Origin of the sequence: Iodobacter sp., from assembly GCF_025352645.1 — a bacterium.
In the GTDB taxonomy this organism is placed as follows: Bacteria; Pseudomonadota; Gammaproteobacteria; order Burkholderiales; family Chitinibacteraceae; genus Iodobacter.
Map to the genome: position 1 here is coordinate 1 of NZ_JANXSO010000030.1, position 41027 is coordinate 41027.

Below are 41027 nucleotides of genomic sequence, written 5' to 3' on the forward strand. Positions count from 1 at the left end.
AGTCCACACTGGCGCAAGAGATTCAGCACCTTTATCCAGAGCAAAGCATTGTGGTGCCAATGGATGGCTATCATCTAGCCAATAGCGAGCTGGCCCGCCTTGGCAAAGCAGCAAGAAAAGGCGCAGAAGATACCTTTGATAGCGCAGGCTTTGCCTCGCTGATTCAGCGCTTAAAAACCCAGCCTAGCGATGAAACCATCTATGCCCCCGAGTTTCGCCGCGAAATTGAAGAGCCCATCGCCAACGCCATTCCTATCCAGCCCAAAAACCAGCTCATCATCGTCGAAGGCAATTACCTACTACTCAACACAGGCCACTGGGCCAAATTACACAGCCTGCTCGATGAAGCTTGGTATGTAGACGTAAACCACGCCCTCAGAGAATCCCGCCTTATCCACCGCCATATGCAATTTGGCCGCAGCGAAGCCGCCGCTACCGACTGGGCTCACAACACCGACGGCCCCAATGCAAGGCTGATTGAGGCCAGTAAAGAGCGGGCAGATTTAATATTTAGCTGGGATTAATCTGCAGAAACAAGATTGCCCTGCGCAATAAATTATTCATTTATCATTAACTGCAAGTTTAAGGTAAGCTAACATCATTCCTTAATTTAAAGTTCCTTGCTATGCACCGCATTCTTACTTTAATAGCTTTAATATTATTTGCCTCGCTCACAAGCTCAGTTTTTGCTGGTACAAATCTGCACGATAATGAAATCAGCAAAGACAATTCTACTGGCTCAAATATCAAAAAAACTAGGCTTTGGAATGGGCTGCCATTAAATAAACGCTATCACGAGCTGAGTGATGATGAGAAAGCCAGCCTTAACCGCGCCTATGAAAAAATCAATCTAGGTGATGAGCCCCCCTACCCTCAAGATGGATTACGGCAAATTGTAGAGGCTGTGGATCAAATTGCGAAAAAGCTACACCCCACGGGCAAGCTGCAATTGTTAGTTGATATCGATGAGCAGGGCAAAGCCAACAATGTTAGCGTACTCACCTCACCCAACCCACAATTAGCCGAGCTAGTTGCCTCCGTTTTATTACTTAGCCCATTTAAACCGGCAATCTGCAGCGGCCAGCCCTGCAAGATGCAATACCCGTTTAATTTGGTTTTTGAAAAGAAATTAAGGTAATACAGTGATTAAATAGTTTGCAAAATCAGATTAATAAGCGCAGCAGATGATTTTCAGATCATGGCAAAGCTTTGGGTATAATCGAAGCACGAAAATATTTCTGGACTAAGCTATGTTGCGTCGCCTTGATTCTCGTTCTGCTGATTTCCAATCTCAACTCTCCCAGCTACTGGCCTTTGAAACCTCGCAAGATCCTGAGGTAGATACCCGTGTAGCTGCGATTCTGAGCGATGTAAAAACGCGTGGCGACGCTGCCGTATTGGAATATACCCAACGCTTTGATGCCGTACCCGCACAAAGCATGGAAGAGTTAGAACTCACGCAGGCCGAGCTACAAGCCGCTTTCGAGCGCCTACCCGATGTGCAAAGAGATGCGCTAGTAGCCGCAGCAGAGCGAGTACGCAAATATCACGAGCACCAAAAAATGGCGTCTTGGCAATACACCGAGGCCGATGGCACGGTGTTAGGGCAGCAGGTGACCGCCTTAGATAGAGTGGGGATTTACGTACCGGGCGGCAAGGCATGCTATCCATCGTCGGTGCTGATGAATGCCATTCCCGCCCATGTGGCCGGCGTGGCCGAAATTATCATGGTGGTACCCACCCCGCGCGGTGAAAAAAATGATCTAGTGCTGGCCGCCGCCTTTGTCGCCGGTGTTAGCCGCGCCTTCTGTATTGGCGGTGCGCAAGCCGTGGGCGCACTAGCGTTTGGTACCGAAACCGTGCCTGCTGTGGATAAAATCACCGGCCCTGGTAACGCCTATGTGGCCGCCGCCAAACGCCGTGTATTTGGCGTGGTTGGCATCGATATGGTGGCTGGCCCTTCAGAGATTTTAGTGATCTGCGATGGCACAACCGACCCAGATTGGATTGCGATGGATTTATTCAGCCAAGCCGAGCACGATGAAATCGCCCAAGCGATTCTGCTTTGCCCTGATGAAGATTTCATCCAACAAGTCGCCGCCAGCATTGAAAAGCTACTCCCCAGCATGCCACGCCAAGACATTATTCGCGCCTCGCTCACTGGCCGTGGTGCGCTTATCTTAGTTAAAGATTTACATGAAGCTTGCGAAATTGCCAACTATATCGCCCCAGAACACCTAGAATTGTCTATAGCTACCCCAAAAGTCTACCTACCTGAGCTGCGCCACGCGGGTGCAATCTTTATGGGGCGATTTACCAGCGAGTCTTTAGGCGATTATTGTGCCGGGCCGAATCATGTATTACCCACCGCCCGCACCGCCCGTTTTGCCAGCCCGCTGGGGGTATATGACTTCCAAAAACGCACGAGTTTGATTGAGGTTTCCGAGGCCGGCAGCCAAACCTTGGGCCGCATCGCCAGCACTCTTGCTCATGGCGAAGGCCTAACAGCCCATGCACGATCTGCGGAATATCGTTTAAAAGATTGATATGTAAGAAACGTGTGGCGGGTTAGGCAAGCTATTTTGGTTTACCATCACCCGCCCAGACCCAACCTTAGGGGGCCTCGAAAGACCTATATTTCTAAATAAGACAAGGCGCATTTTAAAAAAACCGACGCTGCATATGTTTTATATGTAAGGAGATTTTTTTAAAACGCAACGCAGTATTATGACGAAAGATGGGTTTTTCGAGGTTCCCCTTAATAAAACAGCGGAATAAAACCGCCCATAAGCAGATTAATGAGCACCGAACAAACCCAGCAACTAATCGAACAACTTGAAATGAAGATTAGCTCATTTCAATACGTGCTCGCCTATCGCAATATTTTTGTGATTAGCTTTTTTAGCTCGGGCGAAATCTTAGATCACAATTATCCTTCGCACGAAACCGCCACCCAACTCGATCATTTCAGCTTTTTAATTGGCACCGATAATCTGGCGGCCATTAAAGCGCTGATTAAAACCTCCGTCAGTGGCTCGGATGGTTGGAAATTTTTTAATCGTGATTTAAAACTGCATTTATTTAGGGTGCAGCAAAATCTGTGGCAGATCGAAGTAGGATCAATCGAAGAAGAAAACGATAGCCATTATCCAAACCCAGATTTTGCTAAATTCTATAGCCTGACCGAAACGCTAACCGAATTCAGAGAATGGCAAGATAGTGGCGAAATTGATGAGGTATTAGAGCGCATCCGCAGCCAACACTTGCCGCAAATCCGCCAAGTGAAAGCCACTATTTCTGATCCTATTTTAATTATGTGCCTCGATTTAATCGAAGGGATTGTGGCATCGGCAATCAATGACAATGGCGAGATTGATAGCAGCCTATATGCCCTACTCACGCCTTCTGAAGTGCAAGTAGCTAAGTTTATTAAGGTTGGCATGTCTACCAAAGAAATCGCCCAAAGCTTAAGCGTGGCATCCAAAACGGTTGAAAACCACCGCAATAGCCTAAGAAGCAAACTAGGAATTACCAATAAAGGTATTAATCTGCGTAATTACCTAATCAGCTTATCCAGTTAAGCATAAACGCAAAAAAGCCCTGCTAAAAGCAGGGCTTTCTCATGCCACTACAAAATTACTGGCAAGCCGCACCCTTAGTCCAAACATCGCTCACATCAGGCTGATTACCTTGAGTCCACCATTTATTGGTGTATTCAAAGCCCTTGTATGAAACCTTAGTGGTGGATGCATACACCTGAGTGGCAGACCATGCAGCAGCAGCGCAAGTGTTTGAGCTACCCGCCTCAAAACTTACTGCAACGGATTGAGCCTTAGTCACATTGCTCAGGGTAAAACTGCTGCTGATCGCTTGTGCCACGCCATCTACCGTAATGCTCTTGATTTTAAAGTTAGCATTGGGTGTGATAGTGAAAACTTGATTGGTTTTTTCACGCACTTGCACCACACCAGATGGAGCAATCGTGCCGCCTGTACCTGCAGATGCAGTAACAGGGAAATAAACCGCAGTCGATGGATCATCAATCTTTATATCGCTGTAATTGCCGGTTACACCGTAGAAGTTCTTGGCGGACAAATCAGAGATTTTAGTATTGAGTAAACGCAACGCCTTAGTGTCACCACCATTGGAAGCTGGATTTAAGGTTAGTACCACATCAGCGCCATCTTGCTTCAAGGCTAAGGCGCTAAAATTGTAAGCAAATGCAGCTAAATTAACCGTGGTATTGGCAGCCTTAAAGTAATCAACGCTCTTGGCCTTACCCCAGCCCCAAGTGGTTGGATTAAGCAGCACTGTGTATTCCAACCCAGCGTAACTACCCGCCATATTAGTAAACATATCTGCACTAACTTGAGCACGCGTTACACCTGGCAACTCAATCCAAGAATAAATCCCACCGTCAGCAGCTTGTGTACCCACAAACAGGCTGCCATTGTCTTGGAATATTTTTAGGTGCTTAAAGCCCAAACCTGCCGTGCCTTGGATTTGATCTAGAGCAGGGTTAAAGCCCGTTGCAGTTTGCTTGCCCGACCATGCTAATTTATACACGGTAGATACAGCAATCACCGCAGCAGGATTTGCTTTTACAGCTGCAGCACTTACTTTTTCAAGCAATACAGACTGACCAGCAAATTGCAATAATGCGCCGCCTGCGCTATCTGTAACGGCTAGATTTGCCAGCGGATTAGAGCCTGTCCAGTTACGCAGCACAATCTTATCGTTGCCAACCACAAAGTCTTTCACTGTGGTGGTGCCATTAGGGTACTGGCTCAGATAAATTGTATTTTTGCCGCCACCGGTATAAACAGTGTCATTTCCCAAGCCTGCAGACAACACTTCATCTAGCGGGCCGCCGCTGATGATGTCATCACTTGGGGTATCAATCAGCGTATCGTAATTACCAAATTTATCGATATACGTGGTCACGCAGGTGCCCTGCTCATCGCAAGCCACTTTATTGGTGATCAATAAATCAGCGGCACCCCAAGCACCGCCCAAATGAGCCGCGGCCAATAAGCCAGACATGGTGGCTTTAATAGTGATCGGATTACCCTGCTCGTCTTTACCCGGCCAAGTTTTAGCTAAAGCCTGTGCCCAAGTCATATTGGCAGCCGCCAGTTTTTCTGACATCACGCCATAGTTAAAGCGCATGGCATCACGAATAACGTATTCTTGTTTTGCTGGGATTTTTAAATCAGCAAAGCTATTCACGCCATTTCTGCCAGAGAAAGTACCATCCCAGCGATTATTATGCGTACCGCGAACTTTATTGCCGCCCGAGCCAGGGATTTCAATCGTTGCTTCAGTAACGCCATTTGCCCATGTTGAATCAGGAGCAAAGATATAAAATTTATCTAGGGTTTCTGTTGCAGAAACATATTTCACCGGGGTGTAATAACCGGTATCAATCATTAATGCTTCACCAAGCTGATAACCAATAAAACCCCATGCATTTAACGAGCTATATTGCATGGTTTTAAACATGGCAGCTTGATCAGTGGCATTTTGATTGTAAATAGTATTTAAACCAAGCTTGGTGAAATACTGATTTACCGTTGTTGCTTCAATAATCAAACTACCCGTTGCTGGATCACGGACTGGCACGCCAGGTGTAACCACTTTGGCGTAACGTAAAATAGGTGAGTTAAAGTTTTGCTTATAAAAATCAGCTTTAGCCGGATCAATACCCGATTCAAAAGCGCGCATATTATCAAGGAAATTTTGAAAAGACCCTTTAGTGGTTGCAGGCGCGGCAGCCGCAATCATTGGTACAGAAACTAATAAAGAAGCTAATATGGTTAAGCGGCATTTCATTTTCATTTGTCTCTCAGGTTGTTTAAGGTAAATGCTATAAAAAGCACAAACTTTTATTTATATGAAAAATTCAATTTGCTCTAATACTTAGCCTATTTCACTGCTACACCTCCCGATAAGAATGACCTAAAAAATTCTACAATCAACAACACCCCCAGCAGATGAATATGACCAAATCACGCTATATTCATCTGCTAAGTTAGCTCTTAAAAGCAAAGCTGAGCCGCGGCCCTAGCGCTGCATTCACGGCTACCGTAGCTGCACAAATGGCTGGCTAATTCTGGCACGGCGTCATAGGCGTTTCTTAAACCAATCACCACCAATTGCGCGCCAAATTTCTCTGCCAATTGGGCCAGTAGCGCTTTGGAGGCCGCTTGTTTAAAGTCTTCGCCGGGTAATGGATAATTTTCGATTACAGCCAGCACCACTTGCTGTGGCTGAACGTCTACACTGGCCAGCCAAGCTTGTGCTTCTTGGTGATTCAAAATATTGAGTTGCTCACTGGCCACGCCTTGGCTTAGTTCGGCAGCAAAATAATCAAAGGCAGGCACTGCTTGATTGGGGCCAATGCCGCGTGGGTTCACCAAATTGGCGTAATCAGCCAGCGGCGTGGTTTGCACCACAAACACCTCTTTGCCCGCTTGAATCGGTAGATTGTGGGCGCTATCGCTAAGGATTTTGACGGCGGCCACGGCCGCGGCTTGCTCTACTTTACGATTGGCGACGATATTGATTTCTTGATACATCGGCATCGTTGTAAGCCTTGCCAGCTTAAAGGCCACAACTCGCTCAACGATTTTATTTAGATCCGCCTCGGGCATGCGGCCATCTTCCACTGCGCTTACAATTGCACCGATCATGGCCAACTGGTTTTCAAGGTAATTATCGTTGTGATCGTAATGCTCTTCAGAGAGCATCATCATGTCGATACCTGCTTTAAACGCAATAATCGCCGCTTCTACTGGCGGGAAATTCCGGCGAATCGCGCCCATATTCATGCTGTCGGAAATCACAATGCCTTTAAAGCCCAGCGTATCGCGCAATACGCCCTGCAAGATAGCTCGGGATAATGTGGCCGGATATTCAGGATCAATTTGTGGATAGCAGATATGTGAGGTCATCATCAGCTCTACACGCGCATCAATCGCAGCCTTAAAGGGCGCCAAATCTTCGATCAGCAAAGTGGCCAGCGATTTATCCACCACGGGAATTTCGCGGTGCGTATCGCCCGTGGTATCGCCGTGCCCTGGAAAATGCTTGGCACACACCACAATGCCACCATCGTGCGCACCGTGTACGGCAGCGCCAACTTGGATCGCCACCTCGGCAGGTATTTCACCAAAGGCACGGGTATCAATAATGGGGGAATTAGGTTGCAAATTGACGTCAGCGCAAGGGCCAAGCACACAATTAAAACCTGCCGAACGCATTTCTAGCCCAAACACGCTATACATCTGCGCCGTTAGCGCAGGATTATCTGCCGAGCCAAGTGCCAAATTACCTGGCCCAGTGGAAGACTCAGGGGTCAGTACGCTCCAAGCGCCTTCCTGATCCACGCCCAGCAGCATTGGCACAGAATCTACTCGCTGGTTGACAATCGCCGTCATAGCACGGGTTAGTTGCTGCGCTTCTGCAAAGGTACTGGCATTATCTTGGCTAAGATAACAGCCACCCAAGTTATAACGCTCGATCAAAGAACGAGCCGCTTCTGCGTCTTTGCCTGGAAAAGCCAAAATAAATAATTGACCGACTTTTTCTTCTAAAGACCAGTTACTGATCTTCTCAGCAGCTTGGCTTTGATACGATTCAAACATACAAAACTCCAAATTTAGGCAATAAGGGGCCAGAGGCCGTGCAAAACACGGTCTGAGCTCAATAAGAAATAGGTAATTCAGGAAAAAAGATCTGTAGACACAAAGAATAGGTAGAGCCAAAAGCGCACTGAATAAGAGAAAACTGTAGTGCTCACAAAAAGTCAGAATTAAATACGCTCTTTTGGTTTTCTCCGTGTCACTCTGGGGCCGAAGTATTCTCTGTGGTTCAAGATTTGGGTTTTATGGCGTCACACGTGGGCACGAGTGCACCCTATACGTTTAACGCTTTTTCTTGCGCAAATTGCCCATCGTCAATGTCACGGCAAAGATGATAATTAAGCCACGGAAGATCAGCTGTTGATCCACGTTCAAGCCCATCAAGACCAGCCCGTTATTCACCATGCCCATAATCAGCGCGCCAATAATTGAGCCCATCACCGTACCCTTGCCGCCAAATAAGCTGGTTCCACCGATAATGACGGCCGCAATAACCATCATTAAATCGTTTTCGCCCAAGGTGTAACGCGCACTTTGCAGCCGGCCCGCATACAAAATCCCCGCTAGGGCAGCAAGCGATGCATTCAGCACCAGCACATATAGCTTGATGCGATTCACATTAATGCCTGAATACATGGCCGCTATTTTATTGCCGCCGCTGGCTAACACCTCTTTACCAAAGGCGGTGCGGCGTAATAACACATGACCTAGCACGGCAATAGCGATCATCCATAAAAACAGTACCGAAACTGGGCCAAAATCGCCGGAACCAAAGACAAAAACAAAGCCTTCGTGCTCAACAGGAATGGATTGCAAAGCGGTAATCCAGCGGGTAACGCCGGTGATAATCCCCGCCATACCTAAGGTCACTAAAAAAGAAGGGATGCCTACTTTGGAGACAAACAGGCCATTAATCAGTCCACACAAAGCCCCTGCCAGCAGTGCGCCCAGCACGGCCCAAACCACGCCATAAGGCATCAGCAGCGCAGCAGTAACGGCGGATAAGGCGACGATTGCGCCAAAAGATAAATCAATTTCTGCTGCCGATAATACAAAGGTCATCCCCACCGCCATGATGGAAATCATGGCGGTTTGCCGAGCAATATTCATTAAATTGCCAGCGTTTAAAAAGCCTTTATCGTGCAAAGTAATCGAAAAAAATAAGAAAATACCAATAAAAACCAAATAGATAACAAAGTTTTTCCACTCTATTTGGCGTTTTGGTAGCTCGATGGCGTCCGCTTTATTAACCGTGATATCCATACCTTGCCTCTTAACTGAAGGTTATTCACAACGATTGTTAGTCCAACGAAAAAACCATTGAAATCCGCATGATTTTTGGCTGAATTGTTGGCTACTCAAACATTTACACCCATCAAACAATGATAGGGATACTGCATTTTTTCGTGTGTTTCGTAATTTTCGTGGACTGTGTATTTTTTAATCTTGCTGCGTCACATCCGCCTATAAAAAAGCCACACACGCAGCTCAATTTAAAACTTACTGCACTGCCGCAAGCAGCCGCTCTTCAGATAATCCTTCGCTCATTTGCCCAGCAATCCGGCCTTTGTTCACGATATAAGTGCTATCGCAAAAGCTGGCGATTTCGCTGTATTCGCTAGAAACAAACACCACCGCATTACCCGCTGCCGCGTATTCATTAACGATGCGCATAATTTCGTATTTAGAGCTTAGATCGATACCAAAGGTAGGATCATCCAGCAGCATAATGCGCGCGCCAGTGCTCATGCATTTGGCGATGACTACTTTTTGCTGATTACCGCCGGATAAAAACCTGACTTGCTGCTCCGGCCCGCTGGTTTTTACGTGTAAGCGCTTAATCAGGGACTCAACCAGTTCTCGGCTACGCACCTCATCAATAAGTAAGTTTGGAGCCAACTTATCAAATAAGGACATTAACATATTGTCAGAAACACTAAAATCTAAAACCAAGCCTTGGCTGCGCCTATCCTCAGGCACAAGATTGATTCCCAACTTAATTGCGTCTTTAGGCGTGCGGATTTTAACTTCTTCGCCATCTAGCAAGATCTGCCCTGAGGCGATGGTATCTAGACCAAAAATAGCTTGTAGAATTTCGGTGCGGCCACTGCCCAATAAGCCAGCCAACCCCACCACCTGCCCTGGGTAAACGGCAAAAGACACTTCATTTAAGGCCGTAGTGACCACGTTTCTTAGCTCTAGTAAGGGCGTTTGCTTGGTGTTTACATTACGCTGCCAGTTTTCATTGGCTTGGCGATGATGGCCCAACATATCAGCCACCAGCGCTTCTAGATTAGTGCTGAGCACCGGCGAGCTACGTACCAGATGGCCATCTCTTAATACGCTCACCGTATCGCAAATCTTAAAAATATCCCGTAAATAATGTGTGATATAGATGATGGAAACCCCTTGGGATTTCAGCCGTTTAACCACCGTAAACAGCTTTTCGATTTCCATATCGGATAAAGAAGCAGTTGGCTCGTCCAAGATAATCATCTTGGCCTCTTGCGAAATGGCTTTGGCGATTTCCAATAGCTGCTGTTGGCCCATCGTCAGCTCGCCTACCGCCTGCCGTGGGTCGAGCGTTACACCCATTTTTGCCAGCACCGCCAAGGTGGCCTGCTCCATCGCGGCGTGATCGACCAAGCCCCAACTACCTTGCCAATTAGCCATAAACAGGTTTTCTGCCACGCTCATGGTGGCAACAAGGCTTAAATCCTGATAAACCATCACAATGCCTGCTGCACGCGCATCCCGTGGTGATTGAAAATCAACCACCTTGCCAAATACCTCCAGCTGACCTGCATCACGCTGATAAAAGCCATTTAACAGCTTCATCAGGGTGGATTTACCCGCACCATTTTGCCCAACAATCGCATGAACTTCGCCTTGTCTTAGGGTGAAATCCACCCCTTTTAGCACGGCATTGCCATCAAACGATTTAGTCAGGCCGCGTGCTTGAATCGCTATTTTATTCATTTGTTTTCCAGGGCTTACTGTGTAGGCAACTTCACCAAGCATAATTTAGGCGCTTATCACAAGACGATCACGGGTCTGTTAGCCTTGAATCATCGTAGGGCGGGTGAAATCCACCGTTTTCTAGCACTTCATGCCAAAGTCTGGCGGGTTTCACCCACCCTACGAAAGATGCTCTACATACCATTGGCTTTTGTGGACTTCAGCTGTACGCGTGGGCAAAAATATTGCCCACGCTACAATTATTTTTTTGCGGCCAAAGCCTTCACAACGGCATCTGGCGGCTGGCGAAATAAGGCTTTTTGCCACTGAGTAGATAGATTATTGGAGGTGACCTTGATGGCATCCACGGTGACAAAGGCTGGAGTTGGCTTATTCAGTAGCGATAAAGCGCCCATGGTGGCAAGCGTTTTGCCCATGTCATACGGCAGATCGCTCACAATCCCCGCCACATTGCCGCCTTTCACCATATCCAGCGCATTAGCCGCGCCTAAGTCCATAGTGATCACTTTTACATCTTTACGCCCTGCAGCACGCACTGCGGCAGTAACGCCTTCGGCAATCGCATCCCAAGGGGCATAAATCGCTTTTACTGATGGGTTTTGCGTCAGAATGGCTGAGGCAATCACTTCGCCATCGTTTGGATTGGCAATCCCCTTATCCGCCACTACTTTGATATTTGGGTAGCGTGCTAATACCGCCTTAACCGCATTATCACGTTGATTGGTTACATAGTAATTAGCCGCATGGTGAATCACCGCCACATCGCCCTTGCCACCAATGCTGTCAGCCATTAGCTCTGCAGCTGATTTACCCATGCCAAATAAATCATCCGTCACAATACCTGCGTAATCTTTACCAACCTTAAAGCCCTGTGGTGCATTGCTAATAAATACCAGCTTCACGCCCTGCTGCACCGCTTGCTTAAATGCTACCGCGCCCGAAACCGGATCAATCACTAGGGAAATAATAATATTTGGCTTGAGCGCTAAAACAGTTTCTAAATCGGTGCGCTGTTTTTTAGGATCCATTTCAGCGTCTGTCACCGCCACTACTTTAATCCCTAGCTCATCAAATACTTTTTTTGCACCTGCAATCAGCGCGGTCGAAAAATCTGAAGTGGTATGCATCAAGATGGCCGCTTTGTAATCTTTGCCCTTTAACTGAGCCAGATCTTGCGTTGCGATCTTTACTTGAGCGTAAGGTGTGGGTGTTTCACCATTTGGCCCAACGGTGTGATCCACGGCTGCCAAGGCATTTGTACAGAACAAAGCAAGCAATAGACCTTTTAGACTTGTGCGCATTTTACCGACCTCACCTTAGGTGTTAATAGGTGTAGTTTAGGTGTTTTATAGGTGGTGTCAACAGTCAAACACAAATAAATGCCAAATAAATAAGTAATCAATGATTTAGCAACACAAATCCTCGTTACTAGATAAATAACGGCTAAAAAACAAAGGCATAAAAAAATTCCCCTGACTAAGCAGGGGAATAAATGCCGAGAAACCGGCAGAGGAAAACATTAAGAATTACTTAGCAGCAATGCGCTCATTCCACTTTTTAGCAGCAGTATTCAAAGCTTCTTTAGCTGATTTACGGCCTTCAATTGCGGCTTGAACTTCATCATTGAACTCTTTATTCATCGATGTTGCATCTGGCATTAGCGCAGCTGGCAGGGTCAAAGTACGTGCAGCACCCATTGATTTAGCGGCGGTCGCACGTGCTACGCCAACCGGATCGCCACTGGCTGCGCCAGACATAAAGAATTCGCTTTCAGCCGCTTTGCGAGCAGATGGGAAAGTAGTCCCAGTTGCTTGTGAAAAGCCTAATTGCTGTTCGCTATTAGTCAGGAACAAGCCCAATTTAGCTGCAGCTTCTGGATATTTGTAAGCTTTAGGCTGAACAAACGCCATCAACCAAGCTCCCAGAGCCATTTTGCCGCCGCCCGATGGGAAAGCCATCACAGCAGTGCGATCATAAGCTGGCTTATTATCAGTCACCAATTTACCCAAGGCGGTTGGGCCTGTGGTCATCATGGCGATTTTGCCAGCGCCGTAACCGGCAATTTCTTGTTCAAATTCAAGGCGGAAGCTGTCTTTTGGCAAGACGCCTTCTTTGTAAAGGCTAGCAAACAATTCAACCGCTTTAATATGCTTAGGGCTATTAAACACAGCTTTGCCATTTTCGAAAATTGGCAGGCCCATATACTGGAACCAAGGGATCATGCCGCCATCGCCGCTCTTGGTTGCCAATTTAGGCGAGAATGCAACTACGCCCGTTTTTTTAGTAATGGTACGAGCCGTCGCTACAAATTCATCAAAATTCTTAGGATCAGCCTTAATGCCACTCTTGCTTAGAATTTCTTTGTTATACGCAATCACAGATACTGCGTTATAGAAAGGATAGCCATAAACCTTGCCATTAACGGTTAAGTCTTGCAGAGCGCCCGGCTGATATTCAGCTTTATTTTTGCCCATCAAACCATCAAGTGGTTGCAGCAAATCTTTGTGCGCATATTCATGCGTCCACGGGGTATTAAAATTAACCAGCGCAGGTGGATTACCCGCAGCAATGGCCGAAATCAGCTTAGGCTGAATTTGATCCCAGTTCATATCAACCCAAACGGCTTCTAGATCTGGGTTAGCCTTGTTGAAGCGCTGAACTGCATCGTTCCAGTAAGGGGCAAACTTAGTAATGTTAAATGTCCAGAATTCAACTTTGATAGGATCTGCTGCGTGAGCAAAAGTTGAAGACAGCATGGCTGCCAGCAATAAAGGACGTACTAACTTAAAGCGCTTTGACATAATTCTCTCTCTCCGAGTTTATGAAGTGGTCTTTTAAAAGAAGCCCCACCCTATGGGATACGACATTAAATCTATTGACTCGACTTATTGATTCGATGTTTAAACACCACACCTGTTTCAAATTTTTCTATTTAGTCGCTAACCACCACCCAAATAAGCTCAGCACAGAGCGGATAAGGGCTAAAATAATCGCCGCACTTTGCAATGTGCAATAATTACATTGCCTTAGGTGATTAAAAGCAAAATGTAGGCATTTTGTAGGTGAACGTCAAGGATTACGCGTTTTCGTTGTATTTTTGTCATAACTACAATCCATGGCTTATTTCTTGCTTAAAAATTTCTTTTTCTGAACAAATTCTTTCTAAAAAGCAGGGAATATGGCTAAGCGCAATCAATACGTCGAGTACTTGCTAGAACAGCTCGCAGGCTTGGGCACCTTACGTGCTAAAGCCATGTTTGGTGGTTATGGCTTTTATTGCGACGAGATTTTCTTCGCCATCGTGGTGAACGATATTTTGTATATCAAAGCGGATGCCCAATCTAAAGAAGAGTTCACCCGCCTAGGGCTAGCCCCCTTTAGTTACCACAAGAAAGACGGCACGCCGCAAAGCATGGCTTACTACCCGCCACCAGATACCGCCCTTGAAGAACCAGAAGAGATGATAATTTGGGCAAAAAAAGGCATTGCTGCGGCTTTACGTCAACGCTAAGGCTTCACGGCAGCACCGTTCTCGTAGACAATTGAGATGAAAATCACCATTTGATCAAAAATCAAACCGGTGCCAGATCTCTGTCACGCTGAACCCAGATAAGACACTGGTATAAAAATTTGATGCCGATATTATTTTTAAATAAACCACCTTCGGGGATTTATTAATGCGTCAGATCACTGTTAGCCGTAATACGCTAGAAACTCAGATTACCCTCACCTTAAATTTGGATGGAACTGGGGTATCAAAATTTGATACCGGCGTGCCCTTTTTTGAACATATGCTGGACCAAGTTGCCCGTCATGGCCTATTTGATATCGAAATCAAAGCCGTGGGCGATTTGCATATCGACGCTCACCACACCGTAGAAGACGTAGGCATCACCCTGGGCCAAGCGTTTGCTCAAGCCGTGGGCGACAAAAAAGGTATACGCCGTTACGGCCATAGCTATGTGCCACTGGATGAAGCGCTCAGCCGCGTGGTGGTTGATTTATCTGGCCGTCCCTGTTTGGAATACAACGTTAACTACACGCGCGCCATGATTGGCGGTTTTGACGTTGATCTATTTGGCGAATTCTTCCGCGGCTTTATCAATCACGCCGCCATCAGCTTGCATATCGATAATCTAAAAGGCCAAAACGCCCATCATCAAGCCGAAACCGTATTTAAAGCGTTAGGCCGAGCCTTACGCATGGCGGTGGAGTTAGACGAGCGCATGGCAGGGATCACCCCCTCCACCAAGGGCACGCTCGTCGGCTAATGCGCATCATCTGCGCCTTGCTGCTGCTCTATGCCAGCCCAAGCCACAGCAGTAATTGGCTGCAATGGGCAAGCGATAGTGACTCCAGCAGCTGGATTGATACTGATTCTGTGATCGAGCGCCGTAACCAAGTTTACTACCGCTATCAATGGCGCTATTTAAACGCCCAAAGCAGTAAAGATGGCGAATACGACAGCCGCCAAACCAGCGTTGCAGTGGATTGCCAAACAGGGCGCAGCGCTAGCCTAAAGCATCTTTTGATACGGCAAAACACAGTCATCGCTGAGCTAGTTGGCCATGATTTCCTTACTCAAAGTTTGGCAGGCACGGTGCATGCTGTCGCTTGCCTGATTAATGAGCAGAAAAAACGTGGCACAGCCTTGCAACTGTGTCAGTATCAAGCTGATATCAATCACCCGATCTGCGGCGATGCGGCCCTGATCAAACGCTGAAAATACGCCATGAAAATTGCAGTTGTTGATTATGGAATGGGCAATTTACGCTCAGTCACCAAGGCTTTAGAACATGTAGCAGGCGACTTGGCCAATATTGTGCTGACTGCCGATCCCGCTATTGTTGCAGCAGCAGACAAAGTGGTCTTCCCAGGCCAAGGGGCTATGCCCGATTGCATGAAAGAATTGACCGAGCGCGGCTTAAAACAAGCCGTGCTTGATGCGGCTCAAAACAAACCCTTTCTAGGCATTTGCGTAGGTGCACAGCTTTTATTTGAATCCAGCGAAGAAGGCCATACCGCAGGGCTTGGGGTATTTAAGGGCAAGGTAGTACGCTTTCCCAAGGAAAAAATGCTGGATGCCCAAGGGCAAAAATTAAAAGTGCCGCATATGGGTTGGAATGAAATGTTTAAGGTGCAAGATCACCCGCTGTGGGCAGGTATTGCCGAAGGGGAACGCTTTTACTTTGTGCACAGCTATCATTTTCAGCCTAGTGAAAACATTGCCGTGTTAGAAAGTGCCTATCCATATCGCTTTGCAGCGGCGGTTGCAAGGGATAATATCTTTGCTATTCAATGCCATCCTGAAAAAAGTCATCATGCTGGTCTAAGCTTATTAAAGAATTTTGTAAACTGGAACGGTAAAATCTAAAAGGTAGTTGGAATGAAGCGCTTCTGGATTCAATTCTGCTCCGCACTAAAAACCAGCTTATTGATGACGGGTACTTTTAGTGTAGTGATGGAATGCTTCAATAGCCCTGCTGATGCAGAGCGGCCATCTAGCCTATTTTTCTTTGTTTTTATGCTGGTTTGTAATGTCTTGATTCAATCTGGACAAAACTTTTTCTCCACACTTAAAAAAACCTGACGCCATTATGCTGATCATTCCTGCAATCGACCTAAAAGACGGCCAATGTGTACGCCTACGCCAAGGCGAAATGGACGACGCCACGGTATTTTCTGACGACCCAGCCAGCTTTGTAAGCCATTGGCTAGGCCAAGGCGCTCGCCGCATGCACCTTGTTGATCTAAACGGCGCATTTGCTGGCAAGCCAAAGAATTTAGCTGCGGTTAAAAGTATTCTCAAAGCGATCAACGGCGAAGTACCCGTACAACTGGGCGGCGGAATTCGCAGCTTAGAAACCATAGAAATGTATCTAGATGCAGGTATTGATTACGTCATCATCGGCACTGCTGCTATTAAGCAACCTGGCTTTTTACATGAAGCCTGCGATGCTTTTCCTGGCCAAATTATTGTTGGTCTAGATGCCAAAGATGGCTTTGTGGCTACCGATGGCTGGGCAAAAATTACGGATTTAAATGTGATTGATCTGGCCAAACGCTTTGAAGGCTACGGCGTAGAAAGTGTGATTTACACCGATATTGGCCGTGATGGCATGCTGAGCGGCGTGAATATCGAAGCCACCGTAAAACTAGCGCAAGCACTGAGCATTCCTGTGATTGCTTCTGGTGGCTTAACTAATCTAGACGATGTAAGAAAACTAGCCGAAGTAGAGGCAGAAGGCATTGAAGGTGTCATTACCGGCCGAGCCATTTACGAAGGCACGATAGACTTTAAAGCGGCACAAGAACTCGCCGACGAATTGTCTAACTAGCAGCCAGTCTAACTTAAGCGTCAATAAAAAATAAACGATAGATTTGGGGCATAGTTTGGTAGATTTAGCGGCGAATAGCAGGCTATTTAACAAAAAATCCAGCGAAACAGCACCCAATCCGGCGTTTTTGCAGTACGACGATTAAAGTCCGACCAGCTGATTGGGGCGCGGCAAGCCCTACTCCGTGAGGCATTCATGTCACAGCCTGAATGGTTTGATTGGGCCAGTAGCGAACGAAAAATTGGCGACTATCTGCAAGAGCAGGATCCACTGTTCTTTGAGCAAGTCTGCCAATTGCTATTTGATTGTGACCCAATGATGATCCCGCTGGTCATGGAGCCTCAGGGCTACGCCCCCGAAGTTGGCAGTATTTTACGTGTATTGCCGCAATGCCAATCTGAAGACGATGTTCGAGAAGTCGTGCATAACGTCTTTGTTCAGTGGTTTAGCTCTGAGTTTGCCGGCTGCCCAGGCCAATATAGTGAAACGGCCAACAAACTCTGGGAGCTATGGAGCGCTCAGCAATCCGAATAAGCCCCGTCTTTTCCTAAAAAGCCCGAAAAACGCCATGTCCCTTGCTAAACGTATTATCCCCTGTCTTGATGTCACCGCTGGCCGCGTGGTCAAGGGTATCAACTTTGTAGGCCTGCGTGATGCAGGTGATCCAGTCGAAATCGCCAAAAAATATGATGACCAAGGTGCAGACGAGCTCACCTTCTTAGACATTACCGCCTCATCCGATCAGCGCGATATTATTTTGCATGTGATTGAAGAAGTAGCCGCCCAAGTGTTTATTCCACTGACGGTGGGTGGTGGGATTCGGGTGGTTGATGATATCCGCCGCCTGCTCAATGCGGGAGCCGATAAAGTCAGCATCAACACCACCGCCGTGACCAACCCACAAATGGTAAAAGACGCCAGCGATCGCTTTGGTAGCCAAGCGATTGTGGTAGCCATTGATGCCAAGCAAGTCAGCCTGCCAGGCGAGCCATTACGCTGGGAAGTGTTTACCCACGGTGGCCGCACCGCCACGGGGCTAGATGCCATTGAATGGGCCGCGCGGATGCAGCAATTTGGTGCTGGCGAGATTTTACTCACCAGCATGGATAGAGATGGCACCAAGATTGGCTTTAATCTGCCACTCACCCGTGCAGTAAGCGATGCGGTGGATATCCCCGTGATTGCCTCTGGCGGCGTAGGCAATCTGCAGCATTTAATAGATGGCGTGATCCAAGGCCACGCCGATGCGGTGCTTGCCGCCAGCATCTTTCACTTTGGCGAATATACCGTGCGCCAAGCCAAAGAAGCCATGCGTATCGCAGGGATTGAGGTGCGCTTATGAGCTGGCTGGATGAAATAAAGTGGGATGAAAAAGGCCTCGTACCCGTGATTGCCCAAGATCAAGAAAGTGGCCGCATACTGATGTTTGCCTACGCCAACCGTGAAGCGGTGGCGCTCACCGCCGAAAAAAACACCGCGCACTACTGGACTCGTTCAAGGCAAAAGCTCTGGCATAAGGGCGAAGAATCTGGCCACTTTCAAAAGGTATCGGCCATCCAGTTTGATTGCGATGGTGATGTGCTGATCTACCAAATCGAGCAAGTGGGTGGCATTGCCTGCCATACTGGCCGCCCCAGCTGTTTTTTCCGCACCTTGATCGATGGCGAGTGGGTCATCACTGATGCGGTGCTCAAAGACCCCGAACAAATTTACGCCGCCAAGCCTTAAGGTCATCCCTCAGGGCGCGGTATGCCAGCGTCTTTAGTGGCAAGATTTCCATATAATCGCCACATACTTGTAACCTATTAGCAATATAATCGAGCTTGAAGTACATCAGATAAGGTAAAGCTATGGTCTCTGCAGATATTCTGGAACGCTTATCCACCACGCTGGCCAAGCGCCGTAATAGTGATCCTTCCACCTCTTATGTGGCTAAATTGCTGCATCAAGGCACCGATGCCATCTTAAAAAAGGTGGGGGAAGAAGCGGTAGAAACCATTATGGCGGCCAAAGATGGCGATAAACTGCATATTGTCCGAGAAGTTGCCGATCTGTGGTTCCATACCATGGTGCTGCTGGCCCATGAAGGCTTAAGTGCCGACGATGTGCTCGCGGAACTAGCCCGCCGTGAGGGAATTTCGGGCATTGACGAAAAAAACTCACGGCAGGAGCAATAGCATGAGCGATTGCCTATTTTGTAAAATTGCCGCTGGTGAGATTCCCGCAAAGAAAGTATTTGAAGACGATGATGTGATCGCTTTTCACGATATTCACCCCGTTGCACCCGTGCATTTTTTAGTGGTGCCCAAAGTGCATATCGATTCTTTGACACACGCCACAGCAGAACATCAAGCAGTGCTAGGCAAAATGCTGCTTTTGACGGCCAAGCTTGCCAAAGAGCAAGGCTTGGACGATGGCTATCGCACTATCATTAACACCGGCCATGGTGGTGGGCAGACTTTCTTCCATCTACATATGCATGTGATTGGTGGCAAGCCCCTTACAACTAATATTTCAGACATCACCACGCAATAAGCGTGAAGCAAGGAGATTATCATGGGTTCATTTAGCATCTGGCATTGGCTGATCGTTTTGGTCATTGTGGTTTTAGTTTTTGGCACTAAAAAGCTCGGCAATATTGGTAAAGACTTAGGCTCTGCGGTAAAAGGCTTTAAAGACGGCATCAAAGACGGTGAAACCCCGGCCGCCAAGAGTGAAGATAAACCCGTCGAAACCGACAAACGCTAAGGTTCGCCCGTGTTTGATGTTAGTTTTGGTGAGCTCATTATTATCAGCGCCGTCGCCTTAGTTGTGATTGGTCCAGAGAAACTGCCTAAGGTGGCGCGAACTGCCGGTGCCTTGCTGGGCCGTGCGCAGCGCTTTATTTCAACGGTGAAATCTGATCTAGATAAAGAATTTCAACTTGCTGAACTTGCTAAAGTTGAAGCAGAAATTCGTGCCGAGGCAGGCCATCTCAGCCAAACCATTCATCAGCCCCTAGAGGAAGCAAAGGCCGCGTTGTCTGAGCCTACTGAGCCTAAAGAACAGCCAGCGGCTGATGAAATCCCTGCTGGCCCTCAAGGTGATTTATTCGCCCCGCCTGCAGCAGCACATGCAGAATCTAGGCCAGATCGGCGTTAAAACCAGCCCGATGATGCAGGCTAAAGGTGGGCAGCTTGCCCACATCGCCTAGCGGATAGCACATCATCACCTGGGAAAAAACCTGCCCACTCCACCTATCTCGGCGTTAAATATGACGGATAACCTCCAGCCTCTCTTAGTCCATTTACTCGAATTGCGTACGCGGATTATACGTATCGCAGCGGTTTTCTTGGTCGGGTTTCTTGCCTGCTTTTATTTTTCAGAACAGCTTTATGATCTGATGGTGGCCCCGCTGACTCACGTTTTACCTAATCAGCGCCTAATCACCATTGGCATTGCCTCCCCCTTTATGCTGCAGATAAAAATCACCTCAATGGTGGCTTTTATGATTACCCTGCCACATACGCTTTACCAGCTATGGGCCTTTATTGCCCCTGCCCTTTATGCGCAGGAAAAAAAGCTCATCTTGCCACTGGTGGTCGCATCTACCCTGCTCTTTATGTTGGGCGTTAGTTTTGCTTATTTCCTTGTGTTTGGTGTGGTATTTAAATTTATTGTTTCAGTGATTCCAGCCTCGATGCAATGGCTGCCCGATTCTGGCGAGTATTTGGATTTTGCCATTGGGATGTTTATCTCCTTTGGCGTAACCTTTGAAGTACCGATTCTGGTGATTGTGCTGGTTAGGATGGGCTTTATCAGCATCGCTAAACTGAAAGAAATCCGTCCCTATGTTATCGTCGGCGCCTTTGTCATCGCGGCGGTTGTTACCCCGCCGGATGTGGTATCCCAATGCCTGTTGGCCATTCCGCTTTGGTTTTTATTTGAAGCGGGCGTTTTGGTCGCCAGCTGGATGTATAAAACTCCCCAAGAAAGCATCGAAAACACACCATGATCCCGCAACTAAGAATATTCCAAACCCTGCTGTTTTTACTTGCCGCAGTTCCCTGCGGTATTCCTTTTCGCTATGCGCCTAATCCGGTATTCCCCTCAGAGCTAGCCGCCTTGGTGCTTGCAGTACTGATGGTACTTACCGCTGCGGCTCTACCTAGCTACAAAAAATCTAGCCCGCCTTATGCCAGCTTGATCTGGTTTGGTTTAGCTGCGGTAATTGCCCTACAAATGCTCGTCATGCCGGTACTCTATTGGTCTGATCGCACCGAGCCTATTCTTTACGCGCTTACCGCAGCGTTTTCAGTATGGGCATTAGCCAGAGCAAGAGATCATTTTGGCAGCATGCAGCTTGCCCCTTTCTTTGCTTGGGGTTTATTAGCTGGAGCCATTTTTAATTCTGGCGTATCAGTGCAACAGGTTATCGAGCTGATCCAAAACGGCCCACGCTTAATTTTTGGCCACTTAGGCCAGAAAAATCTCTATGGTCATTATCTAACTTGGGGCTTAGCTGCCGCAGCGTGGTTGGCCGCAGAAAAAGAATTACCTAGAACGTGGTTTTGGCCAGTGGCGATGTGGCTAGCGCTAGCCATTGCATGGAGCAGCTCGCGCTCACCGTTTATGTATGCTGGCGCTTGGCTGGTATTTGGTGGCCTATCTGCTTGGCTGGGCAAAGACAGCGTGCGCCGCTTTGGCGGATATTTAGTCGCTTGTGCTGCGCTAATCATCGTGATGCAGTTTGTAGCACCCTGGGTGAATGAAGCACTGCAATCCTTGCTACACGCCAAAAATGAAGTACCAACCGGCTTAGATAGGCTGGACTCCAACGGTGCACGCCGCTTGGTGGAATGGCATAAAGCATGGCTAACCTTTTTAGCCCACCCTTGGCTGGGTATTGGCTGGGGCGCTTATCCATCGCAAAGTATCGCACTACAAATCAACCCCGCTTTTGCCATCGTGACAGAAAGTGTGCTGTTTACTCATGCACATAATTCACTGCTCAATATCATGGCAGAAACAGGTTTAGCCGGTGCCATCGTTATGGCCGGTGGGATTTTATGGATGTTTATTGCTCTGCTAAAACGCGAGCACGACCCCGTTAAAATATTTGGCGCATCTATGGTGATTGTGTCGGTACTGCATAGCTTGGTTGAATACCCGCTCTGGTATTACCACCTGATGGGCCCTTTTGCACTGGCGCTGTTTTTTATGCGCTCTGATGCACCAAGCAAGCTAGAGATGCCAAACTGGGCGGTACGTGCCACCTTAGGCAGCTACGGCGTTGCAGCCCTCGCTACCGCAGTGTTTGGTGGCCTGCTGTATATCCAGATTTACCCAATCATGGACCCATCGCCTAAGCCAGAGGAAAACGCGAGCCGGATTAAAACCCTGCAAGCGCTGAAGAAAAACCCACTGATCGATTTCTACGCTGATTTTGCACTATCCAACTACATTGTCGCCAGTAAGGCGGACATGCCATGGAAACTGCAAATTTTGGATAGGCTAAACCAAGTTCGCCCCTACCCTACCCAGCTAAGCGATCAAGCCATTATGGAAGCCCTGCGTGGCAACACCAGCAAAGCCCACAGCTTAATGCGCCAAGCCGCGTTTGCTTATCCAGAAAGTTTGGAATATTACAAAGAAGCGATCGGCGAATTTAAAGAGCCCGAAGTACGGGCGCTATTAAAAGAAGTGGATGACGCAGAAGTGTTGTTTGGGAAAAAGAAATAAAACGTAGAGTGGGTTAGACAGATTTCTGTCATAACCCACTGTGCTTCTGGACGTCATGGCGGGTTACACCAAGCAAAACCGCTTAGCTATCCCGCCCTAAGCAAGGTGATATGCAGAGGGCACGGCATGCTGTGCCCCTACAGAGCCAGCGCATAAATAAAGAATTCACGGTTCCCATCGCCACCGTTAATCGAGCTGGCAAAGTAATCTTTCACGCTAAATCCAGCCGCTATTGCGGCTGTTTTTATTTTGGCCTCTACCTCGGCATAAAGGCTTTCGTTTTTAACAATGCCGCCACGGGCAATGCCTGCCTTGCCAACTTCAAACTGTGGTTTCACCAAGAACAACAACGCTGCTTGGGGTTGCAGCATAGAGCGCAGCGCCGGTAAGATCAACGTGAGCGAGATAAACGATACATCGCCCACAATCAGCTGCAGCGGCCCATCTTGGGCGCTAGCAATCAGCTCTGGGCTAAGGTGACGGGCGTTTACACCTTCAAACTGCACGATACGGCGATCCGCCAGCAGCCTAGGGTGTAGCTGGCCGTGGCCGACTTCTACTCCGATCACTTTGCGTGCCCCAGCTTGCAGCAGGCAATCGCTAAAACCACCAGTAGAAATCCCCACATCGAGCACTTGCATACCCGCTACATCCACACCCGCTTGAGCGAGAGCCCCTGCCAACTTGAAACCACCACGAGAAACAAAGCGATCACTCTCATCAGCCGCCAGCTGTAGTACGCAATCCTGCGCCAGTTTCAGGCTGGCTTTGCTAATCACCCTACCCGCACTACTCACTCGCCCAGCGGCAATCATACCTTGAGCGGTGGTACGCGACGGCGCTAGGCCCTGCTCAACTAATAACACATCAACACGCAACATTAGTGCACCGGCTTCTTCACGCACCCTTAGTCCACCAAATCCATTCTCCATCGCTCCAAGCTGCACCACTGGCGGTGCGCATGGCAGCTAGATCATAAATCCGGCTATCAACACGTAGCCTTACCTGCTCCATATCTGCACTGGACGTTATATAAAACTGCGCCGAGCCGCATTGATAACGCCCCGTAATCTCATTTGGCGTAGCCAAAGCCGCGCCACTCAGTAACATTAAAGCCAGTGCACGCAACATTAGAACCGCTCCGTTGCAGAAAGATAGCGCCATTTCCCCGGCGGCAAATCGCCCAGTAAAACCTTACCAATCCGAATCCGCTTTAAGCCCACCACTTCTAAGCCAACTAGCTCGCACATGCGGCGAATTTGGCGTTTTTTACCTTCGCGCAAAATAAAGCGCAGCTGGTTTTCATTTTGCCAGCTCACGCGTGCCGGTTTCAGTGCCTTGCCATCTAGACTTAAGCCGTGGTTCAGCTTTTTCATGCCATCGCTGGAAAGCTGTCCTGTTACCCGCACTAGATATTCTTTCTCAACATTAGAGCCTTCACCAACCAGCGTTTTAGCCACTACGCCATCTTGAGTCAGCACCAATAAACCAACCGAATCGATATCCAAGCGCCCAGCCGGGGCCAAATCACGCATATGCGGGGGCACAAAGCGTATTCCGCTGGTATCGCCTTCCCAATGGTTGTCCGGCACCACCAATGCCACGGCGGGGGTGTAGCCTTTTTCAGCTTGCCCAGACACATAACCCACGGGCTTATTCACGAGGATAGTCACTCGGCCAGCCTGAGTGGCTTTAGCCGCTGGCTCTAAGCTCACGGTTTGGCTAGGCAGCACCTTGCTACCCAACACATCCACAACTACGCCATCGACTTTAACCCAGCCTTTGGCAATATATTCATCGGCCTCACGGCGCGAACAAAGGCCCAGCTCAGCTAGGCGCTTTGATAATCGTAATTCTTCCATAAACCCTTATCCTTTCATTTCACTGTCCACATCCACAAGCATAAGCCAAGTAAGATGCGTAACTAACCATTTTCGCACGAGAGCGCCCTTGCCATGGAATATCTTGCTGTAAAACATCTACATATGCTGTGTGTGGCCCTGTCTGCGGGGCTATTTTTGCTGCGTGGCGGCCTAATGCTGCAAGGCTCCGCCTACTTGCAGAACAAATTTCTACGTATTGCGCCGCATATTATTGACACCCTGTTGCTGCTGAGCGCCATTCGCCTAGCCATGCTCTACCCCGGCCCCAAGATGTGGCTGGTGGCTAAAGTCTGTGGGCTGTTGGTGTATATCGTACTGGGGACAATCGCGCTAAAACGTGGCAAAACCAAAACAATCCGTGTAACTGCCCTAATCGCAGCGATCGCTTGTTTTGCCTATATTGTGGCGGTGGCATTGAGCAAGAATGCTCTATTAGGCTTCGCGGGGTGAAATGAACTGATGTGATGCGTAAGGGCTTTTAGCCCACCCAAAAAACAAAGAAATGCCTGATTATGTCTCTTGCGCAAACTCAGCATAAACGTCTTAGGGCGGGTGCACCACGTGGGGAAAAAACCCCGCCTACCCTACAAATTCTATCCCCTTAAGTGAATAGAATTGGGGTGCAAGCCGCTAAATTTAAAGTATAAAAAACGGTGGGGTGCACCAACCTTACAAATGCATCAATTAACCAGCTGAAACCAGTACTTAAATAGTATGGCTCGCCTGCCAATGCCCAGACTTACCGCCTTGTTTTTCTAGCAAGCGGATCTGCGACATAATCATGCCGCGATCCACCGCTTTGCACATATCGTAGATGGTTAAGAGGGCGATATTCAGCGCGGTAAGTGCTTCCATCTCTACCCCTGTACGCCCAACTGTTTCTGCAGTGACTTCGCAGCGCACAAGGCTGCCTGCCCGATCAATCGTGAAATCCACGCTCACGCTGGTCAGCGGGATAGGGTGGCAAAGTGGGATTAAATCTGCGGTACGTTTAGACGCCATAATCCCAGCAATCCGTGCCACGCCCAGCACATCGCCTTTTTTATGGCTGCCGGTTTCAATCAGATGCAAGGTGGTGGGCAACATACGAATTTCGCCCACGGCACGGGCAATGCGGTGGCTATCTACCTTGCCCGCCACATCCACCATATGCGCTTCGCCATTGGCATTGAAATGCGTGAGCCCTGATGTGCTATCTGCACTCTGATCCGTTGCTCGGTAGGGCATAGGAATGGTATCAACGCCAGATAGCCGTGCAGCGCAGGCAGCTAAATCATCTTGGGTATTTAGATTAGGGAAGGCTAAATCGGGGAAATCTACATATTGCAGCTTCAAGCTCTCTTGCCATGCAGACAACTTCAACTCTTGTCTAGATAACCTATCCATTAAAGAAGGCAAGACATCGTGACGCAGCATGCAAATGGTTGGATGTACTTGCCCATCAGGGGTGCGTGCCATCGCCACTTGTGTTTCATCTAGCTCTATCTTTGCCAATAGTTTTTCCACCAAATCGGCAGGCAAAAACGGCACATCACATGGCAAAACTAAAAGGTATGTAGCGGGAGATGCTAATAAGGCCGAATGTATTCCAGCCAGAGGCCCCGGATGCCCTGGGTAAACATCACGCAAAACAGGCGCACCAAAACGCGCATAATCAGGCAAATTACGGTTGGCCGAGATTAAAACATGATCAACAGCACGAGTCTGCCGCGATAAGGCTTCTAAGCTCCACTCCACCAAGGGACGGCCAGATAGCTCAACCAAGCCTTTATCACGCCCTCCCATGCGACGCCCTTCGCCACCAGCCAGAATGACTGCATCCAAAATCATGTTAAATCACCCTCAAATACTGCCAACGATCCAGCGCGCTTTGATCACTTGATCGTGCATCAACCCATTGCAGGCAAGCAGCAGTTCCTTCTTTTTTCCAGAACGGCGCCTGTGTTTTTAGGAAATCCATAATAAATGCATTTGCTTCATAGGCCGCTTGCCGGTGCTTTGATGCCGTTAACACCAGCACAATTTGCTCTGCGGCTTGCAAAGCGCCAATACGGTGAATTACCGTCACGGCTTGCAGGGGCCAATATTGGCAAGCCTCAGCCACTATTTTAGCGAGGGCTTTTTCGGTCATACCTGGATAATGCTCTAAATGCATGGCAGTAATGCTTTGATCTAAATCGCGCACACGGCCCACAAAAGCCACAATTGCACCCATGCTGGCATCGTGATCAAAGCGCGCGTATTCCGCAGCTAAATCAAAATCTGCGCTCTGCACTAGGATTCGGATATCCGCCATTAGCCCCCCGTCACAGGAGGAAAAATAGCTACTTCTGCATGGCTTGGAATCATATCGCTGAGTTGAGCCATTTCTTGATTAACGGCGACTCTAAATATTTTATTGCCCGATAATTCCGCAGCCCAAATATCACCGCGCGCTATCAATATTGCAATCAATCCAGCCACGGTTACGGGGCTTGGCATGGGCAGCTCTTCGCTTTCACAGGAAAATACATCACGCAGCTGAGCAAAATACAAAACACGAATCATGGTCATCCCTAAAACCGCTATTGCTTAAAACTCAGCTTGGTCCATTTTTTGGGCACTGCTAGCAGCGCTCCCAAACATAAGTAAGCCAGCAGGCCTCGTTTATTTCATGTAAATAGCTTATTATTGATACTGTACTACATCAAGCTTACTTATATGTCTTAAGCATAGCATTAATCACCCCATTCATCGCATGCTATGGAGTGGAATAAACTGCACGCTATCCCCAAGCTTAATCGTTTCACCCACGGCAATATCAACTAAGCCATCGCCCCAAACTAAAGACGTTAATACACCAGAGCCTTGCTGTGGATAAATCTCTACATGGCCTTGTTCATTTAACCTACCACGCAAAAACTCGCGGCGATTGCCTGCTTTTTTCCAATCAAAGGCCGCCATTAATTTAAACCTTGCTGGTTCCAGCGTTAAACACGCCAAACGAGCCAATAAAAAAGGCCGCACTAATAGTAAAAAGGTCACTAGGCTAGAAACCGGATTACCCGGTAAGCCAATAAAATCACAATCGCCAATTCGCCCATAGGCAAAAGGCTTGCCTGGCTTAATGGCGATTTTCCATAACTCTAAACGGCCTAGCTGCTCTACCGCACCCTTAACATGATCCTCTTCCCCCACCGATACCCCACCCGAGGTAATCAATACATCGTGCTGCTTTGCTGCGGTTTGCAGAATATCTCGAGTCAGCTCCGCATCATCCGGCACAATGCCTAAGTCAGTAATCAGGCAATCCTCCAGTAGTGCAGTCAGGGCATAGCGGTTGGAATTATAAATTTGACCTGCAGCAAGTGGCTGGCCGAGCTCCACTAGCTCGTCACCGGTCGATAGCAAGGCCACTCTTAAGCGCTGCTTCACGGTGAGCTCTGCAACGCCAATCGATGCGGCTAAGCCAATCGCCGCAGGGCTAAGCCGCGTTCCCGCTGGCAAAATCACGCTACCCACTTCGATATCTTCGCCACGCAAACGAATATTGCTTCCCAGCTCAACGGGCTGGGCGATATAAACTTGCCCATCCACAGCGCGGCAATCCTCCTGCATCACCACCACATTCGCTCCAGCAGGAATAGGCGCACCGGTAAAGATGCGCGCCGCTTCGCCCACATTTAAAGCGTGCCCAACTTCACCAGCGGCAATCCGCTGCACAAGCTTAAAGCTATCCGGCCATGCATCTCCAATATGCAGGGCGTAACCATCCATAGCGCTATTATCAAAGCCTGGCACGGCCATCTGCGAAACCACGTTCTGACTGAGAACACGGCCATTAGCTTGGCTCAGCGGCAATACTTCCACCAAACTGGAAACACGGGCTGCTTGGATTAAACGGGAGAGTGCAGTATCAAAATCTAGCATGGCAGATCGCTAATAAACGCCGCAATGGCTGCAGCTTGGTTAAGATCGAGTACAGGCAAGGAGCTTTGGAGTGGGGAATCGCTGGCTATCGCAATAATATAGGGATCCACCAAAGCGGGATGGCTGGTGCGGCGGACTTCTAGCTTAGGAATAGCCGCCGTTTTAAAGCCTTCAACCAGCACTAAATCAACGGGGGCCATGCGCGCTAACAACGCGCTTAAAGGCAGCGGCTCTGGCATTTCATGCTGTAGGACAAAGCGCTTTGGCGTAGCGAGTAATACTTCCTCCGCACCGGCAGCCCTAAATCGTGTGCTGTCTTTGCCCTCGGGCTCAAACTCCACATCATGATGCGTATGTTTAATTATGCTGACTTTAAGCCCCAAGCGCGCTAATTCTGGCAGCAGTTTTTCGATCAGGGTGGTCTTGCCACAGCCTGACCACCCCACAATAGCTAAAACACGCTGAGAATTTGCAAAGGACAATTAAATCTCGATCCAGAAATCTTTGGTAGGCAGAGCGCTGACTAAGGGCTGAAATTGCTTGCTCTCTTCATCAAACCCCAGCAAAGCACCGTGCTCAAAATCAAAGAACCAACCATGTAAACTCAGCGCACCACTGTCAAGGCGCTGTTTAATCCAAGAAAAAGTTTCTAGATTAACCAGCGAATCACGAATCGCTTCCAGCTCACACGCCCGATACTGGGTGGCTTTATCAGCATTGGGCAGCTGCTCCAAGACCCGTTGTTTTGCCTTACTAGCAATATGGATCCAGCGACCCAAGAAATCGTCTTTATCCACGATATCATTGCTATCCATTAAGCCTTTGATACCGCCGCAATGGCTATGCCCTAGTACCACAATCCGGCTGACATTAAGTACCGTCACGGCGTATTGCAGGGCCGCCGAGACCCCTTGATTGGTTGTACCCTGCTCAAATGGCGGCACCAAATTAGCCACGTTACGAATGATGAACATTTCACCCGGTGCACATTGGGTAAGTATGGCGGGATCAACCCGCGAATCACAGCAGCCTATCAACACAGTCGTTGGTGTCTGGCCAGCGCGTAAACGGTCAAACAAAGCGGTTTCACCAGCAAAATATTGTTGCTGGAATTCACGAAAACCTTCAATAAACTGATGCAAATCGGCCATAGGGGTTTACCCGTAAGAATAGACGGGCTGATTATCCACCACAGACTGATTGCATGAAAGAAAAACATACGCCATAGAAAATGACTTTAACCACCGGTCTGTGACATAAAGCGCACAATCTGCAGCGGCGCTTCTTTAAACTCATGTTTTTCAGGCTTTAATTCGATAGCCTCGCCAATCGCGGCCAAAATCTCAGTATCGCTGGCTCCGCCTCTAAGCAGTGGCCTGAAAGAAAACTTCTCTTCCTGCCCCAAGCACATATAAAGCGTGCCATCTACGGCCAGCCGAATCCGATTACAGGTGGCACAGAAATGCTGTGAAATGGGTGTAATAAAACCAATCCGGCCACGCCCATCGCTGGTTTTCCAGTAACGAGCGGGGCCACCGCCCAATTCCAAGGCCTCCGGCTCTAAAGCTAGACGCGCCACCAGCGAATCTCTGACCTCATCCAGTGGCATATATTGCGCATTACGCCCGGTTTCCCCCATCGGCATGGCTTCAATCAAGCGCAAAATAAAGCCATTTTGGAGACAAAAAGCCGCCATATTTTCAATTTCATGGTCGTTCACACCACGCATGGCAACCATATTAATTTTGATGGGATCAAAGCCAACGGCTTTCCCAGCCATAATCCCAGCCATAATTTTTTCAAACGCCGCTTTACCCACAATGCCTTCCAAACAGGCTTTTTCTAACGAATCTAAGCTAACATTAATCCGGCTAATGCCCGCCGCTTTGAGCGCAGCAGCGTGTTTTTCTAACTGAGTGGCATTGGTCGACAGGGATAAATCACGGATACCTGGTAAGGCGGCAATTCTTGCGGCCAGCAGCGGCAAATCTTTACGCAGCAGTGGCTCACCGCCCGTTAAACGCACCCGCCCCACTCCCGCTTGAGCAAACAAGCCGATTAAACGCGTCATTTCATCAAACGTGAGCCAGTGTGCGGGTTCTTCAAAATCAGAGAAACCTTTAGGCATGCAGTAGCTACAACGCAAATCACAACGGTCTGTGACTGAAACGCGCAAATAGCTGATAGAACGTCCGAACCGATCTTGAAGCATGGCTTTTCTCCTGCGGCTTATTCTACTGTGTTTTTTGCCTCAAAAGCTTAGTCGGACGAGGGAGGGAAACTACTACTAAATAGATAGAAATAGTTTTCAAGGGAATCGGATGAGCCAAACATAACAAGGCCCATCCTCGGCCTTATTACTGAGCGGCTTCAGTGCCTGGCAAAGTGTAGCCCTCAATCTTTGCTGCGCTTACGAGCGTTTGTAGATATTGATTCATGGCACGGCGAGTAGCCACATCGCTCAGAAACTCGGCGAGTTTGGCTTTTACTTCATCAAAGCTCACCATTGCGCCTTCTGCCTTGCTGCCTGCACGAATGATATGTAAACCAAAACGCGTTTCAACCAAATCACCGGCCACTTCGCCTTCATTTAGACTAAAAGCCACTTGTTCAAATTCTGGCACCATTTGGCCACGGCCAAATTGGCCTAGATTGCCACCCTGCTGGCCCGATGGGCAGCTGGAATGTTGGCGTGCCAATTCTTCAAATTTTTCTGGATTGGCTTTGACTTCAGCCAAAACCGCATTCGCCAACACAGTATCTACTGGCTCGGATTCGCTGGCTTTAAATAAAATATGGCTGCCTTCTACCGTTTCGCCACGCACAAAGGATTGTGGGTTATTGTCGTAATACTGCTGGCAAGCGGCCTCATCGGGGTCGGTGATTTTCACTTCAGTTTGCAGCAATAAACCAATCGTTTCTTCTGGGCTAGCCGCTTCAATCGCAAGTGTTGCAGCACGTTGTAGCAGTAACTCACGCAAAATTAGCTCTTGTACCGTTGCATCTATTGCAGATGGAGCATCCTGATGATGCTGGCTTTCTGCCGCAATCATTGCATCGGTAATCTCAACACCATTCACAGTAATGCTCATCATATTTCCTGAATTCTTTATTGATTGAGCCAATGAAATGGGGGCTGAATGCACGCATTTCTAGCCCCCAAAACATCCACTCACGCAATAAATCAGAAAAGACCTACTTGTAACTCATCAAACCAATTGATAAACCGTTCCACGTCATCCCCCGAATAAACCGACCCATGCTGCGGGCAAAGCATGTCTATTTTTAAACTGGCCACCCTTTCACACCACACCCGCTTCGCACTATTTGAGCCCATCCAGCGCTTATGAAAGCCCTCAGCAAAGCGAATATGCCGATCAAAATCAGTCACAAATAAATCGCTATTCCCTTCTGGCAGCAAAGCAGCTCCCACATCGCCAGAAAAAAGCACTCGAGCAAAGGGATCATAAAGATGAAAATTACCTGAGGAATGTAGATAGTGGGCAGGAATGGTGCTGAGGTGAGCACTACCAACGACCATTTCACTGCCTTGATCAGGAATGCTGATCATGGTGTCACTTGAACCGCCGAAGTGCGGAACAAAAGTAGCCCATAAACCAGAAATATGGCACTTCAGCGCGGGATTAAACTCTAGCCAAAGCGCCAAAGACGAAATCACATCGGGGTCTTGGTGTGAAGAAAAAATAGTACGAATAAGCCGAGGATCAAGCACCGAGCTTACGGCTGAAAATACGGCAGGAAAAACTTCCAAGCCACCTGGATCGGTAATTAACGCCTCTCCCGCACAGCTAATCACATATTCATTGGTATCGATTAAATGATTGGGGCGCTCAGGATCTCGCGAGATAGCAAACCAGCGATGATCTCCCTGCTCAAACAATACTTGGGCTTTTTTCATTTCATCTTCCCAGAAATGCGCCTTAACTCTTCTAACCTTGGCACGATAGAATCAACCTTGCTGGCAAAATCATTGGATAACTCCGCCAATACATTAGAGTGCTCACCGGAATACGCCGATTCAATTCGAGCGGCACGCGCAATCACCACCCCAAAGACACAGGCCTGATAAGCCTCATCAATATATTCTGACAAGCGTTGATGTACGATGCGTAAGCGCGCCGCGTGCTCATCACTGGCAACCCGTGTGCGCGTCAGCGTATCGGCTAAGTAGGTGGTATTGTCCGCAGACTGCTCAGAAGTATGCTGCAACATCTGATTACGCCGCTCTTGTGTCATGCCCTGCGAGGATTCAGCCAACATATCTTGGCTGGCACTACTCAGCCGATTCATGCTGCCTTGCAGTTGCAAAGATAGTTCTCGTAATTCGCCCGAAATTACCCCAAACCCACGTGCCATTCGGCCCGCTCGTTTGGCTAATAAAATGGCGTTTAAGCCCATTAGATTAATTTCAAAGCAATTCCAAATCACCATTTTGATATTTTCATTAATCAAAACTGTATTTTGTAGTTCAGTTGCAATAGCTGCCATGAGCTAGCCCCCCCGCACGGCTCGTCCCAAATAACGAGCTTTTTCTTTATAGATCACTAAGTGAGTAGAAAGAAGAGCAAGTGAGCATTCCAAGAGAAACTGACAAAACTAAATTTTTTTAGCTTGATTTTATGATATTGGTTTGAAAAATAGCAGGTAAGAGGCCTTAAGCCCTTCAGTACACCATGCATATTTAAAAGCCATAAAAATAGGCCTTCCGAAGAAGGCCCATTTCAAAAGCGCGCTAGCGTAAAATTAATACGCCTTACCACTCGTTACTTTCTCTGCTTTGATTTTCCACTGCCCGCCTTGTTTCACCATCTCTAAAGTCTTTTGCACTACATCGGTGTAGTCTTTTGACTTATAACTTTGGCTAAAGCTGGCTTCAGCTTGTGTTTCATTCAACTGCTTCAGCTTCATATTGCTCAGCGTAATGGTTAAATCACCTTGCTTGCCCACGCGAGTGCGACGGAATGCTTTCCATTTATCCACGCTCATGCCATTGCTTGGCACAAAACTATCCGCATAAAAAGCGAGGTAATCATCCGTACGTTTTTCTGCCCACGCTTTGGACCATTTGTCGGCTAGATCCATACCAAATTGTGCAAGTTCTTTGCTCACTGGCGCGTCTTTAGCTGCTTCTGGGGCCGTGGCGACAGCTGCTGGGGCAAGTGAAGGACGATTTGCCATTGCGGCATCGCGATCCATCACGTATTCCTTCGGCATTTCAGCGCTACAACGAACACGCTCATCATCGAGCTGATTATCGTCCAGCGCTTCAGGTGCGGCAGCTTCTAGAGGCGCCAGCTTGAGTGCAGCCAACAATTGATGCGTTTGAGTTAAAATACCCGCTTCTGAGGTTTTTAAATCATAAACCGCATTTACAACTGAGCGCTTAGCAGTAAACAGCTCGTTTTCTGTATCCAACAAATCTAATAGCGTGCGCTGGCCGATATCAAACTGCTTGCGATAAGCATCGCGTGATTTCTCTGTAGAAAGTTGGTGCTGATCGAGAAATTTCATTTGCTCATTCAAGCGACGAACATCATTCCACGCAATCTGCGTAGTTTGGCGAATATCACGGCATGTTTTATCACGTAATTCGTAGGCCGTATTCAGCTTTTCAACTGCACCGCGAGTACGTGCACTGTCGCGCCCGCCGCTAAATAAGTTGTAATTTAAATTAAGCTGGATAGTACGATCTTGAAAAGTACCGCTAATGCCATCGCGATCACGATCTAAAGCTTGTTTTGCAACCAGCTCTAGCTTGGGGTAATTATTTGCTTTACGTGTTTCGGCATCGCTACGCGCTGAGCGAATATTGGATACTGCTGCCAAAAAGCCAGGGTTTTGCTTTAAAGCGGTAGCTAATGCAATATCCCCTGCTTTTGGTAATGCCGCCCGCAAATCTTGTGATGGTGCTAAAGCTGCGGCTGGTGCCTCGCCAACAATACGTTGAAAACGTGCAGAAACATCGTGCAAATTAGATAGGTCGGTGAGCCAATTAGATTCAGCTAAAGCTAAGCGGCCAGAGGCTTGTTCTAAATCAACTCGGCGGCCTACTCCGGCTTTAACCCGCTCCTCAATTTGCCCTAAAATTTCTTTATGCAAAGCAAAATTGTCTTGAGCCAAAGCCACCAATTCACGGTAACGCAGCACATCTTGATAAGCACGTACAGTTTCAAATGCAATTTGATCAGAAGAAGCAAGTAACTCGTAATAACGGGTTAGCCTTGCATAACCTAAACGCTGGACTTCATTGCTCGTTGCAAAACCATCAAACAACATTTGGCGTAAAGTCAGTGAAGCGCCTGGATGATTAAACCCACCGGTGTCGCCGCTTGGCCGTTTTTCCCACTCACGCCCCGCAAAAGCCTGAAAATCAAGCTGGGGCATATAGCCACCACGCGCAGCCGATACATCTTCAACGGATGCTTTAAATTCAAACCAGCGTGCGCGTAATTCAGGATTATTGCTAATGGCCCGCTCTGCCGCTTCTTGCAAAGAAGCAGGGGCAGCAGCTTGTGCGCCAATACTGCACAATGCCAAGGCAACAGCCAAGCATAACTTTTTTTTCATCTTTTTAATCCCGTGTGGTTCGCAAGTACAATTATTTTGATGTGCTCGCCATGATGGCCAAGCCATTGTTTTGTGTTGCCAAAATTATAGAGTAGTCACTTTCTTTCGGCTAGCTGCGTTTATAATTGTAAGTTGGACAATTAGGTTTAATTAAACCAATATAAAGACAGTTACTTAAAAATTATAGACCCATGCTCCAACGCCCCCTATCTTACTTACAAAAAATAACAATTTGGCTTTTAATCGCCACATCACTGGCCTTGCACGCGGCAGCAGGCTTAGATTTTGATCGTTTACAAAAATCATTAGTACAGCGCTGGGGGCAAACACCTGTTCGCTTATTTAGCGACTGGCAAACATTAATTAATGAGGCCCGTAACGTAACTGAAACCGACAAACTAAAACGAATTAATGATTTTTTTAATCGTAGAATTCAATTTGGCGATGACCAAACTATCTGGAATGCACCTGATTATTGGGCAACCCCACTTGAAACCATAGGCAAAGGTGCTGGAGATTGCGAGGATTTTGCCATTATTAAATATTTCAGTTTAAAAGAACTAGGTGTAGCAAAAGAGAAACTGCGTTTAACCTACGTTAAAGCTAAAATTGGCGGTGCCTCCAGTAATATTAGCCAAGCTCATATGGTTTTAACTTATTACCCCAGTGCTGACGCAGAACCATTAGTATTGGATAATTTACTTAATGATATTCGCCCTGCTTCACGCCGCCCTGATTTAACTCCTGTATTCAGTTTTAATAGTGATGGAATTTTTACTGGCGCAAGCGCACAACCATCAGGACCCGTCGATAAATTATCTCGCTGGAAAGATCTTATTTCAAAAATGAAAGCAGAAGGTTACGAGGCTGATTAATTCTCTATACAGTGTGTTTAACATCACAATCATTTATATCAATAGGGCATTGAAATGCGGAAACGAATGCCCAGCTCTGCCAAGGAAATACCATGTCACTCTTTCGCCAGCTTTGGATGATGATTATTTTGGCCACCTTAGTGGCCTTTGCCGGCAGCTTTATCGTCAGCGTGTATACAGCACGTGGATATTTAGAGCAGCAGCTGTTTACGCAAAGTAATGACAATGCCTCGTCTTTAGCGCTATCTATGTCGCAACAAAGTAAAGACCCCGCCACAATAGAGCTAAATGTCGCAGCCCTGTTTGATACCGGCCACTTTGAGTTAATTCGTTTTAGCGATAATCATGGCAAATCAATTGTTGAGCGCACAAATAACGATAAAGCCGATGGGGTACCTAACTGGTTTGTTAAAACCTTCCCCTTACAAATTGCCTTTGGTAAAGCACAGGTTAGTGATGGCTGGAAGCAGGCGGGCACCGTCACCGTTGTTGCTCATTCACGCTTTGCTTATCAGGCACTTTGGGAAGGCGCAATAAGACTATTTATTTGGATTATTGGGGCTGGCTTAGTCTGTGGCGCAGGTTTACAAGTGCTGCTGAACTGGGTCAAAAAACCAATCACGCAAATGGTTGAACAAGCCGAGGCGATTAGCGAGCGACGTTTTATTACGATTCCAGAGCCACGTTATAAAGAATTAAAAAGCGTCGTCAATGCCATGAACACGATGGTTAGCCGTGTCAAAACCATGTTTTCTGAACAGGCGGCACGCATCGACGCCCTGCGCAGCGAAGCCAATCGAGATACGCTCACTCAACTGCCTAACCGTAGCTTTTTTATGGGGCGTTTATCACAAACCTTAGAAGACGATGAAGCAGCCCCCAGCGGCATTTTGCTCATTATGCGTTTACATGACTTAGCGGGAGTCAATCGCCGCCTCGGGCGAGAGCGTGCCGATCAATTTCTGCAAATGGCAGCAGGCCGGCTTGCCTCTCTCACGGGGCAAGAGCCCGATTGGTTGGTGGCCCGTTTAAATGGTGCGGACTTTGCCTTACTCGCCCCCGGCCTAGATCGCCAACAAGGCTTAGATTTAGCCAAGAATTTACATCAGGGCTTAGCTGAGCTACGCCAACATGAGCTAACTGATGCCGATGATTTAGCCGCCATCGGCATTGCTACATATCAACATAATGACAGCATTAGCCAGCTACTAGCAGGGACAGACCAAGCACTCGCTCAAGCAGAAAGCAATGGGGCCAATGGTACAGGCCACGTCAGCAGTGCCAGCGCTACCCAAGCCTTACCAGCCCAAGACTGGCAGCCCCTATTACAAAAAGCATTTAAAAACCATTGCTTTGAATTGGCATCTTTCCCCGCACTATTGGTTGATGGTCAGCCTTTACATCGCGAGCTGCTGCTGCGCTTACGCCATCCAGAAACGAAGGAGCTGCTCACTGCTGGCACTTTCATGCCATTTATTAGCCGCTTAGGCTTGAGCAATACCCTAGACTTAGAATCCGTTCAGCTAGCTTGCGCTGAGCTTAAATTACACGATGCGCAGCTTGCAATTAACCTAGAAGCTAAATCTATTGCGGATGAGCAATTTATTGAAGATTTACTGCTTATCTTACAGCAACATAAAAATGCAACCCATCGTCTGTGGTTTGAAGTCAATGAATTTGGCTTTAGAGATGAGATCACTGCATTAGCCAATTTTGCCCAAAAAGTGCGCCCTTTAGGCTGCAAAGTTGGGATTAAACACTTTGGCCGTCATTTTGGTAGCATCCCTCAACTTTACGAATTGCAACTTGATTACTTAAAAATTGACGGTAGCTTTATTCAAGCCATTGACCAACATCCAGGCAATCAAAACTTGGTAAAAGCCATCATCGGGATTGCCTCTGGCCATGATATTTTAACCATCGCTGAGCGGGTACAAACACAAAGTGAATGGGATATGCTTAAAACATTAGGCATTAATGGCTTAAGCGGCCCTGTTGCCAGCAAGGCAAAGTAACAGGCCTGCATACAAATTTGAATGCCCCTAACTTGAGCAGTGATGTAATAAAAAAACGGCCAGTTTGCACTGGCCGTTTTACTTGAGCATTAACTTCTTAATCAGTAACCAACTTACCCTTATTCAGCAGGTCTTGGATAATTGCTGAGTCTGCTAGGCTGCCATTACTGGTTAGATCAACGCCTGATAACACGATGCGTTGATCATCACTATTTGCATTAAACACCCCTGTAAAGCTACCGGCACTACTGACATGGAGAATGGTATCAGTGCCTGATTTTTCGAAGTGCAAATATTGAGTTAGATTGCCCGAACCTACAGTGTGGTTTTCTGATTGCAATAAATCCCGCAAATCAAGACGATCACCACCGGCGTTATAGCTTGCACTATTAAAATCGGTAATCTTATCAATATCAGGCGTACCAACCAGCCCTTTATCCGCCAAAGCCCAGCGGAAGGTATCGGCGCCCAAACCACCCGTTAAGGTGTCACTCCCCGCACCCCCTTCAATACGGTCTGCCCCTGCCCCCGCATTGATCACATCTTGGCCTGCACCACCATGAATAATATCGCGCCCCGCAGAGCCGGTAATCGTATCAGATAGATTTGTACCCGTTACTTCTTGCCCACTACGTACAAGGTAATGCCCATTACTACTTGGATTTTCAATAATATCTTGCAGCTCAGTGAGCACTGGGGCTTGTGTGCCATGGAACAGGGCCATGTCATTAATCCCTAGGGTGACATAGGCACTATCAGCCGCGCCTGTTGGCTTAAATTCTACTTGCAAAGCTGCATTGCCTCCCTGCTCCCAATACAGCACTTCTAAATTATGCATTCCTTCGCTAATCACCACGCCGGTTTGAACACGGAAGGTTGGTGGTTGATTAGCATTGTATTCAAACACCGATTGCCCATCGATTGCGATACGATAACCATCATCTGCTAACACACGAATATCGTAAGTACCTGCAGCAAAGTAGGCCCCACCCACCATCCGCATAATTGAGTCCGTGGTATTACCAAAAGTGCTGGTTGCGGCTAATCCAGCGGTATCTGCTCCTGCATTATTAGCCCCCAGAAAGTTATACAAATTACCAGCAGTAATCGCAGAGCCTGCAGTGACCGCGTTATTAGTCCCTAAATTCCCAGTAACCGTTGGAGTAAGACCGTATTTAATCGCATCAGCAATAAAGGTGGCATCACTGGCCGCCGCACTGGCTTCAAGCTGCGTACCCACAATATTACTACCTTGACGGCCATTAATCACCGATGTGATATCACTGATATTGTCGAGGTTTCCAACGGTGTTATCTTGGCTTTGCACGTTATAAATCACGCCACCAGCCTTATCTGGATCGTTGTTATAGCCAAAAAACTCACCATGCAAACCACGGGCACTATCCGCAATCGCCGTTGTTGAAACGCTTAATTGCATGGTATTCCCTTGAGCCGGCGGAACAACATTGATTGTGAGATGGCTATTAGACTGATCTAAATCGCCGTCATTATCAATCAAGGTAAATGCAATATTTTCACTGCTACCAGAAGTTTTAATTACCGGTGGGGTATAGGCGTATTTGCCATCATCCATATCGATCGCAAATTGCCCACCCAAAATGGTATTCACTTTTAGCTGATGAGTCGCCGCATCAAAGAAATAAGCACCCGCCGCAGCCGTAGTAGTAATTGAATTACCTGCCACATTGAAGGTGTATTTCACACCATCCACGGTAATGTCATTCATATGGCCACCATCGGCACCAAAGCCCGAGGCCACACCAGCAATCGTTCCAGTTAAATCACCTGCATTTGGAGCCACTACCGTATCCCTTAGGATGGGCGGCAATTGCGTCAAATCAGTCACAATGATGGCGTTAGCTTCTGAGCCTGATCCTGTTCCATTGTATGCAAGTGGATTCAAATTAACATCGGTTACCCCTGAGCCTAAGCCCAAAGCGAGTGAATTAATATGGTTAGCTTGCAAGAAAGCCGTCCAAACATGCTCTTCAGTTGCATCTAGCCCTAGCCCAGGATTAGGTGCGCCATCAGAGAAGAAATAGCCAATATTTTGCCCGCCAACAATCTTGCCTGCATCTGCAAAGTGAGTTGTCACTTGGCCAACAGCAGCATCATAATTTGTCCCACCATCACTAATAAGCCCAGCTAAAACAGCTTTAGCTTCACTAACTGACATCCATGTTTGCCCGCCACTTTGCTGAGTGACAGAGGAGGAGCTAAACGTAACCAGCATTACTTTAACGTCACCCAAAATATCGTAATCGTCGATTAATTTAGCAATCGCCTCCTTAGCAACCTGCAGCCTTGTTTTGCCAGTGATCCCACTTGGGTCCCCCATACTGCCGGAAATATCAAGCGTCAGAACCAAATTGCTATCCACATTTGGAATCTGCACATTAGCCGTTTGGCTATGCCCAATTGGAGCATCATCTTCAACATTAACAGTTAGCGTGCCGGTTGAACTTAAAGCACCATCTGAGACTTTAACCCCCACATTAAATGACTTCACATCCTCAACACTATTAACCGGATGATCAATCGGCGCTTTCAAGGTGACAGTGTAATGCCCTGCATTATCAATACTAATGGTTGCAACAACAGGGCCACCCACACCAGCGGTGGCGGCTAAATCATGTGTTCCACTGCCACTCCATACCAAGGCATGCCCACCAGACGACAATGCCGTTGTTGGAGCAATCAAAGAGGTTGTTAAAACAGGGCTATCAGGATCACTAATTGCAATCGTACCGGTGCTAACGGTACTGTCAGTAGTATCTGTGGGTGACCCTGTAGAGTCTTTAATCCCTCCAAGCAAGCCCTCTTCCGAAACCGTAGCACTGGCGTTACCGATGACTGGGGCCTGATTAACATCGTTATCCAGAATTCCACCGGTTGCGGTCACACCACCAATCGTGAGCGGTACGGTTTCTGGGGAGATTTCAACCAGAGTGTCATCAACGGTTGGCAAGGTGACTGCAAAGCTGGTCACTCCGGCTGGCACGGTGATTTTGCCGGTAGCAGCATCATAGGTCACACCATTGCTAAAGGTGGCTGT

The 41027-nt window shown here is 47.8% G+C and carries 43 protein-coding genes and 1 pseudogene; 22 read left to right on the forward strand and 22 right to left on the reverse strand.

Annotated features, from left to right (window positions below; all coding sequences use genetic code 11):
• The 4 genes from Q0R17_RS03690 to Q0R17_RS03705 all read left to right on the forward strand — a co-directional run.
• Window positions 1–524 (forward strand): nucleoside/nucleotide kinase family protein (locus Q0R17_RS03690; RefSeq protein WP_293932205.1); only part of this gene is annotated, 524 nt, incomplete at its 5' end.
• Window positions 525–625: 101 nt separating this feature from the next.
• A complete protein-coding gene (locus Q0R17_RS03695; protein WP_293932207.1) occupies window positions 626–1138 on the forward strand; it encodes an energy transducer TonB in 513 nt (170 codons plus the stop codon).
• 112 nt (window positions 1139–1250) lie between these two features.
• Window positions 1251–2546, forward strand: coding sequence for a histidinol dehydrogenase (gene hisD, locus Q0R17_RS03700; protein WP_374759854.1), 1296 nt, complete (start codon window positions 1251–1253; stop codon window positions 2544–2546).
• 252 nt (window positions 2547–2798) lie between these two features.
• A complete protein-coding gene (locus Q0R17_RS03705) occupies window positions 2799–3581 on the forward strand; it encodes a LuxR C-terminal-related transcriptional regulator (RefSeq protein WP_293932208.1) in 783 nt (260 codons plus the stop codon).
• Window positions 3582–3636: 55 nt separating this feature from the next.
• Here Q0R17_RS03705 and Q0R17_RS03710 read toward each other — a convergent pair whose 3' ends face one another.
• From Q0R17_RS03710 to Q0R17_RS03735, 6 genes are all read right to left on the reverse strand, one after another.
• A complete protein-coding gene (locus tag Q0R17_RS03710) occupies window positions 3637–5838 on the reverse strand; it encodes a carbohydrate-binding protein (RefSeq protein ID WP_293932210.1) in 2202 nt (733 codons plus the stop codon).
• Window positions 5839–6038: 200 nt separating this feature from the next.
• Window positions 6039–7646, reverse strand: coding sequence for a glycoside hydrolase family 3 protein (locus Q0R17_RS03715; RefSeq protein WP_293932212.1), 1608 nt, complete (start codon window positions 7644–7646; stop codon window positions 6039–6041).
• 279 nt (window positions 7647–7925) lie between these two features.
• Entirely contained in the window at window positions 7926–8906 is a 981-nt protein-coding gene (locus tag Q0R17_RS03720; protein WP_293932214.1) for an ABC transporter permease, read from the reverse strand.
• A gap of 237 nt (window positions 8907–9143) precedes the next feature.
• A complete protein-coding gene (locus Q0R17_RS03725) occupies window positions 9144–10622 on the reverse strand; it encodes a sugar ABC transporter ATP-binding protein (RefSeq protein WP_293932216.1) in 1479 nt (492 codons plus the stop codon).
• Window positions 10623–10861: 239 nt separating this feature from the next.
• A complete protein-coding gene (locus Q0R17_RS03730) occupies window positions 10862–11923 on the reverse strand; it encodes a substrate-binding domain-containing protein (RefSeq protein WP_293932218.1) in 1062 nt (353 codons plus the stop codon).
• Window positions 11924–12148: 225 nt separating this feature from the next.
• A complete protein-coding gene (locus Q0R17_RS03735) occupies window positions 12149–13423 on the reverse strand; it encodes an ABC transporter substrate-binding protein (RefSeq protein WP_293932220.1) in 1275 nt (424 codons plus the stop codon).
• A gap of 377 nt (window positions 13424–13800) precedes the next feature.
• On the opposite strand from Q0R17_RS03735, the gene Q0R17_RS03740 reads away from it, so the two are divergent.
• From Q0R17_RS03740 to Q0R17_RS03810, 15 genes are all read left to right on the forward strand, one after another.
• Complete coding sequence (locus Q0R17_RS03740; protein ID WP_293932222.1) at window positions 13801–14133, forward strand: TfoX/Sxy family protein; 333 nt, start codon at window positions 13801–13803, stop codon at window positions 14131–14133.
• A 166-nt stretch (window positions 14134–14299) separates the two neighbouring features.
• On the forward strand, window positions 14300–14893 hold the full coding sequence (gene hisB, locus Q0R17_RS03745) for an imidazoleglycerol-phosphate dehydratase HisB (protein WP_293932224.1): 594 nt from the start codon (window positions 14300–14302) through the stop codon (window positions 14891–14893).
• Window positions 14893–15345: a surface-adhesin E family protein gene (locus Q0R17_RS03750; RefSeq protein ID WP_293932226.1), complete on the forward strand. Its 453-nt coding sequence runs from the start codon at window positions 14893–14895 to the stop codon at window positions 15343–15345. Before hisB ends, Q0R17_RS03750 begins: the two co-directional genes overlap by 1 nt.
• A 9-nt stretch (window positions 15346–15354) precedes the next feature.
• Window positions 15355–15996: an imidazole glycerol phosphate synthase subunit HisH gene (gene hisH, locus Q0R17_RS03755; RefSeq protein WP_293932228.1), complete on the forward strand. Its 642-nt coding sequence runs from the start codon at window positions 15355–15357 to the stop codon at window positions 15994–15996.
• A gap of 12 nt (window positions 15997–16008) precedes the next feature.
• Window positions 16009–16212 carry a hypothetical protein gene (locus tag Q0R17_RS03760; protein ID WP_293932230.1) on the forward strand — a complete coding sequence of 68 codons (204 nt, stop codon included), beginning with the start codon at window positions 16009–16011 and terminating at the stop codon, window positions 16210–16212.
• Between the two features lie 7 nt (window positions 16213–16219).
• A complete protein-coding gene (hisA, locus tag Q0R17_RS03765; RefSeq protein WP_293932232.1) occupies window positions 16220–16960 on the forward strand; it encodes a 1-(5-phosphoribosyl)-5-[(5-phosphoribosylamino)methylideneamino]imidazole-4-carboxamide isomerase in 741 nt (246 codons plus the stop codon).
• A gap of 195 nt (window positions 16961–17155) precedes the next feature.
• Window positions 17156–17494: a hypothetical protein gene (locus Q0R17_RS03770; protein ID WP_293932234.1), complete on the forward strand. Its 339-nt coding sequence runs from the start codon at window positions 17156–17158 to the stop codon at window positions 17492–17494.
• A gap of 34 nt (window positions 17495–17528) precedes the next feature.
• Window positions 17529–18302: an imidazole glycerol phosphate synthase subunit HisF gene (gene hisF, locus Q0R17_RS03775; RefSeq protein ID WP_293932236.1), complete on the forward strand. Its 774-nt coding sequence runs from the start codon at window positions 17529–17531 to the stop codon at window positions 18300–18302.
• Window positions 18299–18688: a phosphoribosyl-AMP cyclohydrolase gene (gene hisI / locus Q0R17_RS03780; RefSeq protein ID WP_293932238.1), complete on the forward strand. Its 390-nt coding sequence runs from the start codon at window positions 18299–18301 to the stop codon at window positions 18686–18688. Before hisF ends, hisI begins: the two co-directional genes overlap by 4 nt.
• A 122-nt stretch (window positions 18689–18810) precedes the next feature.
• The gene (locus Q0R17_RS03785; RefSeq protein ID WP_293932240.1) at window positions 18811–19137 is read left to right on the forward strand and encodes a phosphoribosyl-ATP diphosphatase; all 327 of its coding nucleotides are present in this window, start codon (window positions 18811–18813) and stop codon (window positions 19135–19137) included.
• A 1-nt stretch (window position 19138) separates the two neighbouring features.
• Complete coding sequence (locus Q0R17_RS03790) at window positions 19139–19495, forward strand: histidine triad nucleotide-binding protein (RefSeq protein ID WP_293932242.1); 357 nt, start codon at window positions 19139–19141, stop codon at window positions 19493–19495.
• 21 nt (window positions 19496–19516) lie between these two features.
• Window positions 19517–19708, forward strand: a complete 192-nt coding sequence (gene tatA, locus Q0R17_RS03795) for a Sec-independent protein translocase subunit TatA (RefSeq protein ID WP_130106285.1) — start codon at window positions 19517–19519, stop codon at window positions 19706–19708.
• Window positions 19709–19717: 9 nt separating this feature from the next.
• Window positions 19718–20101, forward strand: a complete 384-nt coding sequence (gene tatB, locus Q0R17_RS03800; RefSeq protein ID WP_293932246.1) for a Sec-independent protein translocase protein TatB — start codon at window positions 19718–19720, stop codon at window positions 20099–20101.
• 112 nt (window positions 20102–20213) lie between these two features.
• Complete coding sequence (gene tatC / locus Q0R17_RS03805; RefSeq protein WP_293932248.1) at window positions 20214–20954, forward strand: twin-arginine translocase subunit TatC; 741 nt, start codon at window positions 20214–20216, stop codon at window positions 20952–20954.
• The gene (locus Q0R17_RS03810) at window positions 20951–22681 is read left to right on the forward strand and encodes a PglL family O-oligosaccharyltransferase (RefSeq protein WP_293932250.1); all 1731 of its coding nucleotides are present in this window, start codon (window positions 20951–20953) and stop codon (window positions 22679–22681) included. The genes tatC and Q0R17_RS03810 overlap by 4 nt, the downstream gene beginning before the upstream one ends.
• A gap of 137 nt (window positions 22682–22818) precedes the next feature.
• Here the strand turns inward: Q0R17_RS03810 and Q0R17_RS03815 are convergent, their stop codons facing one another.
• From Q0R17_RS03815 to Q0R17_RS03825, 3 genes are read right to left on the reverse strand one after another with little or no spacing between them, the layout of a single operon-like run.
• Entirely contained in the window at window positions 22819–23613 is a 795-nt protein-coding gene (locus Q0R17_RS03815; RefSeq protein WP_293932252.1) for a TlyA family RNA methyltransferase, read from the reverse strand.
• Window positions 23579–23812, reverse strand: coding sequence for an MliC family protein (locus Q0R17_RS03820; RefSeq protein WP_293932254.1), 234 nt, complete (start codon window positions 23810–23812; stop codon window positions 23579–23581). The genes Q0R17_RS03815 and Q0R17_RS03820 overlap by 35 nt, the downstream gene beginning before the upstream one ends.
• Window positions 23812–24543, reverse strand: a complete 732-nt coding sequence (locus tag Q0R17_RS03825; RefSeq protein WP_130106279.1) for a pseudouridine synthase — start codon at window positions 24541–24543, stop codon at window positions 23812–23814. Before Q0R17_RS03825 ends, Q0R17_RS03820 begins: the two co-directional genes overlap by 1 nt.
• A gap of 93 nt (window positions 24544–24636) precedes the next feature.
• On the opposite strand from Q0R17_RS03825, the gene Q0R17_RS03830 reads away from it, so the two are divergent.
• A complete protein-coding gene (locus tag Q0R17_RS03830) occupies window positions 24637–25014 on the forward strand; it encodes a SirB2 family protein (RefSeq protein ID WP_293932257.1) in 378 nt (125 codons plus the stop codon).
• A gap of 255 nt (window positions 25015–25269) precedes the next feature.
• Here Q0R17_RS03830 and moaC read toward each other — a convergent pair whose 3' ends face one another.
• The 12 genes and pseudogenes from moaC to Q0R17_RS03890 all read right to left on the reverse strand — a co-directional run bounded on the left by moaC (window position 25270) and on the right by Q0R17_RS03890 (window position 35061).
• On the reverse strand, window positions 25270–25791 hold the full coding sequence (gene moaC / locus Q0R17_RS03835; protein WP_293932286.1) for a cyclic pyranopterin monophosphate synthase MoaC: 522 nt from the start codon (window positions 25789–25791) through the stop codon (window positions 25270–25272).
• 51 nt (window positions 25792–25842) lie between these two features.
• Window positions 25843–26394: pseudogene (gene mobA / locus Q0R17_RS03840) on the reverse strand (molybdenum cofactor guanylyltransferase MobA); the annotation flags it as partial.
• 1 nt (window position 26395) lies between these two features.
• The gene (moaE, locus tag Q0R17_RS03845) at window positions 26396–26860 is read right to left on the reverse strand and encodes a molybdopterin synthase catalytic subunit MoaE (protein WP_293932259.1); all 465 of its coding nucleotides are present in this window, start codon (window positions 26858–26860) and stop codon (window positions 26396–26398) included.
• The gene (locus Q0R17_RS03850; protein ID WP_293932261.1) at window positions 26860–27111 is read right to left on the reverse strand and encodes a MoaD/ThiS family protein; all 252 of its coding nucleotides are present in this window, start codon (window positions 27109–27111) and stop codon (window positions 26860–26862) included. The genes moaE and Q0R17_RS03850 overlap by 1 nt, the downstream gene beginning before the upstream one ends.
• A gap of 183 nt (window positions 27112–27294) precedes the next feature.
• Window positions 27295–28473 carry a gephyrin-like molybdotransferase Glp gene (glp, locus tag Q0R17_RS03855; RefSeq protein ID WP_293932263.1) on the reverse strand — a complete coding sequence of 393 codons (1179 nt, stop codon included), beginning with the start codon at window positions 28471–28473 and terminating at the stop codon, window positions 27295–27297.
• Window positions 28467–28955, reverse strand: coding sequence for a molybdopterin-guanine dinucleotide biosynthesis protein B (gene mobB / locus Q0R17_RS03860; RefSeq protein WP_293932265.1), 489 nt, complete (start codon window positions 28953–28955; stop codon window positions 28467–28469). Before mobB ends, glp begins: the two co-directional genes overlap by 7 nt.
• Window positions 28956–29624 (reverse strand): carbonic anhydrase, encoded by a 669-nt coding sequence (locus Q0R17_RS03865; protein WP_293932267.1) that lies wholly within the window; start codon window positions 29622–29624, stop codon window positions 28956–28958. It abuts the gene before it with no gap.
• Window positions 29625–29710: 86 nt separating this feature from the next.
• Window positions 29711–30685, reverse strand: a complete 975-nt coding sequence (moaA, locus tag Q0R17_RS03870) for a GTP 3',8-cyclase MoaA (protein WP_293932269.1) — start codon at window positions 30683–30685, stop codon at window positions 29711–29713.
• 145 nt (window positions 30686–30830) lie between these two features.
• Window positions 30831–31568 carry a peptidylprolyl isomerase gene (locus Q0R17_RS03875; protein ID WP_293932271.1) on the reverse strand — a complete coding sequence of 246 codons (738 nt, stop codon included), beginning with the start codon at window positions 31566–31568 and terminating at the stop codon, window positions 30831–30833.
• A gap of 89 nt (window positions 31569–31657) precedes the next feature.
• Window positions 31658–32392 (reverse strand): MBL fold metallo-hydrolase, encoded by a 735-nt coding sequence (locus tag Q0R17_RS03880; protein ID WP_293932273.1) that lies wholly within the window; start codon window positions 32390–32392, stop codon window positions 31658–31660.
• Window positions 32389–32982 (reverse strand): hypothetical protein, encoded by a 594-nt coding sequence (locus Q0R17_RS03885; protein ID WP_293932275.1) that lies wholly within the window; start codon window positions 32980–32982, stop codon window positions 32389–32391. The genes Q0R17_RS03880 and Q0R17_RS03885 overlap by 4 nt, the downstream gene beginning before the upstream one ends.
• A gap of 255 nt (window positions 32983–33237) precedes the next feature.
• Window positions 33238–35061, reverse strand: coding sequence for a TolC family outer membrane protein (locus Q0R17_RS03890; protein WP_293932277.1), 1824 nt, complete (start codon window positions 35059–35061; stop codon window positions 33238–33240).
• A 191-nt stretch (window positions 35062–35252) separates the two neighbouring features.
• Here Q0R17_RS03890 and Q0R17_RS03895 point away from each other — a divergent pair, with 191 nt between their 5' ends.
• Complete coding sequence (locus Q0R17_RS03895; RefSeq protein WP_293932279.1) at window positions 35253–35936, forward strand: transglutaminase-like cysteine peptidase; 684 nt, start codon at window positions 35253–35255, stop codon at window positions 35934–35936.
• Window positions 35937–36028: 92 nt separating this feature from the next.
• Entirely contained in the window at window positions 36029–37951 is a 1923-nt protein-coding gene (locus Q0R17_RS03900; protein WP_293932281.1) for an EAL domain-containing protein, read from the forward strand.
• Window positions 37952–38048: 97 nt separating this feature from the next.
• On the opposite strand, the gene Q0R17_RS03905 is transcribed toward Q0R17_RS03900, so the two are convergent.
• On the reverse strand, window positions 38049–41027 hold a 2979-nt coding region (locus Q0R17_RS03905), incomplete at its 5' end, for a type I secretion C-terminal target domain-containing protein (protein WP_293932283.1).

Coding starts and splice junctions, on each gene's coding strand:
- Q0R17_RS03695 (WP_293932207.1), top strand. CDS start 626: ATGCACCGCATTCTTACTTTAATAGCTTTAATATTATTTGCCTCGCTC.
- hisD (WP_374759854.1), top strand. CDS start 1,251: ATGTTGCGTCGCCTTGATTCTCGTTCTGCTGATTTCCAATCTCAACTC.
- Q0R17_RS03705 (WP_293932208.1), top strand. CDS start 2,799: ATGAGCACCGAACAAACCCAGCAACTAATCGAACAACTTGAAATGAAG.
- Q0R17_RS03710 (WP_293932210.1), bottom strand. CDS start 5,838: ATGAAAATGAAATGCCGCTTAACCATATTAGCTTCTTTATTAGTTTCT.
- Q0R17_RS03715 (WP_293932212.1), bottom strand. CDS start 7,646: ATGTTTGAATCGTATCAAAGCCAAGCTGCTGAGAAGATCAGTAACTGG.
- Q0R17_RS03720 (WP_293932214.1), bottom strand. CDS start 8,906: ATGGATATCACGGTTAATAAAGCGGACGCCATCGAGCTACCAAAACGC.
- Q0R17_RS03725 (WP_293932216.1), bottom strand. CDS start 10,622: ATGAATAAAATAGCGATTCAAGCACGCGGCCTGACTAAATCGTTTGAT.
- Q0R17_RS03730 (WP_293932218.1), bottom strand. CDS start 11,923: ATGCGCACAAGTCTAAAAGGTCTATTGCTTGCTTTGTTCTGTACAAAT.
- Q0R17_RS03735 (WP_293932220.1), bottom strand. CDS start 13,423: ATGTCAAAGCGCTTTAAGTTAGTACGTCCTTTATTGCTGGCAGCCATG.
- Q0R17_RS03740 (WP_293932222.1), top strand. CDS start 13,801: ATGGCTAAGCGCAATCAATACGTCGAGTACTTGCTAGAACAGCTCGCA.
- hisB (WP_293932224.1), top strand. CDS start 14,300: ATGCGTCAGATCACTGTTAGCCGTAATACGCTAGAAACTCAGATTACC.
- Q0R17_RS03750 (WP_293932226.1), top strand. CDS start 14,893: ATGCGCATCATCTGCGCCTTGCTGCTGCTCTATGCCAGCCCAAGCCAC.
- hisH (WP_293932228.1), top strand. CDS start 15,355: ATGAAAATTGCAGTTGTTGATTATGGAATGGGCAATTTACGCTCAGTC.
- Q0R17_RS03760 (WP_293932230.1), top strand. CDS start 16,009: ATGAAGCGCTTCTGGATTCAATTCTGCTCCGCACTAAAAACCAGCTTA.
- hisA (WP_293932232.1), top strand. CDS start 16,220: ATGCTGATCATTCCTGCAATCGACCTAAAAGACGGCCAATGTGTACGC.
- Q0R17_RS03770 (WP_293932234.1), top strand. CDS start 17,156: ATGTCACAGCCTGAATGGTTTGATTGGGCCAGTAGCGAACGAAAAATT.
- hisF (WP_293932236.1), top strand. CDS start 17,529: ATGTCCCTTGCTAAACGTATTATCCCCTGTCTTGATGTCACCGCTGGC.
- hisI (WP_293932238.1), top strand. CDS start 18,299: ATGAGCTGGCTGGATGAAATAAAGTGGGATGAAAAAGGCCTCGTACCC.
- Q0R17_RS03785 (WP_293932240.1), top strand. CDS start 18,811: ATGGTCTCTGCAGATATTCTGGAACGCTTATCCACCACGCTGGCCAAG.
- Q0R17_RS03790 (WP_293932242.1), top strand. CDS start 19,139: ATGAGCGATTGCCTATTTTGTAAAATTGCCGCTGGTGAGATTCCCGCA.
- tatA (WP_130106285.1), top strand. CDS start 19,517: ATGGGTTCATTTAGCATCTGGCATTGGCTGATCGTTTTGGTCATTGTG.
- tatC (WP_293932248.1), top strand. CDS start 20,214: ATGACGGATAACCTCCAGCCTCTCTTAGTCCATTTACTCGAATTGCGT.
- Q0R17_RS03810 (WP_293932250.1), top strand. CDS start 20,951: ATGATCCCGCAACTAAGAATATTCCAAACCCTGCTGTTTTTACTTGCC.
- Q0R17_RS03815 (WP_293932252.1), bottom strand. CDS start 23,613: ATGGAGAATGGATTTGGTGGACTAAGGGTGCGTGAAGAAGCCGGTGCA.
- Q0R17_RS03820 (WP_293932254.1), bottom strand. CDS start 23,812: ATGTTGCGTGCACTGGCTTTAATGTTACTGAGTGGCGCGGCTTTGGCT.
- Q0R17_RS03825 (WP_130106279.1), bottom strand. CDS start 24,543: ATGGAAGAATTACGATTATCAAAGCGCCTAGCTGAGCTGGGCCTTTGT.
- Q0R17_RS03830 (WP_293932257.1), top strand. CDS start 24,637: ATGGAATATCTTGCTGTAAAACATCTACATATGCTGTGTGTGGCCCTG.
- moaC (WP_293932286.1), bottom strand. CDS start 25,791: ATGCCCTACCGAGCAACGGATCAGAGTGCAGATAGCACATCAGGGCTC.
- moaE (WP_293932259.1), bottom strand. CDS start 26,860: ATGGCGGATATCCGAATCCTAGTGCAGAGCGCAGATTTTGATTTAGCT.
- Q0R17_RS03850 (WP_293932261.1), bottom strand. CDS start 27,111: ATGATTCGTGTTTTGTATTTTGCTCAGCTGCGTGATGTATTTTCCTGT.
- glp (WP_293932263.1), bottom strand. CDS start 28,473: ATGCTAGATTTTGATACTGCACTCTCCCGTTTAATCCAAGCAGCCCGT.
- Q0R17_RS03865 (WP_293932267.1), bottom strand. CDS start 29,624: ATGGCCGATTTGCATCAGTTTATTGAAGGTTTTCGTGAATTCCAGCAA.
- moaA (WP_293932269.1), bottom strand. CDS start 30,685: ATGCTTCAAGATCGGTTCGGACGTTCTATCAGCTATTTGCGCGTTTCA.
- Q0R17_RS03875 (WP_293932271.1), bottom strand. CDS start 31,568: ATGATGAGCATTACTGTGAATGGTGTTGAGATTACCGATGCAATGATT.
- Q0R17_RS03880 (WP_293932273.1), bottom strand. CDS start 32,392: ATGAAAAAAGCCCAAGTATTGTTTGAGCAGGGAGATCATCGCTGGTTT.
- Q0R17_RS03885 (WP_293932275.1), bottom strand. CDS start 32,982: ATGGCAGCTATTGCAACTGAACTACAAAATACAGTTTTGATTAATGAA.
- Q0R17_RS03890 (WP_293932277.1), bottom strand. CDS start 35,061: ATGAAAAAAAAGTTATGCTTGGCTGTTGCCTTGGCATTGTGCAGTATT.
- Q0R17_RS03895 (WP_293932279.1), top strand. CDS start 35,253: ATGCTCCAACGCCCCCTATCTTACTTACAAAAAATAACAATTTGGCTT.
- Q0R17_RS03900 (WP_293932281.1), top strand. CDS start 36,029: ATGTCACTCTTTCGCCAGCTTTGGATGATGATTATTTTGGCCACCTTA.